Annotated in this window: 61 protein-coding genes and 1 tRNA gene (2 of these 62 running past the window's edge); 18 read left to right on the top strand and 44 right to left on the bottom strand. The window is 57.5% G+C overall.

The genetic code is table 11. The annotated features are described in order from the left end of the window. On the top strand, positions 1-539 hold the 3' portion of the coding sequence (locus BLU89_RS01740) for an SDR family NAD(P)-dependent oxidoreductase (RefSeq protein ID WP_074733971.1). It extends 163 nt beyond the left edge of the window; 539 of the gene's 702 nt are visible here — the last part of the coding sequence; its start codon lies beyond the left edge, outside the window; the stop codon is at positions 537-539. Positions 540-546: 7 nt separating this feature from the next. Here the strand turns inward: BLU89_RS01740 and BLU89_RS01735 are convergent, their stop codons facing one another. The 10 genes from BLU89_RS01735 to yajC form a co-directional block, all read right to left on the bottom strand. Then, a complete protein-coding gene (locus BLU89_RS01735; RefSeq protein ID WP_074733969.1) occupies positions 547-1089 on the bottom strand; it encodes a DsbE family thiol:disulfide interchange protein in 543 nt (180 codons plus the stop codon). Further along, positions 1082-1240 (bottom strand): heme exporter protein CcmD, encoded by a 159-nt coding sequence (gene ccmD / locus BLU89_RS01730; RefSeq protein WP_176797646.1) that lies wholly within the window; start codon positions 1238-1240, stop codon positions 1082-1084. Before ccmD ends, BLU89_RS01735 begins: the two co-directional genes overlap by 8 nt. Then, positions 1237-2010 (bottom strand): heme ABC transporter permease, encoded by a 774-nt coding sequence (locus BLU89_RS01725; protein WP_074733967.1) that lies wholly within the window; start codon positions 2008-2010, stop codon positions 1237-1239. Before BLU89_RS01725 ends, ccmD begins: the two co-directional genes overlap by 4 nt. A gap of 62 nt (positions 2011-2072) precedes the next feature. Beyond that, positions 2073-2729, bottom strand: coding sequence for a heme exporter protein CcmB (ccmB, locus tag BLU89_RS01720; RefSeq protein WP_074733966.1), 657 nt, complete (start codon positions 2727-2729; stop codon positions 2073-2075). Next, positions 2726-3340 (bottom strand): heme ABC exporter ATP-binding protein CcmA, encoded by a 615-nt coding sequence (gene ccmA / locus BLU89_RS01715; RefSeq protein ID WP_074733965.1) that lies wholly within the window; start codon positions 3338-3340, stop codon positions 2726-2728. Before ccmA ends, ccmB begins: the two co-directional genes overlap by 4 nt. A 144-nt stretch (positions 3341-3484) precedes the next feature. Then, entirely contained in the window at positions 3485-3838 is a 354-nt protein-coding gene (locus BLU89_RS01710; RefSeq protein ID WP_074733964.1) for an Mth938-like domain-containing protein, read from the bottom strand. A gap of 10 nt (positions 3839-3848) precedes the next feature. Next, positions 3849-4595, bottom strand: coding sequence for a TSUP family transporter (locus BLU89_RS01705; RefSeq protein WP_074733962.1), 747 nt, complete (start codon positions 4593-4595; stop codon positions 3849-3851). Then, positions 4588-5556 (bottom strand): protein translocase subunit SecF, encoded by a 969-nt coding sequence (gene secF / locus BLU89_RS01700; protein WP_074733960.1) that lies wholly within the window; start codon positions 5554-5556, stop codon positions 4588-4590. The genes BLU89_RS01705 and secF overlap by 8 nt, the downstream gene beginning before the upstream one ends. A 1-nt stretch (position 5557) precedes the next feature. Next, positions 5558-7219: a protein translocase subunit SecD gene (secD, locus tag BLU89_RS01695; RefSeq protein WP_074733958.1), complete on the bottom strand. Its 1662-nt coding sequence runs from the start codon at positions 7217-7219 to the stop codon at positions 5558-5560. Positions 7220-7252: 33 nt separating this feature from the next. Further along, positions 7253-7540, bottom strand: coding sequence for a preprotein translocase subunit YajC (gene yajC / locus BLU89_RS01690; RefSeq protein WP_074733956.1), 288 nt, complete (start codon positions 7538-7540; stop codon positions 7253-7255). A 192-nt stretch (positions 7541-7732) separates the two neighbouring features. Here yajC and BLU89_RS01685 point away from each other — a divergent pair, with 192 nt between their 5' ends. Then, complete coding sequence (locus BLU89_RS01685; RefSeq protein ID WP_074733954.1) at positions 7733-9397, top strand: mechanosensitive ion channel family protein; 1665 nt, start codon at positions 7733-7735, stop codon at positions 9395-9397. A 72-nt stretch (positions 9398-9469) separates the two neighbouring features. Beyond that, a complete protein-coding gene (gene serS / locus BLU89_RS01680) occupies positions 9470-10762 on the top strand; it encodes a serine--tRNA ligase (RefSeq protein ID WP_074733952.1) in 1293 nt (430 codons plus the stop codon). Positions 10763-10814: 52 nt separating this feature from the next. Here serS and BLU89_RS01675 read toward each other — a convergent pair whose 3' ends face one another. The 5 genes from BLU89_RS01675 to BLU89_RS01655 form a co-directional block, all read right to left on the bottom strand. After that, entirely contained in the window at positions 10815-11543 is a 729-nt protein-coding gene (locus BLU89_RS01675; RefSeq protein WP_083347700.1) for a helix-hairpin-helix domain-containing protein, read from the bottom strand. A gap of 90 nt (positions 11544-11633) precedes the next feature. Continuing rightward, positions 11634-12620: a fatty acid desaturase gene (locus BLU89_RS01670; RefSeq protein WP_074733949.1), complete on the bottom strand. Its 987-nt coding sequence runs from the start codon at positions 12618-12620 to the stop codon at positions 11634-11636. 164 nt (positions 12621-12784) lie between these two features. Then, the gene (gene der, locus BLU89_RS01665; protein WP_074733948.1) at positions 12785-14248 is read right to left on the bottom strand and encodes a ribosome biogenesis GTPase Der; all 1464 of its coding nucleotides are present in this window, start codon (positions 14246-14248) and stop codon (positions 12785-12787) included. A 49-nt stretch (positions 14249-14297) separates the two neighbouring features. Next, positions 14298-15620 carry a PQQ-like beta-propeller repeat protein gene (locus tag BLU89_RS01660; RefSeq protein ID WP_074733946.1) on the bottom strand — a complete coding sequence of 441 codons (1323 nt, stop codon included), beginning with the start codon at positions 15618-15620 and terminating at the stop codon, positions 14298-14300. 41 nt (positions 15621-15661) lie between these two features. Continuing rightward, a complete protein-coding gene (locus BLU89_RS01655; protein WP_074733944.1) occupies positions 15662-16333 on the bottom strand; it encodes a hypothetical protein in 672 nt (223 codons plus the stop codon). A gap of 226 nt (positions 16334-16559) precedes the next feature. On the opposite strand from BLU89_RS01655, the gene BLU89_RS01650 reads away from it, so the two are divergent. Further along, positions 16560-17783 carry an efflux RND transporter periplasmic adaptor subunit gene (locus BLU89_RS01650; RefSeq protein ID WP_074733943.1) on the top strand — a complete coding sequence of 408 codons (1224 nt, stop codon included), beginning with the start codon at positions 16560-16562 and terminating at the stop codon, positions 17781-17783. Then, a complete protein-coding gene (locus tag BLU89_RS01645; RefSeq protein WP_074733941.1) occupies positions 17780-21568 on the top strand; it encodes an efflux RND transporter permease subunit in 3789 nt (1262 codons plus the stop codon). The genes BLU89_RS01650 and BLU89_RS01645 overlap by 4 nt, the downstream gene beginning before the upstream one ends. Positions 21569-21616: 48 nt before the next feature. On the opposite strand, the gene BLU89_RS01640 is transcribed toward BLU89_RS01645, so the two are convergent. The 3 genes from BLU89_RS01640 to BLU89_RS01630 form a co-directional block, all read right to left on the bottom strand. Continuing rightward, positions 21617-21940: a hypothetical protein gene (locus BLU89_RS01640; RefSeq protein WP_074736284.1), complete on the bottom strand. Its 324-nt coding sequence runs from the start codon at positions 21938-21940 to the stop codon at positions 21617-21619. 142 nt (positions 21941-22082) lie between these two features. Beyond that, positions 22083-23894 carry an ABCB family ABC transporter ATP-binding protein/permease gene (locus tag BLU89_RS01635; RefSeq protein ID WP_074733939.1) on the bottom strand — a complete coding sequence of 604 codons (1812 nt, stop codon included), beginning with the start codon at positions 23892-23894 and terminating at the stop codon, positions 22083-22085. Between the two features lie 58 nt (positions 23895-23952). Then, positions 23953-25242, bottom strand: a complete 1290-nt coding sequence (locus BLU89_RS01630) for a LysM peptidoglycan-binding domain-containing protein (protein ID WP_074733937.1) — start codon at positions 25240-25242, stop codon at positions 23953-23955. A gap of 126 nt (positions 25243-25368) precedes the next feature. Here BLU89_RS01630 and BLU89_RS01625 point away from each other — a divergent pair, with 126 nt between their 5' ends. Then, positions 25369-25920 (top strand): LOG family protein, encoded by a 552-nt coding sequence (locus BLU89_RS01625; protein WP_074733935.1) that lies wholly within the window; start codon positions 25369-25371, stop codon positions 25918-25920. A gap of 48 nt (positions 25921-25968) precedes the next feature. Here the strand turns inward: BLU89_RS01625 and BLU89_RS01620 are convergent, their stop codons facing one another. Further along, positions 25969-26421: a host attachment family protein gene (locus BLU89_RS01620; RefSeq protein ID WP_074733933.1), complete on the bottom strand. Its 453-nt coding sequence runs from the start codon at positions 26419-26421 to the stop codon at positions 25969-25971. Between the two features lie 268 nt (positions 26422-26689). After that, positions 26690-27289, bottom strand: coding sequence for a superoxide dismutase (locus BLU89_RS01615; protein ID WP_074733931.1), 600 nt, complete (start codon positions 27287-27289; stop codon positions 26690-26692). Between the two features lie 101 nt (positions 27290-27390). Between BLU89_RS01615 and BLU89_RS01610 the strand changes: the two genes are divergently transcribed. Then, complete coding sequence (locus BLU89_RS01610; protein ID WP_074733929.1) at positions 27391-28152, top strand: FkbM family methyltransferase; 762 nt, start codon at positions 27391-27393, stop codon at positions 28150-28152. 21 nt (positions 28153-28173) lie between these two features. Then, positions 28174-28641: a hypothetical protein gene (locus BLU89_RS01605; protein ID WP_074733927.1), complete on the top strand. Its 468-nt coding sequence runs from the start codon at positions 28174-28176 to the stop codon at positions 28639-28641. Between the two features lie 42 nt (positions 28642-28683). On the opposite strand, the gene BLU89_RS01600 is transcribed toward BLU89_RS01605, so the two are convergent. The 5 genes from BLU89_RS01600 to BLU89_RS01580 all read right to left on the bottom strand — a co-directional run bounded on the left by BLU89_RS01600 (position 28684) and on the right by BLU89_RS01580 (position 34835). After that, positions 28684-29253 carry a sarcosine oxidase subunit gamma gene (locus BLU89_RS01600; RefSeq protein ID WP_074733925.1) on the bottom strand — a complete coding sequence of 190 codons (570 nt, stop codon included), beginning with the start codon at positions 29251-29253 and terminating at the stop codon, positions 28684-28686. Then, complete coding sequence (locus BLU89_RS01595; RefSeq protein ID WP_074733923.1) at positions 29246-32260, bottom strand: sarcosine oxidase subunit alpha family protein; 3015 nt, start codon at positions 32258-32260, stop codon at positions 29246-29248. Before BLU89_RS01595 ends, BLU89_RS01600 begins: the two co-directional genes overlap by 8 nt. A gap of 67 nt (positions 32261-32327) precedes the next feature. After that, a complete protein-coding gene (locus tag BLU89_RS01590; protein WP_074733921.1) occupies positions 32328-32657 on the bottom strand; it encodes a sarcosine oxidase subunit delta in 330 nt (109 codons plus the stop codon). Further along, positions 32651-33472, bottom strand: coding sequence for an FkbM family methyltransferase (locus tag BLU89_RS01585; protein WP_143030506.1), 822 nt, complete (start codon positions 33470-33472; stop codon positions 32651-32653). Before BLU89_RS01585 ends, BLU89_RS01590 begins: the two co-directional genes overlap by 7 nt. Before the next feature lie 118 nt (positions 33473-33590). Continuing rightward, positions 33591-34835: a sarcosine oxidase subunit beta family protein gene (locus BLU89_RS01580; RefSeq protein WP_074733917.1), complete on the bottom strand. Its 1245-nt coding sequence runs from the start codon at positions 34833-34835 to the stop codon at positions 33591-33593. Between the two features lie 178 nt (positions 34836-35013). Here BLU89_RS01580 and ccmI point away from each other — a divergent pair, with 178 nt between their 5' ends. Genes ccmI through BLU89_RS01565 form a run of 3 tightly spaced genes read left to right on the top strand, consistent with a single transcriptional unit; the run spans position 35014 to position 36955 of the window. Further along, positions 35014-36243 carry a c-type cytochrome biogenesis protein CcmI gene (gene ccmI / locus BLU89_RS01575; RefSeq protein ID WP_074733915.1) on the top strand — a complete coding sequence of 410 codons (1230 nt, stop codon included), beginning with the start codon at positions 35014-35016 and terminating at the stop codon, positions 36241-36243. Next, complete coding sequence (gene ruvX / locus BLU89_RS01570; RefSeq protein WP_074733913.1) at positions 36240-36704, top strand: Holliday junction resolvase RuvX; 465 nt, start codon at positions 36240-36242, stop codon at positions 36702-36704. The genes ccmI and ruvX overlap by 4 nt, the downstream gene beginning before the upstream one ends. A gap of 17 nt (positions 36705-36721) precedes the next feature. Continuing rightward, positions 36722-36955 carry a DUF1289 domain-containing protein gene (locus BLU89_RS01565; protein ID WP_074733911.1) on the top strand — a complete coding sequence of 78 codons (234 nt, stop codon included), beginning with the start codon at positions 36722-36724 and terminating at the stop codon, positions 36953-36955. A gap of 6 nt (positions 36956-36961) precedes the next feature. Here BLU89_RS01565 and BLU89_RS21210 read toward each other — a convergent pair whose 3' ends face one another. The 7 genes from BLU89_RS21210 to BLU89_RS01535 all read right to left on the bottom strand — a co-directional run bounded on the left by BLU89_RS21210 (position 36962) and on the right by BLU89_RS01535 (position 41556). Further along, on the bottom strand, positions 36962-37162 hold the full coding sequence (locus BLU89_RS21210; protein ID WP_143030505.1) for a hypothetical protein: 201 nt from the start codon (positions 37160-37162) through the stop codon (positions 36962-36964). A gap of 281 nt (positions 37163-37443) precedes the next feature. Then, complete coding sequence (locus BLU89_RS01560) at positions 37444-38181, bottom strand: SpoIIAA family protein (RefSeq protein WP_245709634.1); 738 nt, start codon at positions 38179-38181, stop codon at positions 37444-37446. Between the two features lie 27 nt (positions 38182-38208). After that, positions 38209-38994, bottom strand: coding sequence for a hypothetical protein (locus tag BLU89_RS01555; protein WP_074733907.1), 786 nt, complete (start codon positions 38992-38994; stop codon positions 38209-38211). Continuing rightward, the gene (locus tag BLU89_RS01550; RefSeq protein WP_074736282.1) at positions 38988-39812 is read right to left on the bottom strand and encodes a sulfite exporter TauE/SafE family protein; all 825 of its coding nucleotides are present in this window, start codon (positions 39810-39812) and stop codon (positions 38988-38990) included. Before BLU89_RS01550 ends, BLU89_RS01555 begins: the two co-directional genes overlap by 7 nt. 28 nt (positions 39813-39840) lie before the next feature. Next, positions 39841-40860, bottom strand: coding sequence for a tRNA dihydrouridine(20/20a) synthase DusA (gene dusA / locus BLU89_RS01545; RefSeq protein WP_074733906.1), 1020 nt, complete (start codon positions 40858-40860; stop codon positions 39841-39843). A gap of 89 nt (positions 40861-40949) precedes the next feature. Continuing rightward, positions 40950-41026, bottom strand: a tRNA-His gene (locus tag BLU89_RS01540). Between the two features lie 47 nt (positions 41027-41073). After that, positions 41074-41556, bottom strand: coding sequence for a GNAT family N-acetyltransferase (locus BLU89_RS01535; RefSeq protein ID WP_074733904.1), 483 nt, complete (start codon positions 41554-41556; stop codon positions 41074-41076). 78 nt (positions 41557-41634) lie between these two features. Here BLU89_RS01535 and BLU89_RS01530 point away from each other — a divergent pair, with 78 nt between their 5' ends. Then, the gene (locus tag BLU89_RS01530) at positions 41635-41823 is read left to right on the top strand and encodes a DUF6324 family protein (RefSeq protein WP_074733902.1); all 189 of its coding nucleotides are present in this window, start codon (positions 41635-41637) and stop codon (positions 41821-41823) included. Here BLU89_RS01530 and BLU89_RS01525 read toward each other — a convergent pair. Beyond that, entirely contained in the window at positions 41820-42251 is a 432-nt protein-coding gene (locus tag BLU89_RS01525; protein ID WP_074733900.1) for an MmcB family DNA repair protein, read from the bottom strand. The genes BLU89_RS01530 and BLU89_RS01525 overlap by 4 nt on opposite strands. A 111-nt stretch (positions 42252-42362) precedes the next feature. Between BLU89_RS01525 and BLU89_RS01520 the strand changes: the two genes are divergently transcribed. Both BLU89_RS01520 and BLU89_RS01515 read left to right on the top strand, forming a co-directional pair. Continuing rightward, positions 42363-42683, top strand: coding sequence for an ArsR/SmtB family transcription factor (locus BLU89_RS01520; RefSeq protein WP_074733898.1), 321 nt, complete (start codon positions 42363-42365; stop codon positions 42681-42683). Then, complete coding sequence (locus BLU89_RS01515; RefSeq protein ID WP_074733896.1) at positions 42680-43105, top strand: SRPBCC family protein; 426 nt, start codon at positions 42680-42682, stop codon at positions 43103-43105. Before BLU89_RS01520 ends, BLU89_RS01515 begins: the two co-directional genes overlap by 4 nt. Positions 43106-43319: 214 nt before the next feature. On the opposite strand, the gene BLU89_RS01510 is transcribed toward BLU89_RS01515, so the two are convergent. Genes BLU89_RS01510 through ribB form a run of 4 tightly spaced genes read right to left on the bottom strand, consistent with a single transcriptional unit; the run spans position 43320 to position 45839 of the window. Next, a complete protein-coding gene (locus BLU89_RS01510) occupies positions 43320-43625 on the bottom strand; it encodes a hypothetical protein (protein WP_074733894.1) in 306 nt (101 codons plus the stop codon). A gap of 59 nt (positions 43626-43684) precedes the next feature. Further along, positions 43685-44167, bottom strand: a complete 483-nt coding sequence (nusB, locus tag BLU89_RS01505) for a transcription antitermination factor NusB (RefSeq protein ID WP_074733892.1) — start codon at positions 44165-44167, stop codon at positions 43685-43687. Then, a complete protein-coding gene (locus BLU89_RS01500; protein ID WP_074733890.1) occupies positions 44164-44715 on the bottom strand; it encodes a 6,7-dimethyl-8-ribityllumazine synthase in 552 nt (183 codons plus the stop codon). The genes nusB and BLU89_RS01500 overlap by 4 nt, the downstream gene beginning before the upstream one ends. Positions 44716-44717: 2 nt before the next feature. Continuing rightward, complete coding sequence (ribB, locus tag BLU89_RS01495) at positions 44718-45839, bottom strand: 3,4-dihydroxy-2-butanone-4-phosphate synthase (RefSeq protein WP_074733888.1); 1122 nt, start codon at positions 45837-45839, stop codon at positions 44718-44720. A gap of 516 nt (positions 45840-46355) precedes the next feature. Between ribB and BLU89_RS01490 the strand changes: the two genes are divergently transcribed. Beyond that, positions 46356-47219: a phosphatase PAP2 family protein gene (locus BLU89_RS01490; protein WP_074736280.1), complete on the top strand. Its 864-nt coding sequence runs from the start codon at positions 46356-46358 to the stop codon at positions 47217-47219. Positions 47220-47222: 3 nt separating this feature from the next. Here BLU89_RS01490 and BLU89_RS01485 read toward each other — a convergent pair whose 3' ends face one another. Next, a complete protein-coding gene (locus BLU89_RS01485; protein WP_074733886.1) occupies positions 47223-47810 on the bottom strand; it encodes a riboflavin synthase in 588 nt (195 codons plus the stop codon). 141 nt (positions 47811-47951) lie between these two features. Here BLU89_RS01485 and BLU89_RS01480 point away from each other — a divergent pair, with 141 nt between their 5' ends. From BLU89_RS01480 to BLU89_RS01470, 3 genes are all read left to right on the top strand, one after another. After that, positions 47952-49250, top strand: coding sequence for a capsule biosynthesis protein (locus tag BLU89_RS01480; RefSeq protein WP_074733884.1), 1299 nt, complete (start codon positions 47952-47954; stop codon positions 49248-49250). 122 nt (positions 49251-49372) lie between these two features. Beyond that, positions 49373-50464, top strand: coding sequence for a polysaccharide biosynthesis/export family protein (locus tag BLU89_RS01475; protein WP_176797645.1), 1092 nt, complete (start codon positions 49373-49375; stop codon positions 50462-50464). A gap of 3 nt (positions 50465-50467) precedes the next feature. Further along, the gene (locus BLU89_RS01470; RefSeq protein ID WP_074733880.1) at positions 50468-52468 is read left to right on the top strand and encodes a capsular polysaccharide biosynthesis protein; all 2001 of its coding nucleotides are present in this window, start codon (positions 50468-50470) and stop codon (positions 52466-52468) included. Positions 52469-52471: 3 nt separating this feature from the next. Here BLU89_RS01470 and ribD read toward each other — a convergent pair whose 3' ends face one another. The 6 genes from ribD to BLU89_RS01440 all read right to left on the bottom strand — a co-directional run. Beyond that, entirely contained in the window at positions 52472-53572 is a 1101-nt protein-coding gene (gene ribD / locus BLU89_RS01465; protein ID WP_074733878.1) for a bifunctional diaminohydroxyphosphoribosylaminopyrimidine deaminase/5-amino-6-(5-phosphoribosylamino)uracil reductase RibD, read from the bottom strand. Beyond that, positions 53569-54039, bottom strand: a complete 471-nt coding sequence (nrdR, locus tag BLU89_RS01460; protein ID WP_039534475.1) for a transcriptional regulator NrdR — start codon at positions 54037-54039, stop codon at positions 53569-53571. Before nrdR ends, ribD begins: the two co-directional genes overlap by 4 nt. Positions 54040-54158: 119 nt before the next feature. Then, positions 54159-54569 (bottom strand): secondary thiamine-phosphate synthase enzyme YjbQ, encoded by a 411-nt coding sequence (locus BLU89_RS01455; RefSeq protein WP_074733876.1) that lies wholly within the window; start codon positions 54567-54569, stop codon positions 54159-54161. Positions 54570-54575: 6 nt separating this feature from the next. Further along, positions 54576-54971, bottom strand: a complete 396-nt coding sequence (locus BLU89_RS01450) for a hypothetical protein (RefSeq protein ID WP_074733874.1) — start codon at positions 54969-54971, stop codon at positions 54576-54578. A gap of 78 nt (positions 54972-55049) precedes the next feature. Then, complete coding sequence (locus tag BLU89_RS01445; protein ID WP_074733872.1) at positions 55050-55604, bottom strand: DUF4166 domain-containing protein; 555 nt, start codon at positions 55602-55604, stop codon at positions 55050-55052. After that, positions 55594-55912 carry the 3' portion of a thiol-disulfide oxidoreductase DCC family protein gene (locus tag BLU89_RS01440; protein ID WP_074733870.1) on the bottom strand. Its footprint extends 116 nt past the window's final position, so 319 of the gene's 435 nt are visible here — the last part of the coding sequence; its start codon lies beyond the right edge, outside the window — the gene reads right to left on this strand; its stop codon occupies positions 55594-55596. The genes BLU89_RS01445 and BLU89_RS01440 overlap by 11 nt, the downstream gene beginning before the upstream one ends.

Raw genomic sequence — 55912 nt, 5'->3', positions numbered from 1 at the left:
AAACCGATCAGCCAGGCGCAGTTGTCGAGCAGGTACTCTCGCGCTTCGGGCGCCTGGACGTCATCGTAAACAACGCGGGTCTGGTCAAATCGACCCCCAAAGAGACGTTTCAGCCTGATGATCACCGCGCCATTCTTGATCTTAACCTTCTGACCCCGGCAGCGCTACTTGCCTCAGCCCTGCCTCATCTGTCGCGCGGGTCCTCGATTGTCAGCATCTCATCGATGAACGCGGTTCTGCCGCCGCGCGATGCGGTCACCTACGGCGCCAGTAAAGCCGCATTGAACCTTTGGACGCGCGCGATGGCAAAAGAACTGGGGCCGGAAGGGATACGCGTCAACGCCGTTGCACCCGGTGCGATCAACATCCCCGAGGCGCCGCGCCCCGATGATCTGACGGCGCTCTTTGTCGAGCAAACGGCTTTGGGCCGTGCGGGAAAGCCCCAAGATATCGCCAAAGCCGTGCGGTTTCTGGTCTCGGATGAGGCCGCATTCATCACCGGAGAGGTTCTGAGCGTGACCGGCGGCTACAGGCTCTAAACGACGTTCAATCGTTGCCCGAGGCTTTCTCCAGCGCGGGCCGAAGTGTGCTTTCGATCACCCTTTGCGTGATCGGCCCGGCGAAGCGCAAAATAATCGTGCCTTCGCCATCAATCACATAGGTTTCCGGCACACCGTAGACACCCCAGTCCAATCCCATCCGGCCTTTCTCATCCCGCCCGATGGCGTGATAGGGGTCGCCAAGCTCGGTCAAGAACGATTCAGCATTGCTGAGCTTATCCTTGTAGTTAATGCCATAGATCGGGATGCCTTCGTCCGACAGCGCCTGCAGGTTGGGGTGTTCCACTCGGCAGGGCGCGCACCAGCTGGCCCAATAGTTGACCAACTTGACCTCTCCGTCACGCAACGTTGCATCGTCGAAATCTGGCTTTCCCGCAAACTCGGTCAGCACCACCGGAGGGGCTGATTGCCCTTCGCGTGCCGAGGGCAACGCATTTGGATCATCGCGGAACATACCAATTCCGGCCAGAACGGCGAAAGCACCAAAGATCAGCGGCGGCGCGATCATCAGGGGCGAAATTTTAGCCATTGCGCGACATCCTCTGTTCAATCTTTTCCATCTCGGCCCGTACCTTGCGGCCGCGCAGGATGCTGAACACCACCAGCGCGAACAGTAACAGGATCGAAGCCGCATAGGCTGACAGAACCGTGTCCGCGTATTTCCCCAGTTCAGGTATCATCCGTTAACCCTCTCACGCGCCAACAGCGCATTAATACGGCGGGCACGGATTTCAGTGCCGGTGCGATACAACACCAAAGCAATGAACAGCAGCACAAATCCGACGATGCACAACAGCAACGGGTAGAAATAGATATTGCTAACCTTTTCCTGAGTATCAGTACCGGTGACGGCACCCGCCCGCATGACCGATGCCCCCTGATGCAGCCCCTGGTTCCAGAAATTCACTGCATAGCGGCTGAGGATCGCAAAGACCGAACCCACTAGGCAGAGAACCGAGGTCAGATCGGCTGCTGTGTCCGGGTCCTCGATCGCCTCCCACAGGGCGACATAGCCCAGATAGAACAGGAACAGGATCAGGAATGAAGTCAGGCGTGGGTCCCAGGCCCACCATGTCCCCCACATGGGTTGACCCCAGATTGCTCCGGTCGCCAGTGCGATCAGCGTCATGACGATGCCAATCGGCGCTGCTGCACGGGCGGCAAGCGCGCTGACATGATGGCGACGCACAAGCCAGACCAGCGAAGTGGCCAGCATCATAAGCCAGCAATTGATCGCCATCAGCGCAGCAGGCACATGCAGGTAGATGATCTTGACCGTCGAACCCTGCTTGTAGTCATCCGGTGTAAAAAAGAACCCCCAGGTCAGACCAACGACCAGAAGAGCAGCCGATGTAATCCAGAAGAACGGCAAAACCCGCTCGCTGGTGGCGAGGAATTTACGCGGATTGGCATATTCCCAGAGGGCGTTGGCTTTGGCGGCGATTGTCATGAGCCCTATCTAGTCCGAGTCGGCATGGTTCTCAATTGACCTCGGTCAATCTTTGCTTGGTGTCACCTAAGATTGATGCGCAGCACTGCGGCGCTGGCAAATGGTAAAAGCGCAACCGTGGCGGCAGTGATCCCCGCTAGCATTAGCAGCGGCGTTTGTGTTTCCATACCCGTTGCACCGCGCCGGGCAACTTCGGCCCCGAAAATCAGTGTTGGGACATAGAGCGGCAGAACAAGTAGCGACAGCAGCAGCCCACCTCGTTTGAGGCCAACGGTGAGGGCGGCGCCGAAGGTTCCGATAACGCTCATCGCCGGGGTGCCGAGCAGCAGCGATATGACAAGCCACGAGAAGCCCGGCACTGGAAGGTTCAGCAGTACCCCCAGAAACGGGGCCGCCAGAACCAGCGGCAACCCGGTGGTCAGCCAGTGGGCAAGTGCTTTGATCGTAACGACCGATTCCAGAGGCAGCGGCGCCGTGGCCAGCAAATCGAGTGAGCCATCTTCCCAATCCAGCGCCAGCAGCCGATCGAGCGACAGCAGGCACGCCAAAAGCGCACCCAACCAAAGGACACCTGGCGCAATGGTCGAAAGCAGCGAGGATTGCGGGCCTACGGAAAATGGCACCAGAACAGTGACGATCAGGAAGAACGCCAGACCCAAACCAAACCCGCCGCCCGCGCGGAAGGCCAGTTTCAGGTCACGTAACAACAAGGCGATCACAGGAAGCCTCCGTCGAAATCGTCGATGGGTTTGGATTTGGCCTTGTTGGGGCCGACATCCAGAACCTCTCCGTCCAGCCCAAGGTCGATATGGGTGGCGATCAGCGCTGAGCCGCCCTGCCCCAAATGGGCCCGAACCGCATCCGCAAACATCTGCACCGCGTTGCGGTCCAGCGATACCGTGGGCTCGTCCAGCATCCAGATCGGGCGTCCGGTGACCAGCATCCTTGCCAGTCCCAGGCGGCGTTTTTGACCGGCAGAAAGATTGCCTGCGTGGCGGTCAGCCAGGTCGTTCAATGCAAAGGCATCAAGCGCGCGCTGAATATCATTGGTGCCGAAGACCGACGCCCAAAAGCTAAGATTTTCAACCACACTCAGGGTTGGTTTCAACCCGTCTGAGTGTGACGCATAAGCGATCTGATCTTCTGCCCCTTCGATCCGCCCCGTTAGCGGGGGCTGCAGACCTGCCAACGTACGCAACAGCGTGGTCTTTCCGATTCCATTGGGCCCCCGCAAGATCAGGGCTCGCCCGGCGTGAAGTGAAAAACTCAGCCCTTCCAGCACGGGAATGCCACCGCGGGCGATGGCCAGATCGGTTACAGTCAGTGTCATTGCGCCCGCTTAACGGATTGCAGGCGCGGGCAAAAGGTCGGAATTGCCGCAGATCGCATGGTTTCTCGACAGTCGCGATCAAAGAGTTAGGTGTCGGCCCCTCACATACTCCGGAATATTTTTAACCTGATGAAGAGTAGACCTTCAGACCGGTAGCAGCGCCAGCGCGACGCGGCGGCCTTCGGAAAGCAGAACATTGTAAGTGCGACAAGCAGCGGGCGAGTTCATAATATCGACGCCCAGCCCGCCCTCTTCCAGCGCCTTGCGCAGATCTGATGGGATATGGTCCAGCTCTTTCCCCGTCCCGATGAACAGAACGTCCACATGTTCGGAGAGCGCCAGAAGCGCCTCGGCATCGGTGTAACCGCCCCAAGCCATCGTGCCCGTCGGGCCTGTCAAGACTGCGCCTTCACAGACGTGCCCCCCAATCCGAAAGAACCCAGGGCCATACCCATCAACTGGCTGGGCATTGGTATATGTGATTTCGTTCAAGCGCATGTCGAGCCTTCTAGCCCCAAAGTGGCAGGCCCGACAAGGCTGCTGTTGCGATCACCAGATACGCAGCCGCGCGATAGAGCCTCTCGTGTTCTGGTCGAAACATCCAGCCCCCTAGCCAGTTACCAGCCATGTTGGGCATCGCAAGTGCAAGTCCCAGCCCAACACTCGCGACCGAAAGGCGACCCATGCCGCTAAGATAACCGAGGATCAGCAGATCGAAGGCAAACAGAAACAGCAGAATCGTCGCGCGGATGATCGTGACCGGCAATGGCCGTGACATATAGAACATGATCACCGCAGGTCCCGGAATGCCGGCAACACCGCCAAGCAGCCCGGCCGCCCCGCCAATCGCCACAACCATGCGCCGCCGCACCTTTCCACGATAGCGCAGGCCAAAGATAAGAACGGCCAACATCAACAACGAGATCACACTGACCAGATAGCGAAACACTTCGGGTTGCGTACGGGTCAGCAGCCATAAGCCCACAGGCAAGATCAATGCACATCCAAACAGAAGGCGCACCAGATCGGCTTTGTCGACGACTGCCCAAGCACGGCGCAGGTTGGGGATCGGACCGAAAATATCCATGACCGTCAGTGCGATAATGGCACCGAAAGGGCCAAGATACGGGCTGGCTATAGGCAGAAAGATCAGCGCTGTACCAAAGCCGGAGAAACCGCGCACGACGCCCCCGATGAAGGCTGCGAAAACGATGACGGCCAGACCGGTTGGGGTCTGGCCGAAATACTCAGGCATCGATGTTGGCAAACTGGTTGCCCGCCGTGTTCGATGGCTTCGACCAGTCACGTTTGACCCCCAGCCACAGCAGGATGGTCGAGGCCACGAAGACCGAAGAATATGTCCCTACGATTACGCCCCAGATCATCGCAAAGACGAAGCCGCGGATTACGTCTCCGCCAAGCACATAGAGCGAGATCAGTGCCAGCAGCGTGGTCACCGAGGTCATCACCGTCCGGCTGAGCGTTTCGTTGATCGAGATATTCAGAACTTCCTTGAGGTCTTTCTTCTTGTACTTGCGTAGGTTCTCGCGCACGCGGTCGAAGACAACCACGGTGTCGTTCAGCGAATAGCCGACGATTGTCAGCAGGGCCGCGATAATCGCCAGATCAAACCGGATTTGTAGTTCCGAGAAGATGCCGATGGTCAGGATCACGTCATGCACCAGCGCGGCGACGGCCCCGAGTGCAAACTGCCATTCGAACCGAAGCCAGATGTAAACGAGCACTGCGCCAATCGCCAAAGCAACCGCGATCACAGCGGTCTGGATCAGCTCGCCCGAAACTTTCGGGCCGACGGATTCGACTGAGACAAACTGGATGTCCGGCGACGCAACGGTGAGTGCCTCTTCGACAGCGGTGACAGTCGCCGACGACACTGCCTCGGCATCGTCCTGCGCTTGAATTCGAATCATCGCAACGTTTTCATCTTCGCCGAAGGTCGGATCGAAAATCTCGGTGATCGTCACATCACCAAGTTCCAGTGGCGTGATTGCATCTCGATAGGCGCCCACGTCAATCTCTTGCGCGCTTTGAGTCCGGATCGTGGTCCCTCCGCGGAAGTCGATGCCAAAATTCAGACCCTGCAACATGAAGGATGTGAAGGCGATTACCATCATCAATCCCGAGATTCCCAGCCAGATTTTCCAGCGGCTGAAGAAATCGAACGAGGTGTTTTGCGGTACGAGTTTCAGTCTCATGTCAAACCTCGATCGTTTTCGGACGGCGGCGTTCGAACCATGTCACGATCATCAGGCGCGTCACGAAGATCGCGGTGAAGACCGAGGTCAGAATGCCCAGACCAAGTGTAATGGAAAAGCCGCGCACCGGGCCGCTGCCCATGGCGAACAGGATCACTGCGGTGATGAATGTTGTCACGTTGGCGTCCAGAATGGCAGACAGGGCCTTCTCGTAACCCAGTTCGATGGCTCGCGCGGGACCTTTGGCCGACTTCAGTTCTTCCCGTATACGTTCGAAGATCAGCACGTTGGCGTCCACCGCCATACCGACCGTCAACACAATACCCGCGATCCCTGGCAGGGTCAGCGTTGCGCCGATCAGTGAGAGCAGGCCAAACAGAATCCCGACGTTCAGGATCAATGCGATATTGGCAAAGATGCCAAACAAACCATAGCTGAGTGCCATAAAGACCAACACCGCGACAAAGGCCACGATTGTGGCCACTTTACCTGCGTCGATGCTGTCTTGGCCCAATTCCGGGCCAATGGTGCGTTCTTCCAGGAACTCCAAGCCAGCAGGAAGCGCACCTGCGCGCAGCAGAACAGCCAGATTGGTGCTTTCTTCAACCGTAAAGTTGCCGGTGATGATACCCGAACCGCCCGGAATATGGCTCTGGATCACTGGGGCCGAGATTACCTCATCATCAAGAACGATGGCGAACGGTGCACCGATGTTCTCAAGCGTGTAATCTCCAAACTTGCGTGCGCCCGACGTGTTGAACCGGAAGCTGACCGCTGGGCGTCCATTCTGATCGAATGACGGCTGCGCGTCGACTAGTTCTTCGCCGGTTACAACAGGGTTGGACTCGATCACATACAATCGACCTCCTTCTTCAATCGAAGGAACGACTTTTTCTCCGACTCCGACGGTATCATCCAAACTGTTTGCAGGTCCGACAACCGGATTGAAGGTCAACTGAGCAGTCGTCCCAATAATCTTTTTCAGTTCTCCGGCGCTGCCGATACCCGGCACTTGGATCAGAATTCGGTCCGCGCCTTGGCGCTGGATCGTAGGTTCGCGCGTACCGACTTCGTCGATCCGGCGGCGAATGATCTCAAGGGATTGGCGCACAGTCCGGTCATCGGATGCCAGTTTTTCGGCATCGGACAGCTGCACGACAATCGTGTCACCTTCGGCACGAGCCTCGATATCGGTGGCGCCGACCCCGGTCAGCGTCTGCACCTGCCGGGCCAAACCACGCACGACCTCTAAGGCGCGCGTCATGCCTTCGGGTTGACTGACCCGAACGCGAATCTCATCGGGGGCGGATTCCTGACGGCGGATTGTGCCCACCGTTGTGCGTTCATCCCGCAGCGCATCGCGGATTTCTGGCCACATCGCCTCCATCCGGGATTCGTAAACATCACCTACCTGAACCTCGGCCAGCAGATGCGCCCCACCGCGCAAATCAAGGCCCAGATTGACCAAAGACGAAGGCAGCCAATTCGGCCACTGCGCCGCCTCTGCCTGCATCTCAGGAGTGTCGATACCAAGCTCAATTGCAGCTTTGGCATCATTCGATTGCTCGACGCGTGTATAGAACGCATTCGGCAGGGCCATCAGCAGGCCGATCACGCAGACCGACCAGATCAGGACCCGTTTCCAGGAATCAATTTGCAGCATTACCCTGCCTTTTCAAGGAATTGTCGTGCGAAGTTACTTCGCTGGTTCGGTCTTGTTCAGGACCTGAGCGATGGTCGACTTGACCACGCGAACCTTAACGCCGTCAGCAATCTCGACCTCGATCTCGTTATCGCCTTCCTTGACTTTGGATATTTTGCCAATCAGCCCGCCCTGGGTGACAACCTGATCACCCCGACGCACGGCCTCGACCATGGCCTGATGTTCTTTTACCTTTTTCTGCTGCGGGCGGATCAGCAGAAAATACATGATACCGAAAATCAGGATCAGCGGGAGAAACTGGGCAATTGCGCCACCATCCATGGGATATTCCTTTGTTCTGATGATGCAGAGCGCGCTCTGCAAAGTTTGCGGGAACCTATGCTTTGGATCAGGCGTTTGCAAGCAAACGCATCCCCAATTCGCCCCCCAGGCCCAAAGGTTTACTGCAGGACGTTGCAGATATGTTCTAGGCAGTCTCGTTCAGTCGGATATAGTCGTGCAGTAGGAGGCCCAATGATTCAATCAATCCAGACGCTTGGCGTGTTTATTCGCCTGATCCTCGCAATGGTCTGGTTATGCCTTCTGACCCTCCCGCTCTGGGCCCAGAATGCCACCGACGAAGAACCCACTGCAGAGGAAGTTCAATCAGAAAGCTACAAAGCCCCCGTTATCGTCGATGGCGACACCTTGTTTTACCTGCGCGGCTCAAGCGCCCTGCCCGCGCCAGAGCGTGCTGAACGGGTACAGCAAAAGATTATCGAAGTGGCCGAAGCTTCGAATGCAAACGAGGTCACGATAACCTTTGAAGAAACAGAATTCGGCATTCGGATTTTTGCAGACGGCGTCCAGATATCCATCGTAACCGATGCTGATTCCGTGCTGGATCAGATGGAACTGAATGTACTCAGCGTGTTGCACGGCGATGCAATCGAGCAGTCCATCGAAAGCTATCGCGCGAACCGAACCGAGCAGGCCCGCGTCTCGGGCGCGATCGAGGCGGCAGGATGGACCATCGGATTCGCAGTGTTTATCGTGGTTATCCTGTGGATGCATCGACGGATCAGACGGCGCACGCTGATGTTCGTCCAGCGATATTTGAAAGACGTCGAGACCGCCACAGCCAAAAGCGTTCAGGCCGAAGCCATCGCCGCCCTGATCCGGTATGGATTGAATTTCATCCTGCTGATCGTGTTTTTCCTGGGCTTTTATTACTATCTGTCCTTTGTGCTTCTGGCCTTTGCCGAAACCCGGTACTTCGCACAGTTGTTGTTGACCTATCTGACGCAACCGGTGTTGCAGATCGCGAAAGGGATCATCAGCTATATCCCGAACCTGATCATGCTGGCCCTGATTTCATGGATCACACTGTATGTCATCAAGGGAATGCGCGTGTTCTTTGATGCGGTCGAAGCGGGCACATTCGATCTGGGCGATTTTGAGAAACACTGGGTCAACCCAACCTTCAACATTGCGCGTGTGGTGGTCATCCTGATCGCATTGGTCTTTGCAGTCCCCTATATTCCAGGATCGGATTCAGCTGCGTTTCAAGGTCTGACCATATTGATGGGCGCGATGCTTTCACTTGGGGCAAACTCGGTCGTATCAAACATGTTGGCCGGGCTGTTCGTTATCTATCGCCGATCAACATCAATCGGGGATCGCATCCAGATCGGAGAGCATATCGGCGACGTGGTACGGATTAAGCTGATGGAGACGCACCTGAAATCCATCAAGAACGAGCTCATCTCGATCCCCAATGCGCAGCTGATGAACTCGGATGTGGTGAATTTCTCGAAAAAGACCGATGGCAACGGGCTGCTTCTGCACACAACCGTCGGCATCGGATACGAGGAGCCTCCGGAAAAGATTGAGGCGATGTTGATCGAGGCCGCGCACCGCACCAAGGGCATCAAGGCCAAACCGGAACCTTTCGTACTTTGGACCGCGCTGGCGGATTATGCGATCAACTACCAGATCAACGGCTTCACCACGCGGGGCAGTAGCATTCCCAAGATCCGTTCGGACTTGCATCGCAATATCGTCGCGGTGTTCAACGAGAACGCTGTGCAGATCATGACGCCTTCGTACATGGCTGATCCACCCGAGCCGAAGATCCCCGCCGAGGGTTGGGATGGCCATCTGGCACACGAAACCCACGAAGACGCGGATAAGTCGTAACCGGCGCTACACCCTGCCTTTCAGATGGTGCATAAGCGGGTTCAGTGATTCACGCATTTAAGGATCTGAACCATGCACGACATCCGCGCCATTCGCGAAAACCCAGCCGCCTTCGACGCCGCCCTTGCGCGCCGTGGGGACGCGCCGGTGTCGTCAGATCTGCTGAGGCTGGATGAAAGCCGCCGGGCCAAGATTCTGGCCGCCGAGACCGCTCAGGCTGAACAAAACAAGGCTTCCAAAGAAGTCGGCGCCGCAAAAGGGCGCGGTGATGAGGCCGAATTCGAACGCCTTCGCGCGCTGGTTGCCGACAAAAAGGCCGAAGTGGCCCGGATGCAAACCGAGGCCAAGGATCTGGACGCGCTGCTGACCGACCAATTGATCCGCATCGCCAACCTGCCCGCCGAGGATGTGCCCGAAGGCGCGGATGAGGACGATAATGTCGAGATCGGCCGCTGGGGCACTCCACGTGCGTTGGATTTTGCGCCGAAAGAGCATTTCGAGATCGAAGCCGTCCAGAACGGCATGGATTTTGAAACAGCGGCCAAGCTCTCTGGCTCGCGTTTTGTGCTGCTGTCCGGTGGTGTTGCCCGCATCCACCGCGCGTTGGCACAATTCATGCTGGACACGCACATCAACGAAAATGAACTGACCGAGGTCAACGGCCCGGTTTTGGTTCTGTCCGAGATGATGCAGGGCACCGGGCAACTACCAAAATTTGGCGAAGACAGCTATCAGACCCGCGAAGGCTGGTGGCTGATTCCGACTTCTGAGGTATCGCTGACCAATATCGTCAACGACACGATGATCGAGGAAAGCTACCTGCCCAGCCGATATACCGCACATTCGCTATGTTTCCGGTCCGAGGCGGGCAGCGCGGGCAAGGACACACGCGGAATGCTGCGTCAGCACCAGTTCGAAAAAGTCGAAATGGTTTCGGTTACCCATCCGGACAAATCTGACGACGAACAAAAGCGTATGCTGCGCTGCGCCGAAGGTATCCTGGAAAAGTTGGGCATCCCCTATCGCACGTTAATCCTGTGCACTGGCGACATGGGCTTTAGCGCACGCCGCACCTATGACATCGAAGCGTGGCTGCCCGGTCAGGACACCTATCGCGAGATCAGTTCAGTCTCGACCTGCGGAGATTTTCAAGCCCGACGCATGAACGCCCGTTTCCGGCCTGAGGCCGGCGGCAAGCCAGAACACGTCCACACGCTGAATGGCTCGGGGCTGGCTGTCGGGCGCTGCCTGATCGCCGTACTTGAGAACGGTCAGAATGCGGATGGAACGGTCACCCTGCCCGAGGTGCTGGCCCCCTATCTGGGCGGTAAGCTGACACTGAAGGCCGACGGCACATTGGCATAAGAAAACCGGCGCATGAAGGCGCCGGTTCTTGATCGGATAGGGCGGAGAGGGCTTACTTCTTCGCCTTTTTCTTATCTTTCTTCTTTCCGGACTTCTTGTCGGACTTATTCTTTGTGTCTTTCTTTTTGGTGTCCTTTTTGGATTTCTTGTCTTTCTTACCCTTCTTGGACTTTTCCTTGATCTTTTCCTTGGCTTTGGAAAATGCCGCCTCAATTTCAGATTTCTTCTTGGCAGCCTTCTCGGCCTTGGCCTTCGCCTTCGCCTTTTTCTTTGCCTTCGCCTCAGCGGCGGCCTTCTCTGCGGCTGCACGTTCTTTTGCGGCCTTGCGTTCAGCGGCGGCCTTCTCTGCGGCTACACGTTCTTTTGCGGCCTTGCGTTCAGCGGCGGCCTTCTCTGCAGCTACACGTTCTTTTGCGGCCTTGCGTTCAGCGGCGGCCTTCTCTGCAGCTGCGCGCTCTGCTGCCGCCTTGCGTTCGGAATCGGCCTTTTTAGCAGCCGAATTGCTCTTCGCCGTCGCCCGACGGACAGCCGATTGCCGCGCTGCCGGTTTACGGGTCGCGGTGCGACGTGCGGGCGCTCGGGCCGCAGGTTTTGACTTGGCGCCGACAGCATCTTTCGCCGCCGCGATCAGCTTTGCAGCGCTGGCGGTACTGATGCGCGGAATATCAATCAGATCGTCCGGCTCGGTCTTGGCCAGTGCCTCGGCCGTTTTATAGCCCTTCGCACTCAGCGCCTGTGCCAGCGCTTTTCCTACGCCGCGCACATCTTTAACTGCGGTCATCACGGATCCTTTCATTATCTTCTCATTATTGCACACGCGTCCGGCACATACGTCGGACGGGCGCATCGAGCCGCGAGGCTCACCCTTGCGTCAGCCACCATGCGCAAGCTGCTGGCCTGAAGCCTTTCGGGGGAACGGCACGAGGCGCTTGTTGTCCTCATCCCATAGTTTGAGATTCAGTGCCGCCACCGCCTCGGGGAACTTGATCCGGCGCGGTGTGTATTCCGGCGGCAGGTTATAGTGACACGCACGCAACCGATAGGACGGAATGCGCGCATTGAAGTGGTGAATGTCATGCAAGGTGATGCACGCCACCGCATTGTCAAACCACCAGCCGAAATCCAGCGCCGAAGACCCCTCCAACGCCGCCAGCTTAGGGTCCAAATCAGGGCGACGATCCCAGTAGGTGTCTTCGAAATTGTGCTGCAGATATACCAGAAACACCCCCAACATCCCGCCCAACAGCGAGAACACCAGCCAGACCAGAATGCCCGTTGAGCCCGCGATCAGATAAAGCAGACCCAAAAACACAACAATTGAGAGATTGTGTAACACCACGCCCCTCACGCCGAACCGAACGGTGTTCTTGGGCCAGCGATAGCGGATGAAATACGTAAACAGCGCCCCGACTGGCACCAGAATGAAGGGATTCCGGTAAAGCCGGTAGAACAAGCGCGTTGTCCAGTCGGCCTCATTCCATTCGCGTACCGTCATGGTGTGTATTTCCCCGGTCTCGCGATGCTCGAGGTTGCCGATCCCGGCATGATGCAAATTGTGGTTCTGTTTCATCACCTCGAAAGGGGCGAAGGTAAACGGTGACAGTCCGTGGCCAGCCCATTCGTTCTGTTGGCGGGTCTCAAACAGCGAATGGTGCCCACAATCATGCTGCAGCACATAAAGCCGCACAGCGGAAAAGGCAAAAACTACCCCCGCCGGAATCATGACATACCAGCGATCTACATAAGTGACCGCCAGTGCCAGCGACGCAAAATACACCGCAAATGTTCCGAAGTAACTCAGCGCGGCAAGTTTGTTGTCCTGCACCGCGTATTGTCTTGTATATTCTCTCAAATCCATCACGCCCGCTCCCCAGGGTGGTCCGGTTAACAGCAATTCCAAAATTAGGTGCGGAGAACCCGCAAACAAGCAGTACGTGCAAAACAAATGCACGCGTTTGAATGCTAACGCGCGGAAAAGGGACTGTCACGCCCCCTGTCCGAAAATGCTGGAAATTAGCGCAGTTACGCGCGTCCCTTGAGATGCTTGGCCAGAGCACCCGCGTTTTTCTTGCGCCGACCTTTATAGGGGTTCTTGTCCCCCTGTCCGCGCAAAGTCAGGCGGATCGGTGTGCCGGGCATATCAAAATCTTCGCGCAGACCATTGACCAGATAGCGTGAATAGCTTGCGGGCATCTTGTCAGGGTGCGAGCACATGACCACAAAGCCCGGCGGGCGCGTTTTGACTTGTGTCATGTAACGCAGCTTGATCCGGCGCCCCTGTGGTGCTGGCGGTGGATGCTGTTCCAGCATCGCAGTCAACCAGCGGTTCAGTGCAGCCGTCGGGACACGACGGTTCCAGACATCGTGGGCGCGCAGGATCGCTGCGCGCAACCGTTCCAACCCCCGTCCGGTCTTGGCGGACACTGTAATCAGCGGCGCGCCACGAAGCTGAGGCAACAAACGCTCGAACGATTCTTTCAGATCGCGCAGCTTATCCTGTTTGTCCTCTTCGATGTCCCATTTGTTGACTGCCACGACTACAGCGCGACCTTCGCGTTCAGCCAGATCAGCAATACGCAGGTCTTGTTGTTCAAATGGGATAGCCGCATCAAGCAGCACCACGACAACTTCAGCGAATTTCACCGCGCGCAGGCCATCCGAGACCGAGAGCTTTTCCAGCTTCTCCTGCACCTTGGCCTTCTTCCGCATCCCTGCGGTATCGAAAATCCGCATGGGTGTGCTGTCACCATCCGGGTCGGCCCAGTCGATCCGAAGGCTGATAGCATCGCGCGTTATTCCAGCCTCGGGGCCGGTCAGCAGGCGATCTTCGCCCATGATCTTGTTGATTAAGGTGGATTTACCTGCGTTCGGACGTCCGACAACGGCAACTTGCAAAGGCTTTGCATCAGTGATCAAAGGCGCTTCGCCCTCACCGTCCTCATCCAGCTCGATATCGGTGACCGGCGCTTCATCAACCTGCGCTTCCTCGGCTGCGTCGGCCAACGGCATCAGGTGGGCGTAAAGATCGGTCATCCCCTCGCCATGCTCTCCCGACAGACGAACCGGTTCACCAAGCCCTAGATTATAAGCCTCAAGTACACCCGCATCCGCCGCGTTGCCTTCGGCCTTGTTTGCCGCAAGGATCACGTGCTTCGATCGCTTGCGCAGAATCTCAGCGAACATCTCATCCGTAGGCGTCAGCCCTGCACGTGCATCGATCATGAACAAGCAGACATCGGCCATATCCACGGCACGCTCGGTCAAGCGACGCATGCGACCTTCAAGGCTGTCATCTGTCGCATCCTCAAGACCTGCGGTATCAATCACGGTAAAACGAAGATCGCCCAATCGTGCTTCGCCTTCGCGCAGGTCGCGCGTCACGCCAGGCTGGTCGTCGACCAAAGCCAGACGTTTGCCCACAAGGCGATTGAACAGGGTGGATTTGCCCACATTCGGGCGCCCCACGATGGCGAGGGTCAGCGACATGATATTCAACTTTCAAGACTCAAGATGCGCCCTTTAGCGCATCTTGTCGTCAACGGAAAGCGTGCAGTTCACCTTTGGTCGACACGACATACAGCGTCTGCCCTGCCACCACCGGTGCGGTGGTCGCGCCACCCGGGACTTCGGCCTGATGCACCAGCGCGCCGTCAACAGGGTTAAAGAAGCGCAGATATCCGTCGTTCGAGGCGACGACAAGGCGTGAACCGGCCATGATTGGTCCGTAATGGGCAAAGATCGGGCCCCGGCGACCCGGCTTGTTTTTAACGAAGCCAGGCAGATCGATTGCCCAGACAATCGTTCCATCCGCCGCATCCAATCGTACCAGTTGACTGCGGTCACTGATCAGAAAGACGCTGTTCCCCGCAGGCCACACCGTATCAACGGCACCTTCCAGTGCAGTCCAGTTACGCTCACCCGTACCGGTATCGAACGAAACCGTGCGACCCGAATGGTTGCCGATCAGGATCGAATTGCCGGACACCATGGGGCCAGCAGTCACGTCGACAATCTGCGCTGACGCACGGCCCCGGCGCCCACCCGCCACGGATGCATTCCAGCGCAGGATGCCGCCCCGGCGGAAGGTTGCTGCAATGTCACCCGATCCAAAGGCAAAGACGGACAGGTCAGAGGCGATAACGGGTGCAGGCGCACCCAGCACGTTGCCAACGCTTGGCGTGCCTTCGATCTGCCAGATAATACGCCCATCCTTGGTGTTCACGGCCCAACCGGTTTCGTCCCCGGCCACCAAATAGAGAATTCCGCCACTGACCAAAGGCGCGCCACTGCCGGTCGCGTTCAGGCGTTTTTGCCATTTTTGCGCACCAGATTTTGCGTCCAGCGCCGTGAGGCGGCCAAAACCGGATGAAACGTAAAGCACGCCGTCGGCATAGGCGATTCCGCCACCCGTGGCATCTTCGTCTTTTTCATTCGGCGGAATCAGGTTGGTGCTCCAGGCGACTTGACCCTGTGGTGTCACTGCAGAAACATTTGCACCGGAATCGAGTGTATAGATAAGGCCGCCTGCAACAACCGGATCTGCGGTGATCCGCTGCTTGCGGCTGTCACCCCCACCGATATTTGTCGACCAGATTCGCTGCGGTGAGGCGCTCAGCGCGGCGTTTGAAGTGCGGAAATCTGGCGTGCCCGGGCTTTGTGACCAGTTTGCATTCCTGCTCTGAGCCGGGAGGCTGATCGGTTTGGCACTGCGTGTTTCCACAGTTTCGTTGTCGATCACAGCGCGAATGTTCTCGCGCTCGCCAGGCAGTATGACTTCGGGCTCCCGACAGGCGCCCAGAGCGGTCAGTGCAATCGCCGCAGCGGGCAATCCAAAGCGTGAGAAATAACGTGCTACCATATTCTACAAACTCGCCTGTGATGTTCCGTTTCGCTGCGGGCTCAACCCTGCTGGGCCGCGACGGGCTCGGGGTTGCCGCCAAGCGCGATGATAAGCTGAGCTGCTCGTTGTTGCAGATCGACGCTGGCCTCAGCGTCCTGACGCAAGGCCTGCAGCCGGTCCAAAGCAGCTTGAGTGTTTCCTTCGGCCACATCAATCAGGGCCAGTTGTTCTTCGGCAAGCAGGCGCAAGGGCGCGCCGGGTATGGCAAGCGCTTCAAACTGCTGACGGCGATCCGCCACCGGCATCGTATCGGTTTGCAGCAGCAGCGCCTTGAAGCTTGCAATCGCACGGTAGATCTCGGGCAAATCGCCCTGCGTGGCGATGGCGTTCAGGCTGTTCACGGCATCCTGTTCGGCCCCGGCCCCGGCCTGCGAGGCAGCCAGTAACATTCCCAGAACCGCATCACCCCCGGCAGACGCGGCATCAACCACCTGAAGGCTGGCGGCACGTCCGGTCGATTCATTCTCGGCCAGCGCCGACAGAATCGCATCGCCCAGCGCCTCGGCCTGATTGGTATCGCGTGCCTTGCGATATTCGTTAAACGCGGCCCCCCCAACGATGGCGACGACAGCGACCACACCAACCCAGCCCCAACGGCGCAAAAGAAGGTACATGCGATCGCGGCGCACCTCTTCGGTGACCTCATCAATAAAACTGTCGGCGTCGCTCATCCCTGCCCCCAGGCTCGTGTGTCCGGTTTTCTAGCGCCATGTCATACCCCGGCGTTCAGGCCAAGCCAAGTGCCCGAATTCACACATTTGCATCGACACGCCCAGCCCTTGCGAAAAAAATTAAACCGAACTATTCAGTTCAGTATGGAAAATCCACTGCGCCTACCCCATTTCAAGGCGTAGACACCAAAGCTGACCGCTAGAAAAATTTTGGAGAATGTACCGTATGCGATGGATCTCATTCGTTAACGCCGTTTTGGTCATCATTGCATTGTATTTCCTTGTCTTCGAACGCGATTCACTTTTTGCGTTTGCCGGTCGCAGCGATGAGCCTGCGGAAACTGCAACCGACGTGGTGGAAACAGGTCCGCCATCAGATGCGATTGGCGTCATTGTGCTGCGTTCGTCCGCGCGCGAAATCGGCAGTGCCGTGCAGTTGCGGGGTCAAACCAGGGCAAATCGTCAGGTCGAAGTGCTGGCCGAGACGATCTCGACCGTTTTGTCGGAACCCAAGCGCAAAGGTACATTTGTCGAAGCAGGTGACCTGCTCTGCGAGCTTGACCCCGGAACCCGCCCTGCCAGCCTTGCCGAGGCCATGGCTGCAACGCTTGAGGCAGAAAGTCGTGTACCCGAAGCCGAAGCCCGCATTGAAGAGGCGCATGCCCGTCTGGCCGAGGCTGAAATCAATCTGAAGGCCGCCCGCAAACTGTCTGAAACCGGGTTCGGGTCGGAAACGCGCCGTATCTCAAGCGAGGCTGAGATGAGCACCGCCGAGGCTGGAATCAAATCCGCTGAGGCCGGTCTGGAAGCAACGCAGGCCGGGATCGAGGCCGCGACTGCGGCGGTTGCGGCGGCGCAACGCGAGATAGATCGCCTGACCATCGAGGCCCCTTTCAAAGGCTTGCTGGAAAGTGATACCGCAGAATTGGGCAGCCTGATGCAGCCCGGCTCGCTATGCGCAACCGTAATCCAGCTTGACCCGATCAAGCTTGTGGCGTTCGTGCCGGAAACCGAAGTGAACCGGATCATCGTCGGATCAATGGCGTCAGCACAGCTGGTCACTGGTTTGCAGGTTGAGGGGCGTGTGACTTTCCTCAGCCGCTCCGCTGATGAAACCACTCGGACCTTTGAGGTGGAGATCACTGTGCCAAACCCGGAACTGCTGATCCGCGATGGGCAGACAGTCAACATTCAGATCGCAGCCGAAGGTGTCAAAGCGCATCTGCTACCGCAATCGGCGCTGACCCTGAACAATGAAGGTGAGCTTGGGGTGCGGACGGTGATTGCCAATAATGTGGTTGATTTTGTTCCCATCCGCCTGCTGCGTGACACCGCCGATGGTGTGTGGGCTGACGGCCTTCCGGAAACCGCGGACATCATTGTGGTCGGCCAGGAATTCGTCACACGCGGCGTGACGGTCGTACCGACTTACAGGGAAAAATCGCAATGACGGGCATAGTCAGTTGGGCCGCAGGCCGTGCCAGAATGGTTCTGGCCTTCATCGCGATCTCACTGGTGATCGGCGGATTCGCCTATGTCAGCCTGCCAAAAGAGGGTGAGCCGGATATTGATATCCCGATGCTGTTTGTATCGGTCCAGTTTCCCGGCATTTCGGCAGAGGACAGCGAAAGCCTACTGATCAAACCGATGGAAACCGAGATGGCTGATCTCGACGGGCTGGACACGATGACCGCCACCGCCGCTGAAAGCTATGCGGGAGTTCTGCTGGAGTTTGAGTTCGGTTGGGACAAATCAGCCACCATCGCCGATGTACGCGATGCCATGAACACTGCACAGGCCGATTTCCCCGATGGGTCCGAGCAATATACGATTACTGAGGTCAACTTCTCCGAGTTTCCCATTGTTATCGTCAACCTTACCGGCCCAGTGCCCGAGCGCACGATGGCGCGCGTTGCCAAAGATCTGCAGGACGAATTGGAAGCGCTGGATGCGGTGCTTGAGGCTGGTATTGCCGGAAACCGAGATGAAATGCTTGAGGTCGTGATCGACCCGCTGCGGCTTGAGGCCTACAACGTCACGGCTGCGGAACTGATCAACGTCGTACAGAACAACAACCAATTGATCGCCGCAGGCGAGGTTGAAACCGAACAGGGCACCTTCTCGGTCAAGATTCCATCATCCTTCAAGACTGCGCAGGATGTCTATGGGCTGCCTGTCAAAGTCAATGGAGACCGTGTGGTGACACTCGGCGAACTGGCTGAGATTAACTATACGTTCGAAGACCGCGCGGGCACGGCGCGGTTCAACGGAGAGCACACGGTCGCGCTGCAGGTGGTCAAGCGCAAGGGCTTCAATCTGATCGACACCGTTGCGCTGATCAAAGCCACCGTCGCCGAGGAACAGGCCAAGTGGCCAGCCGAACTACAAGCTGCTGTTGATGTGGGCACCTCAAACGACCAGAGTCGCATCGTCGATTCAATGGTGCGTCAGCTTGAAGGGTCGGTCCTGACCGCCGTCGCGCTGGTGATGATCGTGGTTCTGGCTTCTTTAGGGACACGCGCCGCGTTGCTGGTGGGCTTTGCAATTCCGACATCCTTCCTGCTGTGCTTTGCCTTTCTGGCGATGATCGGGGTCACAATCTCGAATATGGTCATGTTCGGCCTCATCCTTGCCGTGGGCATGCTGGTCGATGGTGCCATCGTCGTGGTGGAGTATGCCGACAAGCGCATAAAAGAAGGCGTCGGTCCGATGCACGCCTATGTCGAGGCTGCACAACGGATGTTCTGGCCGATTGTCTCATCGACAGCCACGACCTTGTGCGCGTTTCTGCCGATGCTGTTCTGGCCCGGAATTCCGGGTGAGTTCATGAAAATGCTCCCAATCACTTTGATCTTTGTTCTGTCGGCTTCGCTGATTGTGGCATTGATCTACCTGCCGGTCGTTGGCGGTGTCTCGGGCCGGATGAGCCGCAGCTTCGAGCGCAGCTCGAGCTGGTTGCGGGCCCGCGCGCCGTGGTGGTTGCGTGCGCTGTTGGTGCCGCCGTCACTGTACCTGATATTCCTCGGCGCAATGCAGGTCTTGAACCCCAACTATCTGCTACCCGGTGGCTCAATCGTAGGCGTGCTGATGTTCCTGATCGGTGCCTTTGCAGGTTCGGTCACGCTGAGTGCAGCCAAGATCGAACGCGCCCCTGACGAGCATATTCACACCGCCAAAGAGCACACACCCTTCGGGTATGTCGTCAAGTTTCTGGTCGGCAATCCAGTCATGCCGGTCGTATCGATTGCAGTAGTCTTTGCGCTTGTCTTCTGGATCGCATTCATCGTGTTCCCGCAAAACGCGCGCGGCGTTGAATTCTTCGTCGAAAGCGAACCGGAACAAGCCACGGCTTATGTTCGGGCGCGTGGCAATCTGTCTCTGGCTGAAAAGGATGAGATGGTTCTCGAGGCCGAGCGCGTCATCAGCGCCCATCCGGCGGTGATCAATGTGTTTTCATTTGCTGGTGAAGGTGGCCTGAATCAGAATGATGGCGGGGCTGGCGCCCCGGCGGATACAGTAGGACGCGTTCAGTTTGAGATCATACCCTGGGAAGACCGGCCAAACGTGTCAGAACCCATTGCCGGAGGCTTGTTCGACCGGCATGTGGTCGCCCCGGAATATGACGGTGATTTCGTTCTGGATCAGCTGAACGCTGAACTGGCGAAAATTCCGGGCTTTATTGTCGAGATCCTTCCACTGGAGCAAGGGCCCGCTTCGGCCAAACCTGTGCATCTGCGGATCAAAGGCGATGGCTGGGAGGAATTGACAGAAGCAACGATCACAGCGCGCGAGGCGTTCGATAACACCCCGGGTCTGATCAAGATCGAGGATACCCTGCCCCTGCCCGGCATCGATTGGCAAATCGACGTGGATGTAGCCAAGGCAGGTCGCTTTGGTGCGGACGTCGCAACGGTTGGCGCAATGGTACAGCTTGTGACACGCGGCATCCTGTTGGGTGAGATGCGCCCGGTTTCCACCGACGAAGAGGTCGAAATCCGCGTCCGCCTGCCCGATCAAGATCGCGTCCTGTCCACTCTGGATACGCTCAAGGTGCGCACCCCGGACGGACTGATCCCGCTATCGAACTTCGTCACGCGCAAACCGGTGCCTAAGCTGGCCGAAATCAACCGTGTGAATCAACAACGCTACTATGACGTCAAGGCGGATGTTGAGCCGGGTCTGATCAAGGTCGTCGTCGACAACCCTGATGGCACCGAACAACGGATGGCAATCTTGCGCGAGCTTGTCGACGGGATGGAACCCTCTGGCTCAACCGTCACCGATTCGACAGGTAGTATCTTTGAGGTAATAACGCTGACAGGCGCGGAAAACGTCAACGTTCTGGCAGCCGAGATCGATTCAGGCAATGCACGTTTCGCCTTGATAAACCCCAACGAACGGATCGCGGTGTTGACCGAATGGCTGCAAACCGACCCGTTCGGCCGCACCATCGCATGGGAATGGACCGGCGATCAGGAAGATCAGGCAGAAAGCCAGGCTTTCCTGTCCAGCGCGTTTCTGGCCGCACTGGGCCTGATGTTCGTGATCCTGCTGGCTCAGTTCAACTCGTTCTATAACTCGGCTCTGGTCTTGCTGGCGGTGGTTCTATCCACGACGGGTGTGCTGATCGGGATGATGGTAATGCAGCAGCCGTTCTCGATCATCATGACCGGGACCGGCATCGTCGCTTTGGCAGGGATCGTGGTGAACAACAACATTGTTCTGATCGACACCTATCAGGAATACAGCGGATACATGTCGCGCATTGATGCCATCGTTCGCACGGCCGAGGCACGCATCCGTCCGGTATTGCTGACCACACTGACGACCATGGCGGGCCTGACCCCGATGATGTTCGGCCTGTCGCTGGATTTCATCGGCGGCGGATACTCGATCGACAGCCCCACAGCGCTTTGGTGGAAGCAACTGGCGACGGCGGTGGTGTTCGGACTGGGCACAGCCACCGTCCTTACGCTGATCGTGACGCCATCGCTTCTGGCGCTACGTGTATGGGTCACGACCTACGCTGTTTGGCTGGGCAAGGCACTGGCACGGTCCACAGCCGGGCGATCAAGCCAGATCGCACAGGATATGGCGATTGGCCAAAGCGCGCGCGACATGCAAGCGACCGAAATGATTTGGACGGATGAAAATCAGTCGGCAACCACTCGTGAGAGCACACAGGATGACCGCCCCGATCATCCGCCGAAAACACCGCTGAAAGCCGCGGAATAAAAAAAGGCGAGCCCTCGGGCTCGCCTTTTTTACAATCTGGTGGACACGTCATTCGACGAACGCATATTCGCCCAGATCACACAGGTTCAAACCATAGTCTTCGACAGATTCCCCGTCGCTGAATTCACCGCGAATATCGTAGACACAGGTGGTCAGTCCGTCAGCGATCAGAACACCAACTTCATAGTCCGAGCCCAGATAACCGCCCTGAAGCAGGTTACCTTCCCAACTGCCGGACGAGGCTGGGGAAACATTGAATTCAACCAGATCAAAACTGGTTTCATTGATGATCAAAAACTCCAGATCCTCGGCCGCCGCCGAAGTCGCCATCAGTGCCGTCGCAGTCAACACTGCCGCTGCTCGAAATTTCATGAGATTTACCCTTGTCTGTAGTGCGGTGCGCACAATGTGTCGGCCGATAATCCGCGTCAAACGGAAAACGCAGCCAAACGCGATTGATTTCATTTGTGGCGGATTAACATAGGTGCGAACCGACGCCCAACGCAGCGCGGATTCAAGCCGCCTGACCGTCAGATTGCTGGCGACTCCAGAGCTGAGCATATCGTCCCGCGCGCCGAAGCAGTTCGTCATGTGTGCCTTTCTCAATGATCTCACCTTGTTCCAGCACAACAATCTGATCAGCCTCGGCTATGGTGCTCAGGCGGTGGGCGATTGTGATCACGGTGCGCCCCACACCGGCGCGCGACAGAGCATCTTTGATGTCTTGTTCAGTATCCGTATCCAAAGCCGAGGTCGCCTCGTCCAGCAACAGAATTGGCGGGTTCTTAAGCAGTGTTCGGGCGATGCCGACGCGCTGTTTCTCTCCACCTGACAGCTTCAGGCCGCGCTCTCCCACCTTAGTGTCATAGCCCTCGGGCAGGCTAACGATGAAATCGTGAATTTGCGCGGCTCTGGCGGCGGCGTCCACATCATCCTGCGTTGCGCCCTCGCGCCCATAGGCGATGTTGTAGCGGATCGTGTCGTTGAACAGGACCGTATCCTGCGGGACAACCCCGATTGAGGCATGTAGGCTGGTCTGACTGACATCGCGCACATCCTGACCGTCGATCTTTAGCGACCCGCCGGTGACATCATAGAACCGAAACAACAGCCGCCCGATGGTGGATTTGCCCGAACCTGTGGCCCCGACGATCGCCACTGTCTGACCTGCCGGCACGGTCAGGGAAACGCCTTTTAAGATTTCGCGCTCCGCCTCATATCCGAAATGCACATTCTCGAGGGTGACCTCTCCGCCATTTACCCTGAGGTTCGGAGCGCAGGGTTTGTCCATCACTTCCGCAGGCTGCTCTAACAGATCGAACATCTGCCCCATATCGACCAGCGACTGCCGGATCTCACGATACACAGTACCAAGGAAATTCAGGGGCACGGTAATCTGGATCATGTAGGCGTTTACCATCACAAAATCACCCACCGTCAGAGACCCGCTTTGCACACCCTTCGCGGCCAGCACCATCACGCCAATCAGGCCACAGGTGATCAGTAAAGACTGGCCGAAGTTCAGGAAAGCCAGCGAATAGGCCGTTTTCAACGCAGCCTGGGCATACCCCTTCATCGAAACGTCATAGCGTTCGGCCTCGCGTGTCTCGGCATTGAAATACTTGACCGTTTCGAAGTTCAGAAGACTGTCGATGGCACGCTGGTTGGCCTCGGTATCCTGATCATTCATCTCGCGCCGCAGTTTCACGCGCCATTCGGTGACCGCGAACGTGAACCAGATGTAAAGCGCGATGGTGATGGCGACGACGACCAGATACCAAACGTCAAACAACCACATCAGTACGATCGAAACCAGCAAAAGCTCAAGGATCAGCGGGCCGATCGAGAACAGCAGAAACCGCAACAGGAACTCAACGCCTTTCACACCGCGCTCGATGATCCGGCTAAGGCCACCCGTGCGTCGCGTCACATGGTACCGCATCGAAAGCTGGTGAATATGCTGAAACGTCTCAAGCGCCAGCGCCCGAAGCGCGCGCTGCCCGACCGGGGCAAACAGCGCGTCGCGCAATTGCTGAAATCCGACCGTCATCATCCGGGCAACACCATAGGCCACAGTCAGCCCAACCGCGCCCAATGCCAGCGGCGGCACGCCCTCGCCCGCCAGCCCGTCCACCGCGCCCTTGTACAGGATTGGTGTATAAACAGCGATCAACTTGGCCAGCACCAGCATCGCCAGCGCCAACACAACACGGCGTTTCACCCATGTTTCATCTTCAGGCCAAAGATAAGGCGCCACCTTGCGGATGGTGCGCCAGCCTGAGCGATTTTGGTCCGGGTCGGTTTGGATCGCGGATGGTTGTCTCATCACGTACCTTAATTGCGGTCAGAGATAGGCTACGGCCCGGAAAGGGCCAGTGCAAAGCTCATTCGGGGATGGTGAAAATCTGCCCCGGATAGATCAGGTCAGGATTGCGGATGGCATTCTTGTTAGCCTCGAACAGCTTGACATACAGCACACCATCACCGAACCGGTCCCGCGAAATCGCCCAGAGCGTATCGCCCTTTTGAACCGTGACCGAACGGATGGCCGGAGTTTCGGCAAGGGTGTCACCGGGCTCGTTGGCTTCGACAGCACGCAGGGTTTCAATCGGTTCGCGTTTGAACGGAGTCTCGAGCCTACTGACCACGGTGCCGTCCGGCGCAACTTCGTCCACGCGCAAAGTGTAAACGCCGGGATCGATACCTTCGACCTCGCCACGCCACTGCCCATCGGTCGCGGGAGCAAGGTCAGCCACAAGCTGGTTATCCAGATACAGGCGCACCGCTGATCCGTCCCGAGCGCGCCCGGTCAGCTTAACATCGCCAGTGTCTGAATAACCGATTGTATCAAGAGCGATCTGTTTCGGCGGCGTATCCTGCACAGAAGGAGGCTGCACCAGTTCAACCCCTTCTTCACCCGAGCGCAGGATTGCAATCTGCTGGTCCGCTGCGCCACCTGATTCAGGCTGCGGTTCAGTCGCGGTTTCGGCGTCGGCGGCTGCGGGTACCGAACTCTCTGCGACTTCGGTTTCACCTTCTCCAGTTGCTTCAGCTTCCGTCGTTTGCGCCTCGGTCGCATCTGCGACCGGCCCATCGGCAGGGGCCGCAGGCACGTCGGGCGTTACCGGTGAAGGCAGGGCGGCAATCAGATAGTCATCGGACCGGCTGGTTTCCTCACCGCTCCGGGTCTGCAGGACAAGCCCGCGCGCGTCATCGGCAAACGGGATCGACAGGAATTCGGCGAATTGTCCGCTCTCGTCGACGACAAAGCTGTGAACAGTCTCGCCGTCCAACAGTACACTGACTTCGGACCCCGGCTCTGCATTCCCCGAGAGCAGGGTATTGCCATCGTGCTCGACGAATATCTGATCCAGCACCGGTGCCACCACGGTCGGGGCTTGTTCAACACTCTCGGCGGGCGCATCCTGAGCCGCCGGTTCTGTGGATTCAATCGCCAGTTCCGTAGAATCCGCGGCCTGTTCCTCGGGTTGCCCATCAGCCGGCTGCGCATCTTGCAGGGTCGTCACAGCACCCTCATCAGGCACCGCCTGCTCCTGCGGCGCGCCGAACATACCGGACAAGTACAGCCCGCCCGACCCGAGCACCACAACGATCCCGGCAATCAACCCCCATATGAAGGTACCCGAGCCTCCGCTTCCCGATTTGGCGTCCATTCTTTTCCTTTCACTCCGTCCGACAAACGCCCTGACCGGCGCGCAATCTAACGGATGGTTGAGCCAACCTATCAATCCCGCTATCAAGGGTCAAAACCCCTAACACAAGAGCAGAGAACCCAACCCATGTCCCAGAAATCCGTCTGTGTGTATTGCGGGTCACGCAATGGTGTGAATCCAGCCTACTCGGCTGCTGCTCACAATCTGGGAATGTTGCTGGCCGACGAAGGCTGGCGGCTGGTCTATGGCGCCGGAGATGTGGGACTGATGGGCGAGGTCGCGCGCGCGGCGCAATCCGCAGGTGGCGATACATTCGGCGTTATCCCGGTGCACCTGCTCCAACGCGAGGTTGGCAAGACCGACCTCACTCGTTTCATCGTGACCGAGACAATGCACGAGCGTAAGAAAGTCATGATCATGAATGCTGATGCCGTGATAGTCCTGCCCGGTGGGCCGGGATCACTGGATGAGCTGTTCGAAGCGCTGACATGGCGTCAGTTGGGTCTGCACGACAAACCCATTCTGGTGACGAATGTAGACGGATATTGGGACACGCTGCACACACTGCTGGACCAGCTGATTGGTCAGGGGTTTGCCGACGCATCGCTTGCAGAATTCATCACCTGGGTCGACACACCAGAAACCGCGATGTCCGAGCTTCGCAGGCTACTGAACTGACTTGGGCGACATTCGGGCGGCATGAACCGCCCGAGTATCAGCTTTCCCTCAGGCAGGTTTTGCCAGCCGGTTTCTGAGTATCCGCTCGACCTTGTGCAACGGGTGGTTGGTCAGGGTCTTGTCAACCTCGGCCACCACCTTGGCCAGTACCTCACTATGCAGTCTGCGACGCAACAGGCCCAGAACTTGGGGACTGGCGACCAACACCAGTCGTTTATACGCCCCTTTCAAGCCCTTGCGGTTCAACAGGTTCGCCACATCCTGAACAAACAGAGATTTGGCGTGGGCTTTCCAATTGTCTTCCTCAACCGCTGATTTCTGGTTCGGGCCTGTATCGGGTCGTCGCCCTGCCCGGTCGGTCGGTTTACTTGGTCCTGCGTCCTGTTCTTCGACGGATACGACAACCAGATTCGGGTCCTGCGCATCGGTGATATTCTCCATCACCAGCGCCTTTTCTCCGTCGGCAATGATAACCCATGTTCCCTGTTCAAGTGCAGCCATTCGTGATCTCCTACAAAGGTTGAACCAACTGTCCTCAGAGTATCAGACGCACCTCGCCTGACCTGTGCAGCACTTCTTACGGCACAGTTTAATGTTGTTTTTCTAGTAGTTGGCGGTTTCTCCCTCCCGCCTACATTAGGTAGGTATTGGAGGGGGCCGTACAATAGCGCGCCAGATTAATTCGGCTTCATCGGCGAGCTTCCACCAAAAACAGAAAAGGCCTGCCAGCGTCACCGCCAGCAGGCCCTTTCCATACAGGAATCTCAGATCACATCCGCGATGCGACGTTTTCCCAGTTCACCAGATTGTCGAGGAAGTTCGACAGGTACGCCGGGCGCTTGTTGCGGAAGTCAATGTAGTAGGAGTGTTCCCACACGTCGCAGCCCAGCAGCGCGGTCTGACCGAAGCACAGCGGGTTCACGCCGTTCTCGGTCTTGGTCACGGCCAGCGAGCCGTCCGCGTTCTTGACCAGCCACGCCCAGCCCGAGCCGAACTGACCGGCGCCAGCCGCGCCGAACTGCGACTTGAATTCGTCAACCGAGCCAAAGCTTTCGGTCAGGGCATTCTCAAGCTCGCCGGGCATGGCATTGCCACCGGGGCCCATCATCTCCCAGAACTGGTTGTGGTTCCACAGCTGGCTGATGTTGTTGAAGATACCGTTCTGTGCCACGGCATTTGCGTCGTAGGTGCCAACGATGATCTCTTCCAGCGACTTGCCGTCCCACTCGGTACCCGCGATCAACTTGTTGCCGTTGTCGACATAGGCCTTGTGGTGCAGGTCGTGGTGATATTCCAGCGTTTCCGCCGACATGCCCTTGGCTGCCAGCGCGTCATGTGCATAAGGAAGATCAGGAAGTTCAAAAGCCATCTCGGCCCCCTGTTGAAAATGAATGTTGCGGTTCCACAGGTTAAATGCTTTGACAGCCGCCGCAGGTCAAGGCCCGTGACACAAAAACCCGGAGGTCCGCGATGCTGACACAGGCGCGCAAAATGTTTTACCGCGCTCGCGGATATTATTTGGGTCACCTCAACGGTGAACCGTTTCGCCTGGATCCCTATCATTCGAAATTCTGGTGCAAGGCATCGGCTGGTGATTGGGAACCCGAGACATTTGCCGTTCTGGATCGGTTCCTGTCACCTGATAGTGATTATCTGGATGTGGGAGCGTGGATCGGCCCCACCGTCCTTTACGGAGCCCGCAAAGCGCGCCGCGTGTGGTGTTTTGAACCCGATCCGACTGCGTTCCGGCATCTGGCATGGAATCTGGATCTTAACGAAATTCAGAATGTCTCGGCCTTTGGTGTGGCTTTGTCCGATAAGTTCGGAGTGGCTCGTATGGCTTCGGTGCGCGGTGAGCCCGGGGACTCAACCAGTTCGCTCTTGCATGACGGTGCGCATGGATCGGATGCGCTTACCATTGCCTGGGACCAATTCGAAGTGGCAAACGATCTATCGCAGATCTCTCTGGTCAAAATGGATATCGAAGGGGCTGAGTTTGTTGTAGTCCCCACTCTGGCCGCATGGCTGAGGGAACATCGCCCTGCCCTTTACTTGTCACTTCACGCCCCCCTGTTGCCCGAACAAGAACGACAAGAGCGTGTGCACGCGCTGTTGGATGAGCTGAGCTTTTACACCAAGTTGTCGGACGAAAAGATGCAACCGCTGACGGTTTCTGACCTTCTGACCGAGGATAGCCTGAACCAGTACCGGACAATCCTCTTGCAAGGGTAGAATTTCGATATTTTTTTTCTCATGCGCGAAAATCCGCTTGCACCTTCAAGTGGGCTCAGCACTAAGTGGCACATCAAAAACCACGACAAATTGGATAAAATGAAAAGATTTCTTTTGACTATTGCTGCTGCTTTCTTTGCGCAAACAGCCGCAGCAGAAAATATCACCTATGTTTGCAAGATGACCAAGCAGGACAGTCACGGATGGATTGCTCCGGAATATGCGTTCAAGGTGGATCCCGAAAGCGATAGCGCGAAAGTGGCAGACAGACCCGAGTGGATTGAAACGCGTTTCAAGAATCGCGGCTCCAAGGGCTATCGGATGGTCTGGCACAAAAATGCTCGCCTATCAGCTGGCGGAAACGCACGCGTCCGGTACCAAGCCTATCTGAATCCGAAAGGCAATGTTGTCAAAGTTCGAATGTCATTCGCCAACATGAACGCAGCAAACAAACCACACGGCGTCGGCACCTGCCGGGTCGAAAGCTAAAAGAAAGCCCCGGATCAACCGGGGCGTTCTTATCAGTTTTATTTAGTAAACCCCAACTTCACTGCCCGGCTGCGCGGCAACCTTGAGCAGGTTGAAGACATAATCCGCGGCCGAGCGGAAGCAGACGACGCGGAAGCTGTCGGCATCGTCCATCCAGAACGCGCCCGCGACCTGCGCCAGACGCGAGCGACGAATCTGGCCGGGCTGGAAGGCCTCTGCCGACAGCTCGACCGGGGCAAGCTTGCCCAGAACCTCGCGCGCGCTGGCGCCCGAGATACGGAACACTGCCCGCGCATCAGAAACATTGACCGCCAGAGCATGGACGCCGCTAAGCGCATTGGTCATCGCCGCCAGTTTGGCTTCCACCTCAGCATAGGGCACCAGTACCAGCAGCTCATCCGTGGACATCCAACAGACGCCCGTGTCGCCATTCACCAGAGCCTTGCGTTGATTGGGCACTTTCTGGCCAGTGGCGTCTTTGACGGCCTTGGCCAGCACTTTATCAGAGAGATCACCCCGAAGGGTGATCATGCCCTGAAGGCCGCATTCCTCGACACGGGCAATACCGCCGTCATATGAGGCGTGGTTCAGTGCGCTGATGGGTTCAGACATTCTGCTTCTCCCCGTCCTTGTCGTAGAAGATCGGGTCCACGATCTTGGCTTTGTATGTTTTGCCGTCCGTTCCCGGAAAATCGACAATCTCGCCCATCCGGTCTGGGCCGTGCTTGATCAGACCCATGGCGATGCCTTTGCCCAGATTGGCCGAGTAATAGGTCGACGTCACGCGACCGATCATGTTGCGCTGTCCGTTGGCATTCACGCCTTCGCCCACCGCATACGCACCGTCCGGCAGAACCGATCCATCCACAGTCTCAAGACCGACCAATTTCCAGCGCTCAGGATCGGCCATATGGGTCCGCGAATGGGCACGTTTGCCCAAGTAATCCTCTTTCTTCTTCGACAGCGCCCAGTGCAGCCCCAGATCCTGTGGGATCACGGTGCCGTCAGTCTCGTCCCCGATCATGATAAAGCCCTTCTCGGCGCGCAAGATGTGCAGACATTCGGTGCCGTAAGGCATCACCCCGAACTCTTTGCCTGCTTCCATCAGAGCATCCCAGAACGCCTGCCCCTGAGATGCAGGAACCGCGATCTCATAGGACAGCTCACCCGAAAACGAGATACGGTAAGCCCGCGCATCGAAGTCACCGATTTTGCCGTCGCGCCATTCCATGAAAGGTAGCGCCTCTTTCGACAGATCCATGCCGCCCAACTTTTCGAGCACCTTGCGGGCATTGGGGCCAACCACGGCGACCTGAGCATATTGCTCGGTCACATTGGCAACGTAGACTTTCCAATCCCACCATTCGGTCTGCAGCCATTCTTCCATGTGACCATGGATGCGCTCGGCACCGCCCGTCGTGGTGTGGCACAGCCAAGTATCCTCATCGATGCGCGCAACAACGCCATCATCGATCAGGAATCCGTTTTCCGAGCACATCAAGCCATAGCGGCATTTGCCGACCTTCAGCGTGGACATCATGTTGGTGTACATCATGTCCAGGAACTTACCCGCGTCGGGGCCCTTGACGATCAGCTTACCCAGCGTCGATGCGTCCAGCAGCCCAAGGTTTTCACGCGTGTTCTTGACCTCGCGGTTCACCGCGTCATGAACGGATTCACCGGGGCGTACATAGGCATAGGTACGGCGCCAATGACCGACCGGCTCCCAATCCGCGCCGTTCTTGTCGTGCCAATTGTGCATCGGGGTCTGGCGGATCGGCTGGAACACTTGACCGCGCGCTTCACCGCCGATCGCACCCATCGAAATGGGGGTATAGGGCGGGCGGAACGTGGTGGTGCCAACTTTCGGAATTTCCGATTCCAATGCATCAGCAAGGATTGCCAAACCATTGATGTTACTCAATTTACCTTGATCAGTTGCCATGCCCAGCGTGGTGTAGCGTTTGGTGTGTTCAACGCTCTCATAGCCTTCGCGCGCGGCCAACTGAACATCCGAGACCTTGACGTCATTCTGAAAGTCGAGCCACGATTTCATGCGCAGGTGAATATCCGCACTGGACGGCATCAGCCATACGGCTTCCATCGGTGCTTCGGTCGTTGTCTCACCAGCGGGGGCCTTGGTGTTCTTGGGCTTGAAGCCCGCCGCCTTCGCCGCCGCCTTACCGGCTGCATGTGCATCGGTCAGCACATCACCCAAGGCAAGAGGCCCGTTTGAGCTACCCGCAGCGACCACAAATCCCTCGCCGTTGGCACCAAGGGGCGGACGCGACGGGTCGGGACGGAAATGGGCGTGGCCCTCATCCCAGATCAGCTTGCCACCACAATGCGACCACATGTGAACAACCGGAGACCAGCCGCCTGACATAGCGACGGCATCGCATTCGACCTCTTCACGCGCGCCGCCAATGCCGTCCTGATTGCAAAGCGCAACTTTCTTGACACGTTTGCCGCCCTTGACCTTGGCGATGGCCTTACCCGGATCAATGCGGATGCCCAGTTGACGGGCTTCCTCAGCCAGTGCTCCAGCGGCTGACCTAGCATCAACTATCCGCAAAACATCCACACCCGCATGTTTGAGGGTAATTGCGGTGCGATACGCGTCGTCATTGTTTGTTGCCACAATGACCTTTTCACCCGGGGTCACACCCCAGTTCACAACATAGTCGCGCATGGCTGAGGCCAGCATCACTCCCGGCACATCATTGCCCGCGAAGGAAAGCGGGCGTTCTATTGCACCCGTTGCTGTTACAACCTGTTTGGCACGGATGCGCCACAGGCGATGACGCGGGCCTTGCGTGCCCGGTTTGTGATCATTCAGACGCTCGTAACCCAGCACATATCCGTGGTCATAAACCCCTGCCCCCATGCAGCGACGGCGCATGGTGACGTTGTTCATTGTTTCCAGTTCGGAAACCAATTGTTCCACGAACTTATCCACAGGTTCACCATTTACGGTTCCGTCATCAACCGGGGCGCGACCACCCCAATGCGCGGTTTGTTCGATCAGCAGGACTTTGGCACCGGATTGCGCCGCCGTCTTGGCTGCCTGCAAACCGGCGATACCGCCGCCGATCACCAAAACATCGGTGAAGGCATAGAAATGCTCATACGTATCCGCATCACGCGAATCCTTGTCAGGCGCTTTGCCCAGACCGGCAGATTTACGGATGAACGGCTCGTAAACGTGTTTCCAGAATGGCTTCGGATGGATGAACATCTTGTAGTAGAAACCAGCAGGTAGAAAGCGCGACAGATGCGTGTTGATCGCGCCCACGTCGAATTCCAGATTCGGCCAGTGGTTCTGCGACACCGACGTCAGACCATCGAACAACTCGGTCGTGGTGGCCCGCTGGTTTGGTTCAAATCGGTTACCCTGACCCAGACCAACCAGAGCGTTGGGCTCTTCGGCACCGCTGGCAACAACGCCGCGCGGACGGTGGTACTTGAACGACCGGCCCATCATCATCTGATCGTTAGCCAGCAGGGCCGAGGCAAGCGTGTCGCCTTCGTATCCCTGCATGGTGGTACCATTGAAAGAAAAGGTGACCTGTTTCGACCGGTCAATCAGACGGCCTTGTTTTGCGAGGCGGGTGCTCATGTTGCGGACCTTTCGCAGGTGGAGACGTCGAAGCCTCCGGCGGGAGTATTTTTGAAAATAAGAAGCATCAGGAGAAGTCTCTCCACGTCCATCCGGGACGTTTGGCGGTGATGGCATCCTTGATCTCTTGCGGCGGCTCGTAGACTTGCGCGGAATAGGTTCCAAATACCTCTAGCGTTTGCGTGCAGCGGGCGGCGTGGAACCACTTTCCGCAACCATTGGCATGGCGCCAACGCTCGAAGTGAACGCCTTTCGGGTTCTCTCGCATGAACAGGTAGTCGTGGAAGTCATCCTCCGACGAGCCAGGGCCGTAGCGTTTCAGATGCGCCTCACCACCGGCGGCCAGTTCTGATTCTTCGGCGTCCACGCCGCAACAGGGGCAATTCAGGATCAGCATTTTTCATCACACCTATGTTCATTAGTAGGTACGGGTTGTTCGTCGACAGCCAATGGAACCATGTTTTCAAAGTGAAACATGGCTTCAATCGGGATAGTGATGGCATTCGGTCGAAGGCCAATGATGTCACCGGCGGCCTGATATGCGATCATACCAGCGGCATTCAGTTCGGAAACGATCGCCTGTTGCTCTTCTCGATTGCCAGCGTTGCATTCGATTATGGCCGCCTTAGCCTCGAGGCTGGAAAAGTCGAAACTAGCCAAGACAGCCACTTCGTGCCCTTCTACATCCACCACGAGCAGATCAGCCTTGGGTTTGTCGAGCTCTGCAAGGATATCATCCAGACGCCTGACGTTGACGTCTGTGCTGACGACCGCACTTTGCGGGATGTCCAAACGGTTTTTGCGATTGGCGGTCTGCACCGCTGCCTCCATACGCTTCTTATCAAAGGACGCACAACCTCGCAGCCAGTCCGGGCATTCGTCCCTTAAGTGCTCAGCCATGTGATAAAGCGCCATTGTGCCGTCGGTTTCAGAAACTGCAGCGTTAACCAGCTCAATTTTTGGGTTGTGATCGTGCAGTGCCTGAAGGTCAGCGAAATAAACGGGATGAGGTTCAATGAGCACCCCAGACCATTTACCATGTGACCAATATTGCCAGATCGGGTCTTCCATTTTTCCGTCATTTGCACCGACCTGAACCACTCGGACGGTTTCAGATTGGGCATCGAGGCACGCCAGCATAAAATCCCGCAGCGCACGCTTGGATTTCCACGGTCGCCCGGAAACGTTGGTTGGCAGGTTACTCAGGATCAACGGACTGCTCCTTGCACCGAGAAACCGAGTCGGGAAACAACGCCGCAAATGGCGCTCTCGCGCACCCGGTCACCCTTCAGGATTCCACAAAGCTGAGCATCTATCCATGCATCTAGCATCAGTGCGCCACCCCGGCGGCGACGCTTTCATCGATGAAGCGGCCCTCTTTGAAGCGATCCAGCGAGAAGGCTTCGGTCAACGGTGAATGGCCCGTGGCCATCAACTGCGCCATACCCCAGCCGGAACCCGGGATTGCCTTGAAGCCGCCTGTACCCCAACCACCGTTGATGAAGCAGCCTTGCAGCGGCGTCTTCGACAGGATCGGAGACCGGTCACCGGTCATATCCACAATACCGCCCCACTGCCGCAGCATTTTCAGGCGCGAGATCATCGGGAAAGTTTCGACCAATGCGCGGACGGTTTCCTCGATATGATGGAAGCTGCCGCGCTGGGTGTAGTTATTGAACCCGTCTGTGCCGCCGCCGATCACCATCTCACCTTTGTCGGACTGAGACATATAGCCGTGAACGGTGTTGGCCATCACCACAACGTCCATGCAAGGTTTGATCGGCTCGGACACCAGCGCTTGCAGCGCAACGGCTTCCAGCGGCAGGCGGAAGCCCGCCATCTCGGCCAGTTGACCGGAATGCCCCGCAACCACGACGCCCAGCTTGTCGCAGTCAATGGCACCCTTGGTCGTATCGACGCCGATGACACGGCCATTTTCCTGACGTACGCCCGTGACTTCGCATTGCTGGATGATATCCATGCCCATCGCCGAACAAGCGCGGGCGTATCCCCAGGCAACGGCATCGTGGCGCGCGGTGCCGCCCCGTTCCTGCCAGAGCCCACCCAGAACCGGATAGCGAGGCCCATCCAGATTGATGATCGGCACCAGTTCTTTCACGCGTTCGGGTCCGATCCATTCGGTCTTAACACCCTGCAGCGCGTTCGCATGTGCCGTACGCTGATAACCGCGGATCTCGTGCTGGGTCTGGGCTAGCATGATAACGCCGCGCGGGCTGAACATAATGTTATAGTTCAGGTCCTGACTAAGGTCCTCGTACAGGCTGCGCGCTTTCTCATAGATGGCAGCCGACGGGTCCTGCAAATAATTCGAACGGATGATGGTTGTGTTTCGACCGGTATTACCACCGCCTAGCCAGCCCTTTTCGATCACGGCGACATTCTGGATGCCATAATTCTTGCCCAGATAATACGCGGTCGCCAGACCGTGGCCGCCCGCTCCGACAATGATCGCGTCATAACGCTTCTTGGGCTCGGGCGAACGCCAGGCGCGCTCCCACCCGGTGTGATAACGCAGCGCTTCACGCGCCACTGCAAAGGCTGAGTAATGTTTCATGAGCGAATCCGTCCGGTCTTCGATGATTGGTCGCAGGTATGCCGTGCACTGACAGTTTAACCCTGCCGCGCAACGTCGCAATAATGCACTATTGCGACATGACCCCCCCTCGCGGCCATTTGTCCCTTTTGTCCATGCGCTGACAGGTCTAAGTCAGGGCAACCATTTTGGAGGCACCATGTCGTTCTGGGTTCTCATCTTCCTGATCGCACTGCTCATCGCTGTGTTTCTGAGCTATACCATGTTGCGCAGCCACCGCGACGACGGGCCGACAGCAGCGTATGACCTTCGCGTTTATCGCGAACAACTGGCTAGCGTTGACCGAGATCTGGCGCGCGGGGTGATTGCGAAGGCCGACGCCGAACGCGTGCGCACGGAAATCTCGCGCCGCATCCTGGCCGCTGACGCGCAGATGCGAGGCGAGAGTCAAAGCGCGGGACCACCCCGTCTGATCACCATAATTGCGTTCCTTATCATTGCCGCTGTCCTGGTAGGCGGAGGTCTGGCGATGTATCGCCAGCTCGGCGCTGCTGGCTTCCCCGACATGCCGCTTTCGCTGCGGCTGGAAATGGCGGAGGAGCTGCGCGCGAACCGCCCCAGCCAGACCGAGGCCGAGGGCATGGCGACTCCGGTCCAGGCGCCCCCTCTCGAGGAAAGCTATGAAACGCTGCTGAACCGTCTGCGCGAAACCGTGGCCGAGCGTCCTGATGATCTGCAAGGCCAAACCTTGCTGGCTCAGCACGAAACCAATGCCGGGAATTTCAAGGCCGGGTATGAGGCGCAGACCCGTGTGATCGCCCTGTCTGGCGAGACCGCCCCCGCGCGGGCCTATTCGGATCAGGCCGAGATGATGATTCTGGCCGCTGGCGGTTATGTTTCACCAGAGGCGGAAAATGCGTTGCGGCGTGCTCTGGAGCTGGACCCCAGCCTGGGTCCTGCGCGATATTATTGGGGTCAGATGCTGGCACAGACAGGGCGCCCCGATATGGCCTACCGGGTTTGGGTGGATACGTTGCGTGACGCACCGGCCGGAGCTCTCTGGGCCGACGCCATTCGCGCACAGATTGATGATCTGGCGTTTCGGGCGGGCGTGTTCAATGCACCCGACCTGTCCTCGCCCCCTGCGGCCCCGGGTCCAAGTCAGGAAGATATGACCGCCGCCGCCGAATTGACGCCGGAAGAACGGCAAGAAATGATCCGAGGCATGGTGGACCGGCTATCGGAACGACTGGCAAGCGAAGGCGGAGCCCCCGAGGAATGGGCCCGCCTGATCGCGGCATTGGGCGTATTGGGTGACATTGATCGGGCCGCAAGTATTCGCGACGAAGCGCTCAGTTTATTTGCCGGAAACGAAGAGGCGTTGCAGATGATCGACGCGGCATCAGCTCAGGCCGGTATCGCACAATGATCCATGACGCGTTCGAGGAATTTGCATCCGCATTGCAGCCCATATCAGCACTCATGGGATTGGATCTGGGGGAAAAAACCATCGGCGTTGCGGTATCGGACCGGATGCGCGGCGTCGCCACCCCGCTGGAAACAGTCCGGCGCAAGAAATTTACGCTGGATTCCGCCCGTTTGATAGAAATCGTGACCGACCGTGAGATCGGCGGAATTGTTCTTGGTCTGCCTCGCAATATGGATGGCAGCGAAGGCCCGAGATGCCAATCAACCCGTGCTTTTGCGCGAAATTTGATGCGGCTGACCGATTTGCCGATCGGCTTCTGGGACGAACGGTTAAGCACGGTCGCCGCCGAAAAGGCCCTGCTTGAGGCGGATACGACACGAAAGCGTCGCGGACAGGTTATAGATCACGTTGCGGCTGGTTATATCCTGCAGGGGGCGCTGGATAGGTTGCGCTTTATTTGACGGATCGGAAAACACTTATGACGAATATGGTTTGGAACCGGGACGAGGTGGAAAGCCCTTGTGTCCAGATCTGCGTCGTTCACCCGACCGAGCGAATTTGCACCGGCTGTTTTCGCACGATTGACGAGATCTCTCGTTGGTCCAGAATGGACAGCAGTGAACGGGCCGAGATCATGCAGGAGCTCCCGGATCGCAAGCCCCGCCTGACCCAGCGTCGCGGAGGACGTGCGGCGCGCCTGAACGGTTCCTGACAAGGTTCAGGGTTTGGGCGTCCTGGATTGTGTTGCATCGCGCAGCAAATCATGTTCCCGCAGTTCTGCCCCAAACAGTTCCACCAGCTCGGTCTGGGTGGCCGGGCAAGTCGGTCGCTGGCGAACCTCTTCGTAATTATTCGGGTTTTCGGGCTGGTTCAGGCTTTTCCTGAATATCATGCGCCTCAAGACAGAGCGGAGTGTCATGGCCCTTCCAAATTGCATACGCGCCGCCGTGGATCAGTTCCCGGCTCTGAGGGGGTAGAAGAGCCGGGAATTGTAGTTTGAGTGAGTGGTAGCCCACAGCGGCGCGGAACAGTTTAGTCCCTATCCCTTACAATGCGGGAGGGATGAGAACGTTTTAAATTATTTGATCAATCAGTCAATAAAAACGCCAATCGCAGATTACATTCCGTTGCGTCACCCATAAAAAAGACAATAACAACGCCACGCAACCCATTGTTTCCAGGTGAAATAAGCCACGAACACTAGCCAGCGGAAAGCCAAGCTTTGGCGTTGTCATATTCCTCTGCCGGGAAGAATTGCGTACGGGTTCCCAGAACATGACTGGCCATACGCTGCGCCATCTTTTGCCAGGACTTGTCCCCGACAATCGCGGCGCGATCAAGCATTCCGATATGGCCAGCCGCAAGCCGAAAATGCGCCGCCATCGCCGTTAGACCCTGCCAGCCATCGAATTCACGCAGGTCAATCAGCAGGCGAAATCCATCACGCTCGTGCAAGAGCGCATCGAGATCGGATTGCGCCTGTTTATATTCCTCTGAATCCAGTTTACCCATAAGCCTGATCTGCACGCAGGGACCGCCCAGATCGGTGACGTGGATCGCCCCCAGAGATTCACGTATCCAACGTCGAGCCTCTTCCACCTCATCCATTCCAAAAACCTGAACGGGACAGGGAAGAATAGGTGCCGCCAGACGGATACTGGTTTGAACCCACCCCTGATCGGCAACGACACCAATCCGGTCAAACCCACGCCAGTGGCTGAGCCCCAGCTTGGTGTCAGACCATGCGGCGCCAAGATCGTATCCCTTGAACTCGGGCGTTGCGATCGCCAGCAGGCGCACCGAGTCGTGATCTGCAAGTGCGGCCTCAATTGCCGGCACCAGCGTCGCAGCATAATCTGCGCTTGTCACCTCACCCGAAAGCTCCACCTCAATCAGGGCGCCGTCAGAGTTTGTGTGGACCGTAATCATCGAACTCATCCTCCAAATCCAATTAATGGCAGGAGGTTATGGGGATTCGATCCATTGCGCCACACCACCCGGCAGCTCGGGGCGAAAATAGGCAATCATACGTCCATCCGGCTCTGCGCTGGCATCTGGACCCCAGGGCGCAACACCGTGCAGGCAATGGCGATGCATTAGATAGGCCTCACCCGGTCGAGCATACAATTCGAAACGCGGACAGGTTTGAAACACCTCGCGTCGCGCAGCCTTATAGATATCGGTGATGTCGATCTGGCCCCACATATTCTGGGGTACGTCGTCCAGCGCCTGCCGGAACGCCTCGCCTAATACCTTATGACTGCCATCCCAAACCACCATCGGCGACGCATCGGCAGAGGCCTCGGTCAGCGGGATACCCAATACCCAGGCATGTGGCTCATCCACGCGGCGCCGCCGGTCCGGGCCCACTGGTTTCAAACCATCCACATGCGCAGCATCCCGGTTGGAGCGGTATAGGGCAGCGACTTTGTTTTCGCCGCGCCGGGGTTGTGGGTAGCCCGGGTAAATTACCGACACCTGCGCTTTGTGCAGGCCAATCGGTCCGAACTGCTGTTGCGCGAAATGGAACGCCTCGCCCGACAACACTGCTGAATCCCCCACCCTGCCCAGCGTATCGTTCTGCAAGGCATCGACACCGATGAACCAGGTCCCCTCGCAATCGTGCCACAGCGCATGGTTCGGGTCGCTCACCGCGCTCCTGGCCGCTGGCAGAACCTGCGCCACCCAATCAGCCAGTACCGCGTCGTAGTTAAACTTGGCCCAACCTCTGTCGTGAAAGGACGCTACCATCCCAGTGCCTTGCGCAGCATGTTCAGCGCCACCAGCGTCAGAAACACCGCGAAGACTCGTTTCAATGGCTTCGGGTCCATCGCATGGGCCAGTTTCACCCCCCATGGAGCCGTGATCATGGTCATCGCTACCACAATGCTGAACGCCACAAGGTTCACTGCGCCAATCGTAAATGGCGGGCGGTGTTCAGGAGCAATGTTGAAAAACAGAAATCCAAGTACTGACGGAACTGCGATGATCACACCAAAGCCCGCCGCAGTCGCAACCGCGCGGTGGATCGGGATGTTATAGAGGCTCATAAGTGGAACACCGAAGCTGCCCCCACCAATCCCCATCAGGACCGAGAGGAATCCGACCGAAGGCGATAATGCCAACCGGCGCAAGCCCTTGGGCATCACATCACCCAATCGCCATTCGGAATTACCCAATCCCAGATAGACCCCGATAACCATGCCAAGGACGCCAAACAGGGCCTGCAAAAATTCGGTCTTCAGCGCCGAAGCCACCATTACTCCGATAACTGCGCCAACTGCGATGCCGGGTCCCCATTTCCGCAGAACATCCCAGTCGACCGCACCTTTTTTGTTGTGGCTCAGTACCGAACGGATTGAGGTGACGATAATTGTTGCCAAAGACGTCGCCAGACACAGTTGCATCAGCTGAGGGCCGCCATAGCCAAGCGTCTGAAATGCGTAGAAAAACGCGGGCACCAGTACGATACCACCGCCGACGCCCAGCAGCCCGGCCAGAACACCGGCCAAAGCGCCGATCACAAGCAAAAGACCCAGCATCTGGGCCAGCAACATTGTTTCGGGCATCATTCCCCCATACCGGCCATAGGCCGCATCAAACCGCCTGCTCTGTCGGTGCGTTCGATGCGATCGAATTCAGCGCCTGCAGAATCACCTCGGGTCCTGCATGATCGCGCACCGCACCCTCAGACAGTATCCGGCGCCAACCGCGTGCGCCGGGGCGTCCGGCAAACAGACCCAGCATATGCCGGGTGATCTGGTGCAAACGCCCGCCGTCAGCAAGGTGCGCATCAACATAAGGCAGCATTTTTTGCACCACTTCAATTGGCTCGGCAACCGCGCCCGTTCCAAAAATCAATGGATCGGCTCCAGCCAGAATATCCGTCGGCTGGTGGTAAGCCGCGCGCCCGATCATAACTCCATCAAGTCCTGCCTCCAGATGCTCCTGCGCCTGAGCCAGCGTGGTTATCCCACCGTTGATCGAGATGTGGAGGTCCGGAAACTCTGCCTTCATCCGATGCACCAGATCATAATCCAGCGGCGGGATGTCCCTGTTTTCCTTAGGGCTTAACCCTTGCAGCCACGCTTTTCGCGCATGGATCGTCACGCGTTGACATCCTGCCGCACTGATCTGTTTCAAAAACGCAGGCAGCACTTCTTCGGGCTCTTGCTCATCTACGCCTATGCGGCACTTCAGCGTAACCTCGACTTCCACCGCCTCTTGCATTGCAGCAATGCACTCAGCAACACGCGCAGGTTCACGCATCAATACCGCGCCGAACGTTCCCGATTGCACGCGGTCAGACGGGCATCCGCAATTCAGGTTGATCTCATCATAGCCTGCACTTGCGCCCATCTCTGCAGCCTGCGCCAACTCGCACGGGTCCGACCCCCCAAGCTGCAGCGCGACAGGATGTTCCTGCGAGTTGTGCTCCAACAGATGCAACGCCCCACCCCGCACAAGGGCAGGTGCAGTCACCATCTCTGTATACAACAGCGATTGCGAACTCAGAAGGCGATGCAAATACCTGCAATGGCGATCCGTCCAATCCATCATGGGCGCAACAGACAGGCGTGCGGCAGTGCGGATTTCTGAAATCTTGGCGTCCGGCATGTCTTAACTACACCTTCAGAATGCGGTTCATGGCAAGCACCGGATCAACCCTGCGATCTCTTTCGGCTATCGGTTCAAGTCCGGGGGAATGGTACCGCCTCCCTGGCTTGAACAGGGGACCTCTGGATCCACAATCCAGCGCTCTAACCTACTGAGCTAAGGCGGCACTCGTGAGTGGCGATTTAGCGAAGGCGTGCGCGGATTGCAAGGGGATTAAAGACGAATTCGCCAGCTTTGTTCCACCAGATCGACCCCAAAAGAATGCACCGGCTTGCTGCCTGTAAGCTGCCATCCAAATGAGCGGTACAGCCCACAGGCCGCGGCGTGGCTTTCATGAGTCCAAAGCGCCATTTCGCGATACCCCGCCTCGCGTGCAAAGCTCATACAGGTAGTCAGTAACCGCTTGCCCAGCTTTAGCCCACGCGCTTCGGGCACCAGTAAGAACAAGCGCAGCTTAGCCGTTTGATCGTCCTGCGTGACGCAGAATATACTTCCCAGTCGCTTGCCAGCGCGCTCGGCAATCCAGCCGCATTCGCGTTCCGGGTCATGGGCCGCAATGAAATCCTCAAGGATTCTCGCCACCAATGGGGCGAATGTTTCATCGAACCCCTCATCCCGGGCGTAAAGCGTGCCGTGACGTTCCACCAGCCATGAGGCGTCGTCTGCACGAAAAGGTCTGAGGGTGATGTCATCCATTCCTTATCTGACCCCATAGCCTGCTTGATTCTCAACCCGTTGCACGTTAGCACCAAGGCGCATTTCCCGGAGGCACAAATGAGCATCAACACCGAACGCGATATCGAAGCGAACCTGCAGATCGGCCCAACCGATCAGGGTATGGTGCGCCTGTTCATTGAAGGTGTCGGCATTGAGATTCCGATGGACTTCGAACCGGAAGAGGCTGAAGAAATCGCCGAGGAAATCCGAGCCGCCGCGCAAGCAGCGCGGGCAGTCAGCAGCTAAAGCCGGGGATCGCGTAACGCCTGCAGCCGGCGCGCAGCATCCACCGCAAATTTCTGAACCATTTTCTTTCGTCTTGCCGGAGCCAATTTGCTTTCCGGGCTCATACGGACGATCTCTGCATCATATGCGTCTGCGATGATCAGCCCTGTATCTTCTGGCAACAAATCGGTTGGAAAATCGGTATCAACAGCCCAAAAGAACCGATCGCACCACTCCAGATAGCCCTGCCACTTAGAGTCTGACTGATAGTCAGCCCGGCTGGATTTACACTCGATCACCCACAGTTCACCCTTCGGGCCAAGTCCCATCACATCGACCCGCAGCCCTTTTGTTGGCACGAATTCCTCAATGGAAACATAATCATGGGTGGCAAGGTGCCGAGAAACACCTCGGGCCAGTTTTTGTCCGGGCTGCAGATCCAGTGTCATTCCGGGAATGTGAACAATTCATGAACAAAAATCAAGTGTGAGCTCGCACTTGACATGATACCATTAGGTATCCCATTAATGTGATACCAAATCGTATCACAAGGAGCTCCCATGAACTCACAAACCCAAAACGCGTTCCGGGCGCTTGCTGATCCTACCCGACGGGACATCGTGCAGATGCTGGCCGTGCAAGACATGACCATCGCGCAACTCACATTGCGCTTCGACATGACACGGGCGGCAGTCAAGAAGCACCTGACTGTTTTGTCGGATGGCGGCCTGATCACGATAGAAGCCAGAGGCCGGGAACGCATCAATCGACTTGAACCACAAGGGATGGCCCCGGTTCTGGACTGGTTCAGCTACTTTGACCGGTTCTGGGATGATCGTCTTGCCAATCTGAAGAAAGCTATTGAAGGGAACAAGAAATGACAGACGCCGTTTTGCAAAAAACCATCTATCTCCGTGCAACGCCGGACGTGGTTTGGGACTATCTGATTGAACCAGACAGGCTGGCTGAATGGTTTCACAAGCCCGAGCAGCCCCTAGCAGCGGGGCAAAAGCTTGAAATGTTCGGGACAAACAGCGGTGATCTGCTGATTTGGGGCGAAGTACGCGCGGCGCGGCGGCCAGAATACTTAGAATACACATTCACCGTTAAGCCGATGGGCGACGCCGTGAGCGTGGTCAAATGGACATTGGTACCAGTCCCGGGTGGCACACGCCTTGGTCTGCTGCACGAAGGGCTGCCCCAGGGAGCCGAAGCCTTTGGCCTGATCTTGGCGCTGGACAACGGCTGGGACGAGCATTTCGGCAAGATGCGCGCAGCATTGCACGAAACTGTTGATGCTTGACCCCTTGTGCGAACCCGCCTCACGCCCTACTTAGGCGCGTGGCGGGTTCTGCCCTTCTTGTGATAGGTAGCATTCTGGTGGCCTTAAGCAATTCCGAGGGGGCTGGCTCTGTTCAGGTCCTGGCCTGATTACCTGGCGCCCACCTGTACATACAGGTCCTCGGGAATCAAACCGCACGGTTGACTGGTGGTCCCGCCACACTTTCCCTGTAAAATCAGCGCCCTGAATGGGCTTCCTGTTCAACCACTGCAGGTTGGAAATTGTGAACCACAGGTGATCCCCTGCGCGGACCTTGGGGATTTTCTGCCATGCTCATGATCTTGTAGGCGAACTGAACCCCGGCAAAGACGATCCCGTTCATGAACCAGATCATAACGAGTGCGATCAGACCAATTTCAGATCCGGTGATCAGGTGGCGCAAGTTGGCAACGTTCAGCGCCAGAAGTACCCCGACGAAAACCGCCGAGATGGCAAAGCCCCACGCGACTTGAGTGATGTAGAGACGGATCAGTTTAGGCATGACGAACCTCATTGCACTATGACATTCAGGATAGCGCATATTTGATCCGGGTAAAGGCGTCAGAATGCCTCGGGCTGTGCTTCGCGGGCCATGTGATCCAGAACAGCGTTCACGAATTTGGGTTCTTTTCCTTCCGGAAAAAAGGCACGCGCCACGTCGACGAATTCGGTGATCACGACCTTTGGCGGCGTATCATTTTGGGTCAACTCAGCACCAGCAGCCCGAAACACCGCGCGCAATGTCGGGTCAATGCGCGCGATCGGCCACTTGGCAACAAGCGCCCGGTCGGTCATCTGGTCGATCGGCGCCTGATAGTTCACCGCATTGTCGACCAGCGAGCGAAAGACCGCGATGTCGCCATCCAGCATCTCTTCACCCTCATAGACGGCACCAAAACGGTGATCCAAAAACTCCGTCACGACCTGTTCGATCGTCTGATCCGACTGCTCCATCTGGAACAGTGCCTGCACCGCATAAAGCCGGGCTGCAGATTTCATCAGGCGTTTCTGGTTGGCCGGTTTCGGCGCGTCTGTCTTGGTCATGCTGTTGTGGGTCCGTTGTTGTCGCCCGCCACAAGGATGGACTCGGACGGTGGCTTGAAACCTACGCCCTTTTTGGAAGAGCCCCACTTACGGCTGAGCGCGATCAGATGCAAGGCCGCAGCGGCTGCTCCGCCGCCTTTATTCATCTTTTCGGGATTTGCGCGGACTTCAGCCTGATCGTCATTTTCCACGGTCAGGATACCGTTACCGATGCACAGCCCCTGCAGCCCCATCAACTGGATGGCGCGGCTGGAGTCATTGCAGACGGTTTCGTAATGGGTTGTCTCACCGCGAATGACACAGCCCAGCGCGACGTACCCGTCAAAGTTGCACTGACGATCAGCCATGGCGATAGCGGTCGGGATTTCCAGTGCGCCAGGCACTTCCACTACCTCGCAGGTGCCTCCGGCGGCTTCGATTTCAGCCCGCGCGCCCGCGATCAGGTTGTCGGCTATGGCGCGGTAGAACGGTGCCGCCACGATCAGCAGCTTCACCGGCTTGTCGAATTCAGGAGTCGGCAAAACGCCATGTTCGTCTTGAGCAGCCATGATCAGTCTTCCTTCAGGATCGAGCGGGTGCCGACGATGGACAGCCCAAAGGCATCAAGCCCCAGATATACAGTTTCGGGTGAGTCGGTCAGCAGCACCAGTTCCTGAACACCCATCTTCGACAGGATCTGTGCACCCAGACCGGTTTGTTTGATGGTTCGCGGGCCTTCATCCTCGGCAGCATAGAGAGAATTGCGCGGCTGGCGGAATAGGCAAACGACCCCGCGCCCCTCTTCTGCAATCTTCTCCATCGCGCGAGGTAACTCACGCGAGGATTTTGGGCCAAGCCCCAGAATGTCAGGCGCTTCATGCAGGGCATGGGTCCGTGTCAGCACTGGTTCGGGCGTGGTGATATCACCCTTGATCATGACGACGTGCTCGATGCCATGGGTTTGATCCGTGAAAATCCGCATCTCCCACTCGCCGCCGTATTCCGAATTCACGATCTCACTAGAGGTTTCGACGACCAGATTGTCGTTGCGCGAGCGGTAGCTGATCAGATCGCTGATCGTCCCGATCTTCATGTCATGCTCTTTGGCGAACTCTACCAGATCGGGCAGGCGCGCCATTGTACCATCTGGATTCATGATCTCACAGATCACGCCCGCAGGTTTCAGCCCTGCCAGACGCGAGATATCGACGGCGGCCTCGGTATGGCCCGCACGCACAAGCACCCCGCCCCGTTTGGCACGCAAAGGAAACACATGGCCGGGCGTCGCAATATGCACCATCGTGTTTTGTTCGTTGATCGCGGTCGCTACGGTCAGCGCCCTATCGGCCGCCGAGATCCCCGTTGACACGCCCTCGCGCGCCTCGATGGAGACGGTGAATGCAGTCTCATGGCGCGATGAGTTGTTCACGGCCATCATCGGCAGACCCAGATGATCGATCCGTTCCGCCGTCATCGGCAGGCAGATCAGCCCGCGACCATGGGTAGCCATGAAATTGATCGCATCCGCATCGGCAAACTCTGCCGCAATCACCAGATCGCCTTCATTCTCGCGATCTTCATGGTCGACGAGGATGTACATGCGGCCATTGCGCGCCTCTTCGATGATGTCCTCAATCGGGCTAATCGCCTCGCGCAGTTGGGCCTCGACCGGTCCTGGGGTTTCAAAGCTCATGGGCAGCCTTTCGCATGGCAGGTTTGCTGGGCGAAATAGCCCACACGCGCCTCGATGACCAGCCCGTATGCGCTCAACGGTGTTCTGAAAAACGCGGCTTTACCAAGAAACGCTGAATATACATCGCAAACCGACTTTGGAAACCAGAACGTAAGCCGGTAAAACAACCTTGAATTTTGGCTCAATCATTGTTGCCAATTCCTGAACATTATACGGGTTCACGACGGCTTTGCCCACAAATTGCCACAATCGAGCCCTCGGATAGCCCGATATCAGAGGCAGCTAAAACTCTAACATTTACTAATCAATAAGATGTTGAACACTGTGTCCAAGTCTGCATATTTGCCTACCCCACAATTCACCGTGATGAATGCTTTTTGGCGCAATAGACTTTTGTTGTCGCTGGTCTTTCTGCAGATCCTCTTTGCGATTGCTGTCAGCCTCTATTTGGGTCGATCATTTTGGGATTCTTCAACGCCCATCCTTTTAGTCACAGCCGCAAGATTATTTTGCTTTATGTTCGCAAACTTCATCCTCTGGCGGCTTGGAGTTGCTATCTTCGTGGCCAAGCCCAAGAAGCCGATCCGTTGGATGCTACAAGACCTGCGGACCAAACTAACCGACCCCGAAAAAGCGCCTGATGTTGTGATCTGTTTCGTCAGCATCGTTGCCTTGATCGTGACTTATACTTTCCTGAAGAACGAAATTCACTCTATGAATCCAATTCTTTGGGATTCACAGTTTGCAAAATGGGACAGGTTTTTGCACGGCGGGGTCGATCCATGGACATTGCTGAGACCCATCCTTGGGTCGCCGGTCGTAACAACGGCAGTGAATGCCACCTATCACATCTGGTTCCCGATGCTGTATATCGCGATTTGCGTTGCCTGTCTGGACCGTCGAGACCCGATCCGCAGCACAGTTTTTCTTGTTGCTTTCGTGCTGTGCTGGTTTGTCGGAGGCAACGTGCTGGCAATCGTTTTTGCCTCGGTCGGTCCTGTCTATTTCGAACCATTCAATCTTGGCACTGATTTCGTTCCGCAGATGGAACTGCTGCGCCAATCAAATGAGATCAGCCCGGTTTGGGCGTTGAAAGTGCAGAACGCGCTGCTGGATGGCTATCAGAACTCGGGGTTTGCGCGTGGTATTTCGGCAATGCCCAGTATGCACGTCGCTTCAAGTACGCTTTTGGCGATCTACGGGTTCACATACTCGCGCTGGCTGGGCTGGGGGCTGACGGTGTTTACCATCGTCATCATGTTGGGATCGGTGCATCTCGCCTGGCATTACGCAATTGACGGATATGCCTCGATCCTGTTGACCCTATTCTTCTGGTGGTTGGCCAAAAAACTGACCGCTCGCTTCGGGCCGGAGACCTGACGCTCAGGACGTTTCGGCCAACCGGGCCACATAGCGTGCCAGAGTGTCGATCTCGAGATTCACCAGATCTCCAACAGCGACATCACCCCACGTGGTGACCTCTTTGGTGTGAGGGATGAAGTTGATGCCGAAATCACATCCCTCAACATCATTAACTGTCAAAGAGGTGCCATTCAGCGCCACCGACCCTTTCGATGCAATAAACCGAGCCAGATCGGCAGGTGCCCGCAAAGTCACACGAGTGCTGTCGCCTTCGTCAATCACAGAGACCACTTTGGCCACGCCATCCACATGGCCCGAAACGATATGCCCTCCAAGTTCGTCCCCAACTTTCAAGGCACGTTCCAGGTTGACACGCTTGCCAACCTGCCAGGTGTCCAGATTGGTTTTCGAAACCGTCTCGGCGCTGATCTGCACATCATACCAGTCATCACCCAGCGCAATGACAGTCAGGCAGACGCCATCGCTTGCGATCGACGCACCAATGTCGATTCCTGTCGTTTCGTAAGCGGTCTTGATCCGCGCCCGCAGGTCACCCTGCTGGTCCAGTTCGGTAACGGTGCCAATATCGGTGACGATCCCTGTAAACATTTCATCAACCCTGTGAACCTAACTTCAACAGCCGAGGTAAAGGCCCGCGGCCCCACCGACAAGCCCTGCCTTGCCGTGAATATGACAAAGAGGCATAATTTTACCCAATCGCACCACAAAGCCACAATACGAGCAGACTGCATGGCACCTTCAACCACCTGTCCTGACCAGCGTGTGTTCCTGTTTCTGCAGGGGCCGCACGGCCCGTTCTTCAACGCGCTGGGCAGAATGCTGCACACAGCCGGGGCGCAGGTCTGGCGGGTTGGTTTCAACGCCGGCGATCAGGCGTTCTGGAGCGACAAAACCAGCTATATCCCATATCAGGACGCCCCCGAGGACTGGCCGGAGACGTTTAGCATTTTGATCAGCCGCCACCGGGTAACTGATATCGTCCTATATGGTGACACCCGGCCCATCCACGCCCATGCTGTCCGGATCGCCAAGGCACGAGGTCTCACCGTTCATGTTTTCGAAGAGGGCTACCTACGTCCCTGGTGGGTGACATACGAACGCAACGGATCAAACGGAAACTCGCGCCTGATGGAGCTTGATGTTGCGCAGATGCAGGCGGCGCTGGCGCAATCCGAAGGGTACTCGCCTCCGCCACCATCCCATTGGGGAGATATGCGCCAGCACATCTTCTATGGGGCACTCTACCATTGGTTCGTACTGTTTTTGAACCGGCGATACCGGAATTTCCGACCTCATCGTGAACTGCCTGTATCGAAAGAGTTTCGCCTGTATTTCAAACGCCTGGCTCTGATGCCGTTTCACAGGCTACAGCGCCGATGGGCCACTGCAGTGGTCAGGCTGAGCAGCTTTCCCTATCACCTCGTCCTGCTGCAATTGGGTCATGACAGCTCGGTCCAGTCCCATTCGGACTTTTCCTGTATGACTGAATTTCTCGAGCAGGTCATCGCAGGTTTCGCCAAAGGCGCCCCCGCACATCACCATCTTGTCATCAAGGAACATCCGCTTGAAAACCACCGCGAACCGTTGCGGCAGCGGGTTCGCCAAATCGCAGGGCAATACAACATAACCAGCCGCATTCACTATGTTCCCGGCGGCAAGCTGGCCAAGCTGCTGGACGATGCCAGATCTGCCGTCACCGTGAATTCCACGGCAGGTCAACAGGTTCTCTGGCGTGGCATCCCTTTGCGGATTTTCGGGCGATCAGTCTATGACAAGCCACAGTTCGTATCCGGGCAATCCATTGATACTTTTTTTGCCCGGCCCGACGCTCCTGACAGCAAGGCTTATCGCACCTATCGCCAGTTCCTTCTGAAGACCTGTCAGGTGCCCGGAGGGTTCTATTCCCGCCGGGGGCGTCGCCAATTGTTGCGGCGTGCTGTGGACATGATGTTGCTGGCGCAGGACCCCTATGAAACGCACCTCGCCAATAACGAGGCTGAGGTGCCACAGTTGCGCATTGTTGAATGATCCCGGCGAACCTGTTGCTGGAAGTTTGGAAACGAACCGGGTAGCCTTCCCGAAACAAACACGACTGAGGTAAATCGGCAGTGCAGCGCTTTTCCACCCGATTGATACGGGGGGCTTCCCTTGTGGCGGCTCTTGGCTTGCTGGCAGCGTGTCAGCTTCCCAAATCCGGACCGAACAAAACCGAAATTCTGGCCGGGTCGGTCGAGAATGGCGGCAACGCCTTTGTTGTCGAAGTCGACGACCGCGTTGCCCGTGCCACATCTGTGGTGCCGCAATACGGGTTCTCGCAATCTTTTCGCAGCGCTCAAAGCGTGGCGTCGGATACCGTGCGACCCGGTGATGTTCTGAGCCTGAGCATTTGGGAAAACGTTGAAGACGGTCTGCTGACCTCTGAAGTTGGCGGCGCAACCAACCTGGATCAGATGCAGGTCGACAGCGAGGGGTACATTTTCGTCCCCTATGCAGGACGGCTGCGTGCCGCCGGGAACACGCCCGAACAACTGCGCATGCTGATATCCTCGAAGCTGGAAGAGCAGACGCCAGACCCGCAGGTTCAGGTCACCCGTACGCCGGGGGATGGATCGACCGTATCCCTAACCGGAACCATCGGCGCACCCGGTATTTATCCGATCGAACGTCCGACGGGTACATTGTCGACCATGCTCGCGCAGGCGGGCGGCGTGTCGGTTGCCTCGGATATCGCTCTGGTCACTGTGATTCGCGGAAAACAGAAAGGAACGATCTGGTACGACGATCTGTTCCGAAACCCGGAAACCGATATCGCCCTGCGCGGCGGCGACCGCATTCTGGTCGAGGAGGATAGCCGCTCGTACATCGCGCTTGGTTCGACCGGCGGGCAATCCCGTGTGGCCTTCGAAAGCCAGGACCTGTCGGCACTTGAAGCGCTGGCGCAGGTCGGCGGCCTTCAGTCGCTGTCGTCAGACCCGACCGGTATCTTCGTTCTGCGCAAGGAACGGCAGGACGTCGCGCGCAATGTCATGGGGCGCCCTGAGTTGAAGGGCGATCAGCGCATGATCTACCTGTTGAACCTGACTGCGCCCAATGGCCTGTTTGTCGCCCGCGATTTCGTAGTCCGCGACGACGACACGATCTATGTCACCGAAGCCCCGTACGCGCAGTGGACCAAGTCGATTTCACTGATTGCAGGAGGCCTTACGCCAATTGCGAATGTGGCGACGCTTACGGGTAACTGATATATGCTCCATGAACCGGAGAACACAGCCGGGGGCGAACGCCCTCGGCTTTTTGTTTACAATGGCGGTTTCCTGACGCAGCGGCGGGTGCGCCGCATTCTGTCGCTGGCCGGATATGATATCCGGCTTGGCCTGCCGAAATCCGACGATCTGGTCGGGGTCTGGGGCAACAGCCCCACATCCCATCGCGGTCTGATCGTCGCCCAAAAGCGCAACGTGCCGGTGTTGAGGGTCGAAGATGCCTTTCTGAGGTCGCTGCACCCGGGACGAAGCGGCGAGGCCCCCTTGGGTTTGCTACTGGATCGATCCGGCCTGCATTTCGATCCCAATAAACCATCGGAATTGGAAACCCTGCTGGCCACGCACCCACTGGATGATACCGCCCTTCTGGACCGCGCGCGTGGTGCGATAGAGCGCATCCGCGAACTGCATCTGAGCAAGTATTCCGCGTTTGACCCCAAAATCGCGGCCCCCGACCCAGGCTACGTTCTGGTAATCGACCAGACGCAGGGGGACGCCGCTGTCACCGCAAGCAACGGGGATTATGCCCGGTTTCGTGAGATGCTGGTCATCGCACAAGAGGAGAACCCCGGCGCGCGCATCATCATCAAAAGCCATCCTGAAACCTCTGCTGGCCATCGAAAGGGGTACTTTTCTGATCAGGACGCGAATGATCGTGTGTCCATTCTGGACAGCAACATAAGCCCGTGGCCGCTGCTGGAGGGTGCCATAGGTGTCTATACCCTGTCCTCGCAAATGGGGTTCGAGGCGATACTGGCCGGGCACAAGCCCCGAGTGTTCGGTCACCCGTTCTACGCCGGCTGGGGGCTGACACAGGACGACTCTCCACTGCCCCGTCGACACCGAAACCTGACGCGTGCACAGCTCTTTGCGGCGGCGATGATCTTGTACCCACGCTGGTATGACCCCTACCACGACCAACTCTGCGAACTGGAAACCCTGCTGGATACGCTTGAGGCGCAAACCCGCGCCTGGAGGCAGGACCACAAAGGCTGGACTGCATCGGGGATGAGGGTGTGGAAACGGCGACACCTGCAGCGCATGTTCGGGCAACACGGAAAGATGCGTTTTGTGACCGAGCAGCCAGATCGTACAGAGACACCCCATATGGTTTGGTCCAGCCGCGCCGGTGAAACGCTGAACGCGACCCGGGTCGAAGATGGTTTTCTGCGCTCACGCGGACTGGGTGCGGAACTGGTGCCACCACTTTCGCTGGTGACCGATGATATCGGCATCTATTACGATCCAACGCACCCTAGCCGACTGGAAGAATGGATCACCACACGCCAGACACTGCGACCTGATCAGAGGCTCCGCGCCGAGCGGCTGGTTGCTCGGCTGCAAGCCGATGGTCTGAGCAAGTACAATATCGGTCGCTCAGCGCCAGACCTGCCGACCGGTCATCGTATTCTGGTGCCGGGTCAGGTCGAGGATGACGCCTCGATTCGATTGGGGGCCAGTGGCGTCCGTACCAACCTCGACCTGCTTCGTGCGGCGCGCGAGGCCAACCCTGATGCTGTTTTGATTTACAAACCGCACCCGGATGTCGAGGCCGAACTGCGCGACGGCAGTATCGATGCAGGCGATTTGGCGAATATCGTTGTCGATGGCACCGATCCCGCCACTCTGCTGATGCAGGTGGATGAGGTCTGGACCATGACCTCTCTGCTTGGGTTTGAGGCCTTGTTGCGCGGCGTTCAGGTCACCACATTGGGCGCGCCGTTTTATGCCGGATGGGGGCTGACCACTGATCTGGGTGCAGTGCCAGCGCGGCGCGGCGCACGGCCGTCGCTGATGGGCTTGGTACATGCGACCCTGATCGATTATCCGCGTTACTTCGATCCAGTGACCGGACGGGCCTGTCCAGTGGAAATCGCAATCGAACGCCTGGCGCAGGGCACATCTGCCCCTACCGGGCCGGTGATCCGTATTCTGTCAAAACTTCAAGGCGCACTGGCAACACATACGCGCTGGTGGCGCTGAGCCCTAGTGCGTGATCCGTCCCCAGCGATGCAGGATATCGCCATCAATCACCCGCGTCTCGATCAGATCAAAACGGGGGGCTGCGTCCAGTGTGTCGAGGCCTAGCGCTCCGATGGCTGAAAGCCCCTCTGCCCCGATCGTCAGCCCGGCAGTAAAACCCACCAATTCGTCCACCAGATCGTCCGCCAGCAACGAGGCGGCCAAAGCTGCTCCGCCTTCACAGAACAAGCGCGTCAACCCCGCCTGCCCCAGCTGTTGCAGCAGATCGACCGCGTCTATGTGATGCCCTTCCAGCGCGCAAGGGATCAGACGGGCGCCCAGCCCTTCCCACGCGCGGGCACGTTCGGGGTCCGGGTGCGGACCATGACAGAGCCATACCGGGATCTTGGATGCCGTGCGCGCAAGCTGTCCCATCAACGGAAGATCCAGATGGCGCGAGACCACCACGCGGACCGGCTGATGCTGTACGCCCAGATCGCGCACCGTCAACGAAGGGTCATCTGCCCGCGCCGTCCCTGCCCCGACCATAACCGCGTCATGGGATGCGCGCATAGCATGTACCGCCCGGCGCGCCTTGGGTCCTGTGATCCATTGGCTGTGCCCGGTTTCGGTGGCGATGCGCCCATCAAAGCTGCTGGCCAGTTTCAGGGTCACGAAGGGGCGACCCTGTTCGGTTTTCAGAAAAAAACCCGCATGATCGCGTGCGGCCTGCGCGGCCAATACGCCAGTCGTGACGTCAATCCCCGCCTCGCGCAACATCGCAAAACCCTGCCCGGAAACACGCGGATCGCTGTCCTCAATCGCCGACACGACACGGGCAACGCCGGCTGCGATCAGCGCCTCGGCGCAGGGCGGGGTCTTGCCATGATGAGAGCACGGTTCAAGAGAGACATAGGCGGTAGCGCCCCGCGCCGCCTCTCCTGCCTGAGCAAGCGCGACAGGCTCGGCGTGCGGACGGCCACCAGATTGGGTCCAGCCACGGCCAATGATGCGCCCTTCGCGCACGATAACACACCCGACGGATGGGTTCGGCCAACACGTGCCCCGGCCGCGCCGCCCCAATGACAGGGCCAGCGCCATAAATCGCTTATCTGTTTCGCTCACTCGTCCGTCGAAGGCTGCGGCGGTCGCAATTCGTGGACAAATTCCTCGAAATCATCGGCCGCCTGGAAATTCTTGTACACACTCGCAAAGCGAACATATGCGACCGTATCAATCCGGGCCAGTGCCTCCATGACAATTTCACCGATTTTGTTAGATGGGATATCGGTCTCTCCCATGCTTTCCAGACGACGTACGATGCCGGAAATCATCTGATCGATCCGATCCGGATCAATGGGTCGTTTCTGCATCGAAATGCGGATCGAACGTTCCAGCTTATCTCGGTCGAAATCTTCACGTTTACCGTTGGTCTTGATCACAACCAGATCGCGAAGTTGCACGCGTTCATAGGTGGTGAATCGTCCGCCGCAGGCCGGGCAAAACCGGCGCCTGCGGATCGCGACATGATCCTCTGCCGGGCGTGAATCTTTGACCTGAGTATCGATATTTCCGCAAAACGGGCAGCGCATCCACCGTCTCCTCGTCCCTAGCTGGCCACTATTTGTAAGCGCTGCGGCTTACTTATCCACAACTATAGGGCAGCCGCTAGAGTTTGGGTAGTCAGAAATTTCTGCCCCAACATAAAGCGTCACGCAAAGTGCGCAGCAACCTTTCTTGAATGCGCTGCGCTGCGATGTTCAAACAGGTAGATTCCCTGCCATGTACCCAGCGCAGGTTCCCCCTGTGTCACCGGTATCGTCAGTGACACGGGCATCATCGCAGCCTTGATATGGGCCGGCATGTCATCCGGCCCCTCATAGGTATGGCGCAAATAGGACATCGAGGGATGATCCGAAGGCGGTACAAGCCGATCAAAGTAGGCGCGCAGATCGGTCTGGACCTCGGGATCGGCATTTTCCTGAATCAGTAAAGAACACGAGGTATGCCGCACAAAGAGGGTCAGCAATCCTTCCGAGACAGGTTGCAGCCATGTACGCACTTGGTCAGTGAACTCATAGAGCCCCGCACCCTGAGTGCGGATCGTGATTTCGGTCTGCATCTGGCCTCAGTTCAAAACTATACTGCGACCACAACGACCGTTCGCGCCCTGAACCGACATACTGCTACCCGGTTGAAACCCGACCGAGAAACTGCTCTGCTGATCAGCATTGGCAGGTGGTGTCAGAGTGAATTGCACAGCCGTTTTCCGCCCTGTTGTCACGCTCGGTCCATAGCCACGCAAGACATAGATCTGCTGCTGCCAACCAGCGCCCAAGGTTCGGCGAGCAAAATCCGCTGCAGCGCACCAGTATCCGTCTATATCCTGACGCGACCTTGGAATGACCTCGAACTCGGTACCGCTCATTGGTTCGGTTCGATACCCGTTGGGCGCTGCCGCAACGGCCGCCGGAAAAGTGGCCATGATCAGCACGGCAAAGGCGGGTGAGATAAAATGTTTCATTGTAACCATCTTCCTGTTTCTGCCTGAAATATAGACTAGTACGCCGCAATCGTCATTACAGTGGACCTAACGATCATGTCAGTCCGGACCCCGGCGTGCGTGATCGGGTATCAACCACCCTTTGTAGCGGATCAACAGCCCCAGCCCAGGCACACGAGCTGAAATGTCAAACCGGAACCGGGACTGCGCGTCCTCGCCCTCGGTCGATGCAGACCGGGGCAACAGGAAGCCGGGGCATGGTATTCCCAAAAGGCAGAGCCGGCGGATTTCGATCGCCAGCCCCGTATCAGTAGCAACAGGTTGCAACCAGATAGTCAGGCCGCCTATCTGTTCCCGCACATAACCACGGCGCGGGTCGAAACTGATCCGTGAATACGTTTGATGGCCCGCAAAGTCCCGATCCCAGCGCCAACAATCGCCGATCTTTCGGATATCCAAGGTTACCGGCAAATCATCACCTTCAGGAGGGAACCCTGCGATGCGCAGCGCGAAAGCGATCAACACTCCCCGCCCCCGGGTTATGCTGCATCGGCCTGAATAACGCCCCTCGCCACGGTGCAACGCCTTGACCGAGTCGGGCAGCCGCCCATCCGCGCCAATCACTTGCAGAAACGGGTCTGCTTTAGAATCCATCTGGCGCAAACCGTGATCTGAGAGAGGGATCAGGCATCAGGCACGTGTCATAACGCCCGAACAGCGCGTATCGATTGCGTGCAATGGTTCGATACAGCGGATCTTTCAGAAACGCTGGCAAGTGGCGGCACAACGACAAAACGCGCCATGCCCCGGGTAACGCCCGCATCGCAGCAGCAAACGCGTCGAGCTTTTGATGTACCTTACCGTCGACGATGACCAGATTGGTTTCAAACTCGCTGGTGGGTAGATTCAGGTCCGAGTATAGACGCTGTCCCAACGTCGACTGGGCCGTCGCAAAGCAAAAC

Source organism: Ruegeria halocynthiae (assembly GCF_900106805.1).
Taxonomy (GTDB): domain Bacteria; phylum Pseudomonadota; class Alphaproteobacteria; order Rhodobacterales; family Rhodobacteraceae; genus Ruegeria; species Ruegeria halocynthiae.
Note: the sequence above shows the minus strand (reverse complement) of the source record. Positions and strands in the feature narration are given on the sequence as shown.

Coding starts and splice junctions, on each gene's coding strand:
- BLU89_RS01735 (WP_074733969.1), bottom strand. CDS start 1,089: ATGGCTAAAATTTCGCCCCTGATGATCGCGCCGCCGCTGATCTTTGGT.
- ccmD (WP_176797646.1), bottom strand. CDS start 1,240: ATGATACCTGAACTGGGGAAATACGCGGACACGGTTCTGTCAGCCTAT.
- BLU89_RS01725 (WP_074733967.1), bottom strand. CDS start 2,010: ATGACAATCGCCGCCAAAGCCAACGCCCTCTGGGAATATGCCAATCCG.
- ccmA (WP_074733965.1), bottom strand. CDS start 3,340: ATGACACTGACTGTAACCGATCTGGCCATCGCCCGCGGTGGCATTCCC.
- BLU89_RS01710 (WP_074733964.1), bottom strand. CDS start 3,838: ATGCGCTTGAACGAAATCACATATACCAATGCCCAGCCAGTTGATGGG.
- BLU89_RS01705 (WP_074733962.1), bottom strand. CDS start 4,595: ATGCCTGAGTATTTCGGCCAGACCCCAACCGGTCTGGCCGTCATCGTT.
- secF (WP_074733960.1), bottom strand. CDS start 5,556: ATGAGACTGAAACTCGTACCGCAAAACACCTCGTTCGATTTCTTCAGC.
- secD (WP_074733958.1), bottom strand. CDS start 7,219: ATGCTGCAAATTGATTCCTGGAAACGGGTCCTGATCTGGTCGGTCTGC.
- yajC (WP_074733956.1), bottom strand. CDS start 7,540: ATGGATGGTGGCGCAATTGCCCAGTTTCTCCCGCTGATCCTGATTTTC.
- BLU89_RS01685 (WP_074733954.1), top strand. CDS start 7,733: ATGATTCAATCAATCCAGACGCTTGGCGTGTTTATTCGCCTGATCCTC.
- serS (WP_074733952.1), top strand. CDS start 9,470: ATGCACGACATCCGCGCCATTCGCGAAAACCCAGCCGCCTTCGACGCC.
- BLU89_RS01675 (WP_083347700.1), bottom strand. CDS start 11,543: ATGACCGCAGTTAAAGATGTGCGCGGCGTAGGAAAAGCGCTGGCACAG.
- BLU89_RS01670 (WP_074733949.1), bottom strand. CDS start 12,620: ATGGATTTGAGAGAATATACAAGACAATACGCGGTGCAGGACAACAAA.
- der (WP_074733948.1), bottom strand. CDS start 14,248: ATGTCGCTGACCCTCGCCATCGTGGGGCGCCCGAATGTGGGCAAATCC.
- BLU89_RS01660 (WP_074733946.1), bottom strand. CDS start 15,620: ATGGTAGCACGTTATTTCTCACGCTTTGGATTGCCCGCTGCGGCGATT.
- BLU89_RS01655 (WP_074733944.1), bottom strand. CDS start 16,333: ATGAGCGACGCCGACAGTTTTATTGATGAGGTCACCGAAGAGGTGCGC.
- BLU89_RS01650 (WP_074733943.1), top strand. CDS start 16,560: ATGCGATGGATCTCATTCGTTAACGCCGTTTTGGTCATCATTGCATTG.
- BLU89_RS01645 (WP_074733941.1), top strand. CDS start 17,780: ATGACGGGCATAGTCAGTTGGGCCGCAGGCCGTGCCAGAATGGTTCTG.
- BLU89_RS01640 (WP_074736284.1), bottom strand. CDS start 21,940: ATGAAATTTCGAGCAGCGGCAGTGTTGACTGCGACGGCACTGATGGCG.
- BLU89_RS01635 (WP_074733939.1), bottom strand. CDS start 23,894: ATGAGACAACCATCCGCGATCCAAACCGACCCGGACCAAAATCGCTCA.
- BLU89_RS01630 (WP_074733937.1), bottom strand. CDS start 25,242: ATGGACGCCAAATCGGGAAGCGGAGGCTCGGGTACCTTCATATGGGGG.
- BLU89_RS01625 (WP_074733935.1), top strand. CDS start 25,369: ATGTCCCAGAAATCCGTCTGTGTGTATTGCGGGTCACGCAATGGTGTG.
- BLU89_RS01620 (WP_074733933.1), bottom strand. CDS start 26,421: ATGGCTGCACTTGAACAGGGAACATGGGTTATCATTGCCGACGGAGAA.
- BLU89_RS01615 (WP_074733931.1), bottom strand. CDS start 27,289: ATGGCTTTTGAACTTCCTGATCTTCCTTATGCACATGACGCGCTGGCA.
- BLU89_RS01610 (WP_074733929.1), top strand. CDS start 27,391: ATGCTGACACAGGCGCGCAAAATGTTTTACCGCGCTCGCGGATATTAT.
- BLU89_RS01605 (WP_074733927.1), top strand. CDS start 28,174: ATGCGCGAAAATCCGCTTGCACCTTCAAGTGGGCTCAGCACTAAGTGG.
- BLU89_RS01600 (WP_074733925.1), bottom strand. CDS start 29,253: ATGTCTGAACCCATCAGCGCACTGAACCACGCCTCATATGACGGCGGT.
- BLU89_RS01595 (WP_074733923.1), bottom strand. CDS start 32,260: ATGAGCACCCGCCTCGCAAAACAAGGCCGTCTGATTGACCGGTCGAAA.
- BLU89_RS01590 (WP_074733921.1), bottom strand. CDS start 32,657: ATGCTGATCCTGAATTGCCCCTGTTGCGGCGTGGACGCCGAAGAATCA.
- BLU89_RS01580 (WP_074733917.1), bottom strand. CDS start 34,835: ATGAAACATTACTCAGCCTTTGCAGTGGCGCGTGAAGCGCTGCGTTAT.
- ccmI (WP_074733915.1), top strand. CDS start 35,014: ATGTCGTTCTGGGTTCTCATCTTCCTGATCGCACTGCTCATCGCTGTG.
- ruvX (WP_074733913.1), top strand. CDS start 36,240: ATGATCCATGACGCGTTCGAGGAATTTGCATCCGCATTGCAGCCCATA.
- BLU89_RS01565 (WP_074733911.1), top strand. CDS start 36,722: ATGACGAATATGGTTTGGAACCGGGACGAGGTGGAAAGCCCTTGTGTC.
- BLU89_RS21210 (WP_143030505.1), bottom strand. CDS start 37,162: ATGACACTCCGCTCTGTCTTGAGGCGCATGATATTCAGGAAAAGCCTG.
- BLU89_RS01560 (WP_245709634.1), bottom strand. CDS start 38,181: ATGAGTTCGATGATTACGGTCCACACAAACTCTGACGGCGCCCTGATT.
- BLU89_RS01555 (WP_074733907.1), bottom strand. CDS start 38,994: ATGGTAGCGTCCTTTCACGACAGAGGTTGGGCCAAGTTTAACTACGAC.
- BLU89_RS01550 (WP_074736282.1), bottom strand. CDS start 39,812: ATGCCCGAAACAATGTTGCTGGCCCAGATGCTGGGTCTTTTGCTTGTG.
- dusA (WP_074733906.1), bottom strand. CDS start 40,860: ATGCCGGACGCCAAGATTTCAGAAATCCGCACTGCCGCACGCCTGTCT.
- BLU89_RS01535 (WP_074733904.1), bottom strand. CDS start 41,556: ATGGATGACATCACCCTCAGACCTTTTCGTGCAGACGACGCCTCATGG.
- BLU89_RS01530 (WP_074733902.1), top strand. CDS start 41,635: ATGAGCATCAACACCGAACGCGATATCGAAGCGAACCTGCAGATCGGC.
- BLU89_RS01525 (WP_074733900.1), bottom strand. CDS start 42,251: ATGACACTGGATCTGCAGCCCGGACAAAAACTGGCCCGAGGTGTTTCT.
- BLU89_RS01520 (WP_074733898.1), top strand. CDS start 42,363: ATGAACTCACAAACCCAAAACGCGTTCCGGGCGCTTGCTGATCCTACC.
- BLU89_RS01515 (WP_074733896.1), top strand. CDS start 42,680: ATGACAGACGCCGTTTTGCAAAAAACCATCTATCTCCGTGCAACGCCG.
- BLU89_RS01510 (WP_074733894.1), bottom strand. CDS start 43,625: ATGCCTAAACTGATCCGTCTCTACATCACTCAAGTCGCGTGGGGCTTT.
- nusB (WP_074733892.1), bottom strand. CDS start 44,167: ATGACCAAGACAGACGCGCCGAAACCGGCCAACCAGAAACGCCTGATG.
- BLU89_RS01500 (WP_074733890.1), bottom strand. CDS start 44,715: ATGGCTGCTCAAGACGAACATGGCGTTTTGCCGACTCCTGAATTCGAC.
- ribB (WP_074733888.1), bottom strand. CDS start 45,839: ATGAGCTTTGAAACCCCAGGACCGGTCGAGGCCCAACTGCGCGAGGCG.
- BLU89_RS01490 (WP_074736280.1), top strand. CDS start 46,356: ATGTTCGCAAACTTCATCCTCTGGCGGCTTGGAGTTGCTATCTTCGTG.
- BLU89_RS01485 (WP_074733886.1), bottom strand. CDS start 47,810: ATGTTTACAGGGATCGTCACCGATATTGGCACCGTTACCGAACTGGAC.
- BLU89_RS01480 (WP_074733884.1), top strand. CDS start 47,952: ATGGCACCTTCAACCACCTGTCCTGACCAGCGTGTGTTCCTGTTTCTG.
- BLU89_RS01470 (WP_074733880.1), top strand. CDS start 50,468: ATGCTCCATGAACCGGAGAACACAGCCGGGGGCGAACGCCCTCGGCTT.
- nrdR (WP_039534475.1), bottom strand. CDS start 54,039: ATGCGCTGCCCGTTTTGCGGAAATATCGATACTCAGGTCAAAGATTCA.
- BLU89_RS01455 (WP_074733876.1), bottom strand. CDS start 54,569: ATGCAGACCGAAATCACGATCCGCACTCAGGGTGCGGGGCTCTATGAG.
- BLU89_RS01450 (WP_074733874.1), bottom strand. CDS start 54,971: ATGAAACATTTTATCTCACCCGCCTTTGCCGTGCTGATCATGGCCACT.
- BLU89_RS01445 (WP_074733872.1), bottom strand. CDS start 55,604: ATGGATTCTAAAGCAGACCCGTTTCTGCAAGTGATTGGCGCGGATGGG.